The sequence below is a fragment of the Pseudomonas sp. NFX183 genome, from assembly GCF_047943075.1.
GTDB lineage: Bacteria > Pseudomonadota > Gammaproteobacteria > Pseudomonadales > Pseudomonadaceae > Aquipseudomonas.
In genome coordinates this window covers 5550259-5607929 of record NZ_CP181333.1, presented here as the reverse complement: position 1 = coordinate 5607929, position 57671 = coordinate 5550259, and the positions used below count along the sequence as shown (strand labels likewise).

General features: G+C 61.5%; 44 protein-coding genes and 2 pseudogenes (2 of these 46 only partly in view). 31 read left to right on the top strand and 15 right to left on the bottom strand.

All coding sequences use genetic code 11. From position 1 onward, the window contains the following. From ACM530_RS26245 to pgm, 4 genes are all read left to right on the top strand, one after another. Positions 1–560 carry the 3' portion of a zinc-dependent alcohol dehydrogenase family protein gene (locus ACM530_RS26245; RefSeq protein WP_416363542.1) on the top strand. Its footprint begins 463 nt before the window's first position, so only the last 560 of its 1023 coding nucleotides appear in the window; its start codon lies off the left edge, out of view; its stop codon occupies positions 558–560. 723 nt (positions 561–1283) lie between these two features. Then, complete coding sequence (locus ACM530_RS26240) at positions 1284–2717, top strand: hypothetical protein (protein WP_416363541.1); 1434 nt, start codon at positions 1284–1286, stop codon at positions 2715–2717. Continuing rightward, the gene (locus ACM530_RS26235) at positions 2714–4120 is read left to right on the top strand and encodes a PLP-dependent aminotransferase family protein (RefSeq protein ID WP_416363540.1); all 1407 of its coding nucleotides are present in this window, start codon (positions 2714–2716) and stop codon (positions 4118–4120) included. The genes ACM530_RS26240 and ACM530_RS26235 overlap by 4 nt, the downstream gene beginning before the upstream one ends. 105 nt (positions 4121–4225) lie before the next feature. After that, the gene (gene pgm, locus ACM530_RS26230; RefSeq protein WP_106578094.1) at positions 4226–5869 is read left to right on the top strand and encodes a phosphoglucomutase (alpha-D-glucose-1,6-bisphosphate-dependent); all 1644 of its coding nucleotides are present in this window, start codon (positions 4226–4228) and stop codon (positions 5867–5869) included. A gap of 64 nt (positions 5870–5933) precedes the next feature. Here pgm and ACM530_RS26225 read toward each other — a convergent pair whose 3' ends face one another. Beyond that, positions 5934–6629 (bottom strand): pirin family protein, encoded by a 696-nt coding sequence (locus tag ACM530_RS26225; protein WP_369302226.1) that lies wholly within the window; start codon positions 6627–6629, stop codon positions 5934–5936. A 219-nt stretch (positions 6630–6848) separates the two neighbouring features. Here ACM530_RS26225 and ACM530_RS26220 point away from each other — a divergent pair, with 219 nt between their 5' ends. Then, the gene (locus ACM530_RS26220) at positions 6849–9299 is read left to right on the top strand and encodes a UvrD-helicase domain-containing protein (RefSeq protein ID WP_416363539.1); all 2451 of its coding nucleotides are present in this window, start codon (positions 6849–6851) and stop codon (positions 9297–9299) included. A gap of 67 nt (positions 9300–9366) precedes the next feature. Here the strand turns inward: ACM530_RS26220 and ACM530_RS26215 are convergent, their stop codons facing one another. Continuing rightward, positions 9367–9639, bottom strand: coding sequence for a DUF1652 domain-containing protein (locus ACM530_RS26215; RefSeq protein ID WP_145160542.1), 273 nt, complete (start codon positions 9637–9639; stop codon positions 9367–9369). A 256-nt stretch (positions 9640–9895) separates the two neighbouring features. Between ACM530_RS26215 and ACM530_RS26210 the strand changes: the two genes are divergently transcribed. The 4 genes from ACM530_RS26210 to ACM530_RS26195 are packed head-to-tail and all read left to right on the top strand — an operon-like array spanning position 9896 to position 13669. Further along, positions 9896–10705: a helix-turn-helix transcriptional regulator gene (locus ACM530_RS26210; RefSeq protein ID WP_369302224.1), complete on the top strand. Its 810-nt coding sequence runs from the start codon at positions 9896–9898 to the stop codon at positions 10703–10705. A 49-nt stretch (positions 10706–10754) separates the two neighbouring features. Next, positions 10755–12161, top strand: a complete 1407-nt coding sequence (locus ACM530_RS26205) for an NAD(P)/FAD-dependent oxidoreductase (protein ID WP_416363538.1) — start codon at positions 10755–10757, stop codon at positions 12159–12161. Between the two features lie 26 nt (positions 12162–12187). Continuing rightward, on the top strand, positions 12188–12529 hold the full coding sequence (locus ACM530_RS26200) for a cupin domain-containing protein (protein ID WP_416363537.1): 342 nt from the start codon (positions 12188–12190) through the stop codon (positions 12527–12529). A 60-nt stretch (positions 12530–12589) separates the two neighbouring features. Further along, entirely contained in the window at positions 12590–13669 is a 1080-nt protein-coding gene (locus ACM530_RS26195) for a polyamine ABC transporter substrate-binding protein (RefSeq protein WP_242196897.1), read from the top strand. Between the two features lie 264 nt (positions 13670–13933). Here the strand turns inward: ACM530_RS26195 and ACM530_RS26190 are convergent, their stop codons facing one another. Beyond that, a complete protein-coding gene (locus ACM530_RS26190; protein WP_262206714.1) occupies positions 13934–14719 on the bottom strand; it encodes a helix-turn-helix transcriptional regulator in 786 nt (261 codons plus the stop codon). A 199-nt stretch (positions 14720–14918) separates the two neighbouring features. Between ACM530_RS26190 and ACM530_RS26185 the strand changes: the two genes are divergently transcribed. The 10 genes from ACM530_RS26185 (at position 14919) to ACM530_RS26140 (ending at position 31877) form a co-directional block, all read left to right on the top strand. Continuing rightward, entirely contained in the window at positions 14919–16283 is a 1365-nt protein-coding gene (locus ACM530_RS26185) for an APC family permease (RefSeq protein ID WP_262206715.1), read from the top strand. A gap of 9 nt (positions 16284–16292) precedes the next feature. Further along, positions 16293–17396, top strand: coding sequence for a P1 family peptidase (locus tag ACM530_RS26180; protein WP_416363536.1), 1104 nt, complete (start codon positions 16293–16295; stop codon positions 17394–17396). A 367-nt stretch (positions 17397–17763) separates the two neighbouring features. Continuing rightward, positions 17764–19197, top strand: coding sequence for a serralysin family metalloprotease (locus ACM530_RS26175; RefSeq protein WP_106578104.1), 1434 nt, complete (start codon positions 17764–17766; stop codon positions 19195–19197). A 48-nt stretch (positions 19198–19245) separates the two neighbouring features. Then, on the top strand, positions 19246–19614 hold the full coding sequence (locus ACM530_RS26170) for a protease inhibitor Inh/omp19 family protein (protein WP_106578105.1): 369 nt from the start codon (positions 19246–19248) through the stop codon (positions 19612–19614). A 102-nt stretch (positions 19615–19716) separates the two neighbouring features. Beyond that, complete coding sequence (locus ACM530_RS26165; protein WP_404488184.1) at positions 19717–21471, top strand: type I secretion system permease/ATPase; 1755 nt, start codon at positions 19717–19719, stop codon at positions 21469–21471. Then, positions 21468–22769 (top strand): HlyD family type I secretion periplasmic adaptor subunit, encoded by a 1302-nt coding sequence (locus tag ACM530_RS26160; protein WP_416363535.1) that lies wholly within the window; start codon positions 21468–21470, stop codon positions 22767–22769. Before ACM530_RS26165 ends, ACM530_RS26160 begins: the two co-directional genes overlap by 4 nt. Positions 22770–22771: 2 nt before the next feature. Continuing rightward, complete coding sequence (locus ACM530_RS26155; RefSeq protein ID WP_416363534.1) at positions 22772–24106, top strand: TolC family outer membrane protein; 1335 nt, start codon at positions 22772–22774, stop codon at positions 24104–24106. A gap of 30 nt (positions 24107–24136) precedes the next feature. Next, positions 24137–27094 carry an autotransporter domain-containing protein gene (locus tag ACM530_RS26150; RefSeq protein ID WP_416363533.1) on the top strand — a complete coding sequence of 986 codons (2958 nt, stop codon included), beginning with the start codon at positions 24137–24139 and terminating at the stop codon, positions 27092–27094. A gap of 116 nt (positions 27095–27210) precedes the next feature. Next, a complete protein-coding gene (locus ACM530_RS26145) occupies positions 27211–30318 on the top strand; it encodes an autotransporter outer membrane beta-barrel domain-containing protein (protein ID WP_416363532.1) in 3108 nt (1035 codons plus the stop codon). 128 nt (positions 30319–30446) lie between these two features. Further along, positions 30447–31877 carry a lipase gene (locus ACM530_RS26140; protein ID WP_416363531.1) on the top strand — a complete coding sequence of 477 codons (1431 nt, stop codon included), beginning with the start codon at positions 30447–30449 and terminating at the stop codon, positions 31875–31877. Positions 31878–31893: 16 nt separating this feature from the next. On the opposite strand, the gene ACM530_RS26135 is transcribed toward ACM530_RS26140, so the two are convergent. After that, complete coding sequence (locus ACM530_RS26135) at positions 31894–32163, bottom strand: hypothetical protein (RefSeq protein WP_416363530.1); 270 nt, start codon at positions 32161–32163, stop codon at positions 31894–31896. Between the two features lie 190 nt (positions 32164–32353). Here ACM530_RS26135 and ACM530_RS26130 point away from each other — a divergent pair, with 190 nt between their 5' ends. Then, the gene (locus tag ACM530_RS26130) at positions 32354–32518 is read left to right on the top strand and encodes a hypothetical protein (protein WP_164487936.1); all 165 of its coding nucleotides are present in this window, start codon (positions 32354–32356) and stop codon (positions 32516–32518) included. Positions 32519–32558: 40 nt separating this feature from the next. Here the strand turns inward: ACM530_RS26130 and ACM530_RS26125 are convergent, their stop codons facing one another. Then, the gene (locus ACM530_RS26125; RefSeq protein ID WP_145160571.1) at positions 32559–32783 is read right to left on the bottom strand and encodes a YgdI/YgdR family lipoprotein; all 225 of its coding nucleotides are present in this window, start codon (positions 32781–32783) and stop codon (positions 32559–32561) included. A gap of 188 nt (positions 32784–32971) precedes the next feature. Here ACM530_RS26125 and ACM530_RS26120 point away from each other — a divergent pair, with 188 nt between their 5' ends. Both ACM530_RS26120 and ACM530_RS26115 read left to right on the top strand, forming a co-directional pair. Next, positions 32972–34618: a VRR-NUC domain-containing protein gene (locus tag ACM530_RS26120; RefSeq protein WP_416363529.1), complete on the top strand. Its 1647-nt coding sequence runs from the start codon at positions 32972–32974 to the stop codon at positions 34616–34618. Beyond that, positions 34615–36879, top strand: a complete 2265-nt coding sequence (locus ACM530_RS26115; RefSeq protein ID WP_416363528.1) for an ATP-dependent DNA helicase — start codon at positions 34615–34617, stop codon at positions 36877–36879. Before ACM530_RS26120 ends, ACM530_RS26115 begins: the two co-directional genes overlap by 4 nt. 18 nt (positions 36880–36897) lie before the next feature. On the opposite strand, the gene ACM530_RS26110 is transcribed toward ACM530_RS26115, so the two are convergent. Then, positions 36898–37425, bottom strand: a complete 528-nt coding sequence (locus ACM530_RS26110) for an SDR family NAD(P)-dependent oxidoreductase (RefSeq protein WP_416363527.1) — start codon at positions 37423–37425, stop codon at positions 36898–36900. A gap of 102 nt (positions 37426–37527) precedes the next feature. Between ACM530_RS26110 and ACM530_RS26105 the strand changes: the two genes are divergently transcribed. Beyond that, a complete protein-coding gene (locus ACM530_RS26105) occupies positions 37528–38487 on the top strand; it encodes an AraC family transcriptional regulator (protein WP_416363526.1) in 960 nt (319 codons plus the stop codon). Beyond that, a complete protein-coding gene (locus tag ACM530_RS26100; RefSeq protein ID WP_416363525.1) occupies positions 38468–39409 on the top strand; it encodes an alpha/beta fold hydrolase in 942 nt (313 codons plus the stop codon). Before ACM530_RS26105 ends, ACM530_RS26100 begins: the two co-directional genes overlap by 20 nt. Here ACM530_RS26100 and ACM530_RS26095 read toward each other — a convergent pair. Both ACM530_RS26095 and ACM530_RS26090 read right to left on the bottom strand, forming a co-directional pair. Then, positions 39372–40838: a sensor histidine kinase gene (locus tag ACM530_RS26095; protein WP_262209450.1), complete on the bottom strand. Its 1467-nt coding sequence runs from the start codon at positions 40836–40838 to the stop codon at positions 39372–39374. The genes ACM530_RS26100 and ACM530_RS26095 overlap by 38 nt on opposite strands. Continuing rightward, positions 40835–41545 carry a response regulator transcription factor gene (locus ACM530_RS26090; RefSeq protein WP_145160585.1) on the bottom strand — a complete coding sequence of 237 codons (711 nt, stop codon included), beginning with the start codon at positions 41543–41545 and terminating at the stop codon, positions 40835–40837. The genes ACM530_RS26095 and ACM530_RS26090 overlap by 4 nt, the downstream gene beginning before the upstream one ends. Positions 41546–41862: 317 nt before the next feature. Between ACM530_RS26090 and msrB the strand changes: the two genes are divergently transcribed. From msrB to msrA, 3 genes are all read left to right on the top strand, one after another. Continuing rightward, positions 41863–42363, top strand: a complete 501-nt coding sequence (msrB, locus tag ACM530_RS26085; protein WP_416363524.1) for a peptide-methionine (R)-S-oxide reductase MsrB — start codon at positions 41863–41865, stop codon at positions 42361–42363. 35 nt (positions 42364–42398) lie between these two features. Beyond that, positions 42399–44159 carry a cytochrome c biogenesis protein DipZ gene (locus tag ACM530_RS26080; RefSeq protein ID WP_416363523.1) on the top strand — a complete coding sequence of 587 codons (1761 nt, stop codon included), beginning with the start codon at positions 42399–42401 and terminating at the stop codon, positions 44157–44159. Positions 44160–44244: 85 nt separating this feature from the next. Further along, the gene (gene msrA, locus ACM530_RS26075) at positions 44245–44940 is read left to right on the top strand and encodes a peptide-methionine (S)-S-oxide reductase MsrA (RefSeq protein ID WP_416363522.1); all 696 of its coding nucleotides are present in this window, start codon (positions 44245–44247) and stop codon (positions 44938–44940) included. A 107-nt stretch (positions 44941–45047) separates the two neighbouring features. On the opposite strand, the gene ACM530_RS26070 is transcribed toward msrA, so the two are convergent. From ACM530_RS26070 to ACM530_RS26060, 3 genes are all read right to left on the bottom strand, one after another. Continuing rightward, complete coding sequence (locus ACM530_RS26070) at positions 45048–45476, bottom strand: nuclear transport factor 2 family protein (RefSeq protein WP_416363521.1); 429 nt, start codon at positions 45474–45476, stop codon at positions 45048–45050. A gap of 104 nt (positions 45477–45580) precedes the next feature. After that, complete coding sequence (locus ACM530_RS26065) at positions 45581–46531, bottom strand: alpha-E domain-containing protein (RefSeq protein ID WP_145160593.1); 951 nt, start codon at positions 46529–46531, stop codon at positions 45581–45583. 2 nt (positions 46532–46533) lie between these two features. Beyond that, the gene (locus ACM530_RS26060) at positions 46534–47943 is read right to left on the bottom strand and encodes a circularly permuted type 2 ATP-grasp protein (protein ID WP_242196845.1); all 1410 of its coding nucleotides are present in this window, start codon (positions 47941–47943) and stop codon (positions 46534–46536) included. Between the two features lie 451 nt (positions 47944–48394). Here ACM530_RS26060 and ACM530_RS26055 point away from each other — a divergent pair, with 451 nt between their 5' ends. From ACM530_RS26055 to ACM530_RS26045, 3 genes are all read left to right on the top strand, one after another. After that, positions 48395–48940 carry a hypothetical protein gene (locus ACM530_RS26055; RefSeq protein ID WP_145160597.1) on the top strand — a complete coding sequence of 182 codons (546 nt, stop codon included), beginning with the start codon at positions 48395–48397 and terminating at the stop codon, positions 48938–48940. 93 nt (positions 48941–49033) lie between these two features. Then, positions 49034–49246 carry a hypothetical protein gene (locus tag ACM530_RS26050; protein ID WP_145160599.1) on the top strand — a complete coding sequence of 71 codons (213 nt, stop codon included), beginning with the start codon at positions 49034–49036 and terminating at the stop codon, positions 49244–49246. A gap of 11 nt (positions 49247–49257) precedes the next feature. Continuing rightward, entirely contained in the window at positions 49258–49392 is a 135-nt protein-coding gene (locus ACM530_RS26045; RefSeq protein ID WP_256676416.1) for a hypothetical protein, read from the top strand. On the opposite strand, the gene ACM530_RS26040 is transcribed toward ACM530_RS26045, so the two are convergent. Beyond that, entirely contained in the window at positions 49383–50750 is a 1368-nt protein-coding gene (locus tag ACM530_RS26040; protein WP_145160601.1) for a cation:proton antiporter, read from the bottom strand. The two genes, ACM530_RS26045 and ACM530_RS26040, sit on opposite strands and share 10 nt — an antisense overlap. Before the next feature lie 72 nt (positions 50751–50822). Then, entirely contained in the window at positions 50823–55847 is a 5025-nt protein-coding gene (locus ACM530_RS26035; protein WP_416363520.1) for a glycosyltransferase, read from the bottom strand. A 179-nt stretch (positions 55848–56026) separates the two neighbouring features. On the opposite strand from ACM530_RS26035, the pseudogene ACM530_RS26030 reads away from it, so the two are divergent. Then, positions 56027–56257: pseudogene (locus tag ACM530_RS26030) on the top strand (succinylglutamate desuccinylase); the annotation flags it as partial. A gap of 199 nt (positions 56258–56456) precedes the next feature. Here the strand turns inward: ACM530_RS26030 and ACM530_RS26025 are convergent. Both ACM530_RS26025 and ACM530_RS26020 read right to left on the bottom strand, forming a co-directional pair. Then, positions 56457–56651, bottom strand: a pseudogene (locus tag ACM530_RS26025) (haloacid dehalogenase type II); the annotation flags it as partial. Between the two features lie 202 nt (positions 56652–56853). Then, positions 56854–57671, bottom strand: partial view of an EAL domain-containing protein gene (locus ACM530_RS26020; protein WP_416363519.1) — the 3' portion only. The gene runs 436 nt beyond the window's last position; 818 of the gene's 1254 nt are visible here — the last part of the coding sequence; the start codon falls outside the window, past its right edge; it ends in the stop codon at positions 56854–56856.

Genomic DNA, 57671 nt, shown 5'->3' with positions numbered 1-57671 from the left:
GCCACTGCGCCGGCCCCTCGTTCGTACAACTGGGCAAAGCCCTGGGTGTGCGGGTGATTGCCGCGACCAAAGACAGCGCGGAGCGTGAGTACCTGCTGTCCCTCGGGGCAGAAAAGGTGATTGTCACCGAAGAACAGGACTTGCTCATGCAGGTCAACAAGTTCACCGATAACCGCGGCGTTGACGTGGTGTTCGATGGTTTGGGCGGCCCGCAGATGTCGTTGCTCGGTGACGTGCTGGCACCGCGTGGCAGCCTGGTGCTGTATGGCCTGCAAGGCGGCAACCAGACACCGTTTCCGGCGTGCGCAGCGTTTCAGAAGAACATTCAGTTCTTTGTGCATTGCATCGGCAACTTCACCGGCAAGCCGGAGCTGGGCATCATTCAGGACCAGGTGGCCTTGCAGCGTGCGCTGCGTGATATCAACCAACTGACGGCCGACCGCGTACTGGTGCCGTTGAAAACGACGGTGTTTCCATTCAATCAGTTCGTGGAAGCGCACCGCTATATGGACGAATGCCCGTGTCGCGAACGCGTTGCGTTGCAGGTTGAAGCTGTTTGAGGTGTAGGAATATTCGCAAATGAGTCATCCGAGCCCTGGGCGTATGAGACAAATGCGCCATTTAGCAGGGCTTAACCCGCGCGTTGCATGAAACGCGCGAGCGTCTGTCGGTCCTGTAAACGATACCTTTGCCCCTGCCGCCGCCCTGATTTTCAGCGCGGCGTCTTTGTGTGCGCGCTATTTACGCGGCAACGGATAATTATCTGAACTGGTTTTCGACCGGCTTCTGTATCTGTTAATCATTATTCCAGTCCTGATAATTGAGTCTTCACGTTCAACTCAAGGACCGAGTAATGATTGATACTCTGATACCCCAGCAGGCAGTCCCTGCAACTACCCACGATAATGCAGCAACTGCCTGGACCCGAGGATGCGGGTACTTTCCAGGCGAACCTCAATCGATAAACCAGCGGAGGTCAAAGTTAGAAGATTTTTATGTGTCAGATTCATCTTCTAGTTCAAGGATAAATGAGTGTAGGGGGCCGTCGGAGCATTCCTAGGATTTCCGTATTGACGGCCTGGACGCCTCACGCACGGCCTGTTGGCGCAATGGATGCTCCAACGGTGCGCCGGTGCATATTCCATGTCGGTTAATTGCAGAGTGCTAGTGTTTATTTATCGCGAACACGGTAGCGCGGGCACCCCTTCTTACAGATGCAATAGACCGGGCAGTGCGTCTCGGTAGTTGCTTGAAACTGATATTTCAACTCAGGTAGTAGAGCTATGAGCGCTATTCACGAACAAGCTATGAATTATGTTTACCAGCAAGTACTGCAACGGCTCATCGGGCACTTCAATCGTGCAGAACGCACTGCACTTCAATTGTTGATACAGCGGATTGTCGTTGCCGCTGGCGGTATGGAGCAGGTGGGCGATTACAAGGTGCTGGTGGCCCATGGCGGCGGTGAAGTGAGCAGCTACACCCTGGCGCTGTTGCGTGCCGCGCAATTGAGCATCGCCGGCCGTGCCCCCAGGACGTTCCAACTGCGGGTGGCCACCTTGCGTCACAGCGGCATGACCCAAGGCACGCTCGACACGCTTCACCGCGGCTACAGCCAGTTGTTTTTTCACGACGACCCACGGGTTGAACTGCTGATGGTGGAAAATCACCAGGTGCTGCCTTTCAACCACCAGCGCCCGGCCTCCGCCACTGGGCGCGAGGCCAGCCAGCGCAACATGCTGATGATGGGGCATCTGTCCTCCGGTGACGTTCGCGCAACACTGTGCAACGAGACCTATCTGGCCCTGGGCGACTTCTACCAGCGCGTCACCGCCTGGGACGGTGGCGTGCATGCATTGGTCAGCGGCGATTGCGCGCGCAAGCAGGGCCAGTTGCTCGCCTGGCTGAAAAAGACCGCCCAGGCCGCGGGCGTTCAGGTTCCTGCGGGCAGGCCCGCGACGCTCAATGGGCTGTTCGCGCGCATGGATCAGTGGAGTGACGACATTTATCGCGACTTGTACGGTGAGCACTATGTGGCGAAGAGCGACACCAGCCCGGGTGGCCACCGCCACCTCGCGTACATCGGTATCGCCGACCTGCTGGACGGCATTGACCGCGGTTGCGCGCCGTTGCTCACCGAGTTCATGGCCTATAACCCGGATCCATTGGGCTTTCATCTGAGTCATCCGACCTTTGCCAACCCAATGTTGATGGCGCACCTGCGCGGCCTGCAAGCCGAGAGCCTGAGGGCGCTGGATTACGAAGCGGGCGTCGAAGGGTTCATGCTGCAGGCCGCGAATTACTTGCGTCGTCGGCAGGTGTGCGAAGCATTGATCACCCAAACGGTCAGCCGTGAAGGACGTGCCGTGTCGGCCCAGCACGCCCAGCGGTTTTTCGGCCTGGATGAAGGCCAGTTGATCTGTCTGCTGTTTTCGCCCTTTATCCACCACGGTGAGCGATTGGAAGGTTATTTGCGCCAGTGCCACTCGGGCATGCTAGTGGCGCTGCCGGAACTGCACAAAGTGCTGCAGGGCAAGCCCGCTGCCGAGATGCTGCAGCAATGGGTCACCGACGCCAGCGGGCTGCCGCTGCCGTTGCTCCAGCATCTGTACCGCAAGCGGCCAATGCCGGGCGGCCCTGGTAGTACCGCTCGCGGTTGTCGTCAGGAACGGTCGACGCCCACTGCCGACATGGCCTTGCAGCTGTCCGGGCGATGACCCTGCGTGGCGTGCGGCAGGCGGATTTCGCCTATCAGGCGGTGTATCGCTACATGATCAACCTGATTGACGAGGTCAGCAGCGATAGCCGGGTGAAGCTGCCGTCTCTGCGCCAGTTATCCCAACGCCTGAACGTGTCCATCTCCACCATCCAGTACGCTTACTCGCTGCTGGAGAAAGAGGGAAGGGTGTACTCAGTGGCCAAGTCAGGCTATTACGCCTGGCCGCTTGCCGGCAGCACATCGACGTGGCCAAGCGGGGATTTGCTCGAGCGCCTCTATGTGGCGGCGCGACGCCCGGGCATGGTCGTGCTCAGTGGCGATGAGCCTGCCTTGTTGGCCTCGCTGGACAGCACGCTGTTGCGCCTGGAGCGGGAGCTGGTGCGCCAGTACCCGCACCACTTGCAGCCCTGGTCCCAGCCATGTGGGGTGTGGGAGCTGCGCGCGGCGCTGGCGGCGCGTTACACGTCGTCGCCGACGCGCTGCTGGCACGCCGACGATGTGTATATCGGTGCCGACCTGCGCGGGGTGCTTGATATCCTCATCGAGGTGCTTGGCCTGCCCGGTTCTACGGTGATTATCGAGTCGCCCTGCGACTGGCTGATCCTGCGCCTGCTGCAGGATGCCGGCATCCGCCTGCTCGAATTGCCCTGGGCGCACGACGGCAGCCTCGACCTGGTGTCGCTTGAAGGCCTGCTGCGCGACGAGCGCGTGAGCCTGGTGCTGCTGTCATCGACGGTCAGCCAGCCCTCCGGCGTGGCGATGGCGTTGCGCGATCGCCTCAAGGTGGCGCAATTGCTCGACCAGCATGGGTGCTGGCTGTTGGAGAACGATACGTGCGGGGAATTGAGTTTCAAACCACCCCACACGGCCTTACGCGATCTGGTGAACCCGGAGCGGCTGATGGTGTTTTCCGCCTTCGAGAAAATTCTCGGCCCAGAAGCGCCGTATGGCTACGTGCTGTCCCGGCACATGAGCAGCCAATTGCAGCGCCAGTTTCTGCTGCGTTCGTTCCGGTTGTCGTCAATTCGTCAACGCGCGATTGCCCGCCTGTATCAGAGCGGGCAGATTGATCTGCACCTGCGCACCCTGCGTCAGTTGCTGCGCGAGCAAGCCGGGGCAATGAGCCAGCTGCTCGAGCAGCATTTGGGCGATCAAGTGACTTATCGGATGCCTGCCGGCGGCGCGACCTTCTGGTTGGGTTCGACCCAGGCGGTGGATATGCGCCAGGTGTTCCAGTATTTGCTGGCCCGGCAGGTGGTGGTGGCGCCCGGCGAGTTGTTCAGTGTCGGCGGACTGCACCATCAGCACATGCGTTTGAGCCATACCTTTCATGGGCAGCCCAACCTGGAAGTTGCGCTGGCGGCACTGGCTGATGCCCTGCGGCAGGCACAAACAGGCTAGATGCGTGAAATTTCTCTGAGTTTTGTAGGATCGATACCGTCGCGTAGTAGTCCAACTCTCAGTAAACTGTCGTTTTTTCCAAATCCTTCTTTTCGAGGTTCATGCATGACTATCAGTCCTTTTGCGGGCAAGCCGGCGCCAGCTCAGTTGCTGGTGGATATCCCGCGACTGGTCACGGCCTACTACACAGGCCAGCCTGATGCAGCGATCTCCACCCAGCGCGTGGCTTTTGGCACCTCCGGCCACCGCGGCAGCTCGTTTGAGTTGAGCTTCAACGAGTGGCACGTGCTCGCCATCAGCCAGGCCATCTGCCTGTATCGCGAAGCCCAGGGTATCAATGGTCCTTTGTTCGTCGGCCTGGACACTCATGCGCTGTCGACACCGGCCGGTGCCAGTGCGCTGGAAGTCCTGGCGGCCAATGGCGTGCACGTGATGCTGGCCGAGGGCGATGAATACACGCCGACCCCGGCAATTTCCCACGCCATCATCTGCTATAACCGCGGCCGCACCACGGGCCTGGCCGACGGCATCGTGATCACGCCGTCGCACAACCCGCCGCAAAGCGGCGGCTACAAGTACAACCCGCCCAATGGCGGCCCAGCCGATACTCACGTCACCAAGTGGATCGAAGCCAAGGCCAACGAACTGCTGGCCAACAAACTCGCCGGGGTCAAGCGTATCACCCACGCCCAGGCGCTCAAGGCCGATACCACGCACCGCCACGATTACCTCAACAGCTACGTGGCCGACCTGGTCAACGTGATCGACATGGACGCCATCCGCAGCGCCGATTTGCGCCTGGGCGTCGATCCGCTGGGCGGCGCAGGGGTGCGCTACTGGTCGGCGATTGCCGAGCACTACCGCTTGAACCTGGACGTGGTGAACACTGAAGTCGATTCCACCTTCCGCTTCATGAGCGTCGACTGGGACGGCCAGATCCGTATGGACCCGTCCTCCAGCTATGCGATGCAAGGCTTGATCGGCCTCAAGGAGCGGTTCGACGTGGCCTTCGCGTGCGACCCGGACCACGATCGCCACGGCATCGTCACGCCGTCCGGCGGCCTGCTGGCGCCGAACAATTATCTGGCCGTCTCTATCGATTACCTGTTCCAGAACCGCCCGGACTGGCGCGCCGATGCCGCCGTGGGCAAGACCGTGGTCAGCAGTGGCTTGATCGACCGCGTGGCCGCGCGTATTGGCCGTCGTCTGTACGAAGTGCCCGTTGGCTTCAAATGGTTTGCCGATGGCCTGTTTGAAGGCTCCCTGGGTTTCGGCGGCGAAGAGAGCGCCGGTGCCTCGTTCCTGCGCAAGGACGGCACGGTGTGGAGCACCGACAAGGATGGCTTGATTCCGGCCCTGCTGGCGGCGGAAATGACCTCGCGCAAAGGCCAGGACCCAAGCCAGATCTACCGTGGCCTGACCGACGCACTGGGCGAGCCCTTCGCGATCCGCGTTGACGCCAAGGCCACCCCGGCGCAGAAAGCCTTGCTGGGCAAGCTGTCGCCGGAACAGGTCACGTCCACGCAATTGGCCGGGGAAAGCATCCAGCAGATCCTCAGCCATGCACCGGGCAATAACCAGGCGATTGGCGGTTTGAAGGTGATGACCGAAAACGGCTGGTTTGCCGCGCGCCCATCGGGCACCGAGGACATCTACAAGATCTACGCCGAGAGCTTTGTGGGCGAGGATCACCTCAAGCAACTGGTGGAAGAAGCGCAGGTGCTGGTCGACGGCGCAATCAGCCAGTAATCACGCCATACCCGATGTGGGAGGGGTTGTTCCCTCCCACATTTTCAGGTTAACGAACGTCACTTCAAGCCAGATCGACCAGCACGATCTCGCTGTCCTCAATCGCCGTCACCCGTAACAGTTGCTCATCCTCAACCGCCACGCCGTCTCGAGCTTGCGCACGCAAGCCATTGACTTCAATCACGCCCGTCGCCGGCACCAGGTACGCGCGGCGCCCGCTGTCGAGTCGATACTCGGCACTTTCTCCCGCTTTCAGGTTGGCCGCCACCAGACGCGCATCAGCGCGGATGCGCAGGCTTTCGCTGTCACCGGCCTTGCCGCTGGCCAGGGTCACAAAGCCCTCGCGATCTCCCTGGGGAAAGGGTTTGGCGCCCCACGAAGGCGGCAGGCCGGCCTCGTTTGGGATAATCCAGATCTGGAAAATCTTGGTCGGCGTGGCCTCCAGGTTGTATTCGCTGTGGGCGATCCCGGTGCCGGCACTCATCACTTGTACATCGCCGGCCTCGGTACGGCCCTTGTTGCCCAGGTTGTCGGCGTGACTGATGGCGCCTTCGCGCACGTAGGTGATGATTTCCATGTCGCGGTGCGGGTGCTGCGGGAAACCCGTGCCCGGCGCGATAATGTCGTCGTTCCATACCCGCAGGTTGCCCCAGTGCATGCGCTTGGGGTCGTGGTATTGGGCGAATGAAAAGTGGTGATGGGCGTCAAGCCAGCCATGATGGGCGCCGCCCAGCGTGTTGAAAGGTCGAAGTTCGAGCATGATAGTCTCCTGATGATGGAGGCCATGATCCGCCAGTGCATGATCGATAAAAAGCGTAAAAATTGCCGTATTCTCATCCAATTATTCGATTGGTTACAGGCGTTTCAACTTTCACTTCATCGCCTAACTGCATGACGTCAAAGCAATTGGCTGGAACTGAGCGCCGATTCCGGCGACCATGGCACCTTCGCCAAAACCAACCTCATCGCTGGAGTCCGCGTGCCGCAACAAACGTCTGATTTGCCCCCTGAGCTTCGACCTCTGGCAGAAATGCCGCTGCTGAAACGGCTGGCCGCCCGCTTGTTTGGCCACGGCCTGACGCGTTTACGTGCGCAGCATCGGTTTTCCTGGCTGCACGGCCAGGCTGACGGATTTCGCAGCGGGCACGAAGCCGGTGTGGAATATGGCTATCGCGAAGGCAAGGCTGACGGAATAGAAGAGGGCCGTCAGGTATTGCTGATCCGTGACTTCCGTCCCGATGAGCACAAGGCGCCAGGTGTGGATGACAGCCTGTTCGACGACTGGCGGCTGCCGCTCAGCGCCGACGTGAAGAAGCGCATGAAGGCGGATGTGGCGCGTTTACTGCCGGCCCATGCACAGCCGAGCAGCGCGCAATGGAAAATGATCTTCAGCGACACGCCTTCGACGTCGGTGATCGCTGGTGCCGGTGCTGGTAAGTCCACCTCCCTGGTGCTGCGGATCCTGTTGCTCACCCATTACCTGGGCTTTGAACTGAGCTCGATGACCGTGGTGACGTTTACCCGCGAGTCGCGCAAGGACTTCATCAACAAGCTCATGGAAATTCTCAGCCTGTGGGGCCAACCCCTTGGCAGTAAAGAAGCCCAGGCCGTGGTGCGAACCTTCCACTCGCGCATCTTGCCGATGGTGCGCAGCTTGCCCGGCTTTGAACGGCTGCAGGCGTTCGAAAACCTCAGCAGCGGTGTCGAGGACGCGGACAGCAACCCATTCGACCTGCGCATCGGCGATGCCCAACGCCAACAGATGAATGCCTGTTACCACCGGCTGCACGGCCGGCACGAGCGTTTCCGTGAGCTGATTGCACCCTTGGCCCGTCATGGCCTGCAGCTCAAAGAACTGGAGCGCGACCATCCGGATGTGCAAAAGCGTATCGCCGTGACCGAGCTGGCCGCCAAGCGTGATGAAGAACTTTGCGATGTCATCGAAGACCTGTGGTTTCGTGCGGGCGCCTGGCCGATCAAGGGCATTGAGCCGAGCCGTCAGACCTTTGAGATCAATGGCGCGCAGTTTCACTGTCACGGCTATATTCCGCAGCTGGACGCCTGGGTAATGCTGGGCTTCGATTCACGCGAAAACGCCCAGATCAGTCGGCCAAATTCGAAGCTTTCGGTGCGCGCCGAGTGGGTAGTAAAGCGCACCCTTTTTCAAGCTTTCTGTCGTAACCCTATGATTTGGCTAGATAGTTATGAATCTTCCAAGCGTCTATTAAGCAGCTTGGCCGGCGATGCTACCGCAGGGCCGGGCTTCGATTACAAGGTCAAAGGTGAACTCGCCTCGGCGCCACTGCTGGACAGCTTTGTCATGGCTGCCGGGTTCATCGAGAACCTCGGCCTGGACGTGCCGACTGCCGTGGGCCAGATGAGCTTTGCCAAGGACGATCCCGACCGGTTGTTTTTTGAAGCCCTGAGCATCTTCTGGAAAGCCCTGGAAGATCACCTGCTCGATCAATCGCCGCCGATCATGACCTACAACCGGATGTTTTCGCTGTTCGGCGAAAATACCCCGGAAAATCTCAAGCTGCTCAGCGATCCGTTGCTACGGCCGATGTCGCACTTGATGATCGACGAGTTTCAGGACGTGTCACCGCAGATCGTGTCGTGGATTCGCGCCAGCCTGCGCGAAATCCGCGCTCGCGGCCCGGCGATGCACGTAGGCCGCGGCGCACAGCGTTCATCCTTGCTGTGTGTGGGCGATGACTGGCAGTCGATTTATGGCTGGCGCGGCAGTTCACCCCAATACTTCATGGCGTTCAACACCGAATTCCCGTCGCCGAGCACCACCCGCGTGATGCTGAGTGAGAACTACCGCAGCCACCAGCACATCATCGACGCCGCCGAGCATATTGTGCGCGCCGCCCCGGCAATCCCCGGCAAAAAAGCCAAGGCCAGTGGCGAGCCAAAGGCATTGGTGCCCGTGACGGTGCTTGAGCGCGACGATGCTGCGTTGGCTCGGCAGTTGCTGACGCACTATCAAAGAGGCGAGTCGGTGTTAATGCTTTATCGAAAAAGTAGCGATAAGTTATTGATTAAAGAGCATATTCAGTCTGTAGTTAATGCTGATTCTAGCTTGCCGTTACCGGACCGCAGGCTGAGACAGCTGACTTATCACAGCGCCAAAGGGCTACAGGCCGATGCGGTATTTCTGCTGGGTGATTGTCAGCATGTGACCAGCTCGCCCTACAAGAATCAGGTCTACCGCATGGCTGGCCTGGGCAAGGACGGTGACAGCGAGCCGTATGACGCTGCCCAAAAAGACGAAGTGCTGCGCCTGGCCTATGTCGGTATCACCCGAGCGGTAAGCCATTGCTATTGGTACGTGGAAAAGCCGGAGGGCCAGGGCGTGAATGTGCCCAGGGCTTCGGAACGGGTAGATGGCAACAAAGCGTTTTTTGACGATCACCGTGGCCAGTGAGTGCAGCGTGATGTGGGAAGGCGCCAGCCGTTCCCACATGAGCTATACGTCGCCTGATAACCTGAGGTCAGGCCCGCAAGGACAGCGGCGGCACAAAACACTCCAGCTCAGCTTCGACGGCTTCGATGATGCGCTCTACATCGGCGGCATTCATCACGGTGGCACAGGGAATGCCGGCAATCGCGATCAACGTTTCGCCGCTGCTGCGATCAAACAGGCGGGCGACCATGCTGCCGGGGGCGTCCATGCTGCCCTCAAACCCCATCGGATGAAAATGCCAGCGCATCAGCTGGCAAGCGTTGGGAAATGTCACTTTATTCATGTTGCCCACCTTCTTCATTGAGCGCTTCCTTTAGCTCGCGGCAGGGGCCATGACCGTCACTGGTCAGGGCATCGAAGAAGTTCAAAATAGCACCCGTTCGCAAGCGCAAGGTGACTTTTTTAGGCCCGTTGGGCAGTTCTTTTTCAATACCTTGATGTGGGTCATCTCCTACTACAAACTAGGCAAAAGGCCATTATTCAGAAGCGCCAATTGACCATTGAAGGCTGCCCCGAAATTCGGCACTCTCCAGGGTTTACCCGCAACCGAGCCGCCCATGCCGCAGACCGCTCCGGACGATGATTGCCAACACACCCAAGCCACGGGCGATCTGGTGCTGCGTCACCACCTGTGCTGGCGCCATCGCGATCTGGATGGCGTGATGTCCTATTACCATCCGGACATCCAGTACCACGACTTCTTCCAGAACCGCGTCATCGGCTACGCCGAACTGCGTGACTACCTGCAAGCCAGCATGCCGCGTGGCGCCGATGAAGCCATTGAGCACACCGACCGCATTCGTGCCGACGGCGACACCGCGTTCATCCAGTACCGCATCACCTTGCGGGGCGGCCAGGGCCTGGTGTCGTTTCGCACCAGCGAGGCCATCACTGTGCGTGACGGGCTGATCTGGCGGGTCAACGAATACGCGTCACTGGTGCACGAACAGCCAACCCGGGCCATGCGCCCCACGGTCAGTCGCCTGGGTTTGTCGCCCCAGCAATTGGGGCACATGGCCAATGACCTGCAACACTATTTCGAACTCAAGCAGCCCTACCTGGACCCGGAACTGGACCTGCAACGGGTTGCCAAGGAATGCGGCTACAGTCGCAATCAGATTTCCTACCTGTTGAACCAGGTGCTGGGGCAGAGCTTCTACCGCTACGTCAACCAGGCCCGGCTTCAACACTTGCTGGCCGCGCTGGATAACGCCGTACCGCCGATAAAAGTCGATGACCTGGCGTTCGCCGCCGGTTTCAATTCACTGTCGGCGTTCTACAGTGCCTTTCGTCAGCACACCGGCCAGTCGCCCAAGGCCTACGTCAAACAAATTTCTCTGCGTGCACGCGCGCAAGACAGCCCATAACACCGCGCTCTAGGATCCAGCCTATCGAAACGAGGTAGGGGAGCTTGGCATGCCGGCATGGCGCAATATCAGTTTATGGATGGACCAGTTGGACGACCCGCTGCTGGCGCGGCCGGCCTTGGAGCATGACCTGGACGTCAACGTGGCCATCATCGGTGCCGGCTACACAGGCCTGTGGACGGCCTATTACCTGAAACGCCAGGCACCCGAGCTGAAAATTGCAATTATCGAAGCGCAAACCGCAGGTTTTGGCGCCTCTGGCCGCAACGGCGGCTGGCTGATGGGCAATTTGCTCGGCGAAGATCGCCTGCTCGCCGGGCTTGACCCGCAACAACGCCGCGCCTCCTTTGACCTGCTGCACGGCATTCCCGATGAAGTGGCACGGGTGCTGGCCCGTGAGGGCATCGACTGTGACTACCGCAAGGGCGGCGCGCTGTACTGCGCCGCGCGCTACCCCGAGCAGGAAGGCAGCCTGCGCCGCTACCTCGAAAAACTCTACGCCCAAGGCCTGACAGCAGACGATTACCGCTGGCTGAGCCCGCAACAGCTGGCCGAACAGATCCGTATCGCCAAACCCTATGGCGGCATCTACGCGCCGCATGTGGCGACGATCAACCCGGCCAAACTGGTGCGTGGCCTGGCGCGCGTCGTGGAGAGCATGGGCGTCACCCTCTACGAAAACAGCCCGGTCACCCATTGGCAGTCCGGCAGCCTGCGCACCGCCAAGGCGGGAGTGCGGGCCGCTTGGGTGGTGCCGGCGGTGGAGGGCTATGCCACCACGCTGCCGCCGCTGGGTCGCTATCAGTTGCCGGTACAGAGCCTGATTGTCGCCACCGAGCCGCTGCCCGCCAGCACCTGGGATGAAATTGGCTTGAGCCACGGCCAGGCCTTCGGCGAAAGCAGCCGCCAGGTCACGTACGGCCAGCGTTCTGCCGACAACCGCCTGGTGTTCGGCGCGCGGGGCGGCTACCAGTTCGCCGGTAAATTGCGCCACAACTTCGACCTGACCGACAGCGAAGTGGAACTGCGTCGCTACCTGTTTGGCGAACTTTTCCCACAGCTGAAGAAGGTTCGGATTACCCACTCGTGGGGCGGCAACCTCGGCATGTCACGTAACTTCCGACCGCACATGGTGTGTGACCACAAGACCGGCATCGCGCTGTCCGGGGGTTACGGCGGGGAGGGCGTAGGCGCCAGCAACCTGGGTGGCCGCACCTTGGCTGACTTGATCCTGGGCCTCGATACGCCGCTGACCACCCAGCCTTGTGTGATTCGCGAACGTGGCCTGGACGCGCTCAAGGCCTGGGAGCCCGAGCCGTGCCGCTGGCTGGGCTACAACGCGATCATTCGCAGTTTCGTCCATGAAGACCAGGTATTGGCCAACCCCAATACCGCGCCTTGGCGCCGCAAGTTGGCGACCGGCGTGGCCGGGTTCATGGAAGGCTTCATGCACTAAGACGTTTCACTCACACGGGAAAACCCATGAGCATCACTCACTTCAAAGACACGCTGAATGCCCACTTGCCGGACTCCTCACCGGTGGCCGTGCCCTTGGGCGAGCCCATCGCCGTGGCCTCCACCTTGAGTGTGGAACGCGACGACGGCGTCGAAACCGGCATCTGGGCGTGCACGCCAGGGCGCTGGCGTCGGCAGATCAAATCCCAGGAGTTTTGCCACTTTATCCAGGGCCGCTGCACCTTCACGCCCGATAACGGTGAAGTCGTCCACATACAAGCCGGTGATGCACTGATGTTGCCGGCCAACAGCACCGGAGTCTGGGATATCCAGGAAACCGTGCGCAAGACCTATGTATTGATTCTGTAACGCTTTGATCCTTGATCGCCTGCCATAAAAACAGCCCTAAAACCGCCAGGAAATCGAACCATGAAAGCCATTGCCCTGTTGCCCTTGATGTTGGTGGCCACTATCAGCCAGGCCGCCGAGACGGTGAAGATCTACAACTGGTCGGACTACATCGCGCCGGATACCACCAAGCACTTCCAGCAAGAGACCGGCATCGGTTTCACTTACGACGTGTACGACAGCAACGAAACCCTCGACGGCAAGTTGATGACCGGCAAATCCGGGTATGACGTGGTGTTTCCGTCCAACCACTTCATGGCCCGGCAAATCCAGGGCGGCGCCCTCAAAAAGCTCGACAAGAGCCAGTTGCCGAACTGGAAAAACCTCAACCCGGTGCTGCTCAAGGCCCTGGAAAACAACGACCCGGGCAACCAGCACGGCTTCCCGTACCTGTGGGGCAGCACGGGCATCGGCTACAACATCGACAAGGTCAAGGCCGTGCTGGGCGACAACGCCCCGGTGGATTCCTGGGACCTGATTTTCAAGCCGGAGAATATGGCCAAGCTGCAAAAATGCGGCGTGGCGATCCTCGACAACGGCCCGGAACTGCTGCCGGCGGCGCTTAACTACCTGGGCCTGCCACACCACAGCAAAAAGCCCGAGGACTACAAGAAAGCTGAAGACCTGCTGATGAAAGTGCGGCCGTACGTGGCGTATTTCCACTCTTCGAAGTACACCGCTGACCTGGCCAATGGCGACATCTGCGTGGCCGTCGGCTTCTCCGGCGACATCCTGCAAGCCGAAAGCCGCGCCAAGGAAGCCAAGAACGGCGTGAACATCGGCTACAACATTCCCAAAGAAGGCGCCGCCATCTGGTTCGACATGGTCGCCATGCCGGCCGACGCGCCTGACGAAAAGGCCGGCTATGCGTTCATGAACTACCTGCTGCGCCCGGAAGTGATGGCCAGTATCACCAACTACGTGCACTACGCCAACGGCAACGCCGCCGCCGACAGCCTGGTGGACCCGGCGATCAAAGCCGACACCAAGGTGTACCCGAGCCCGGAAATGATGGGCAAGCTGTTTGCACTCGAAGCAATGCCGCTGAACATCGACCGGGTTCGTACGCGAGTGTGGAACACCATTCGTACCGGGCGATAGGCTTAGCTGCTGTGGCGAGGGGTTGTTGTGAGAAGCGGGCTCCCTGTGTCGAGCGGGCTTGTTGTGGCGAGCGGGCTTGTCCCGCGTTGGGCTGCGAAGCGGCCCCAAAACCTGCCGCTGAGGACCGCCTGATACACCACATTCATCCCTACTGGGGCCGCTTCGCGCCCCAACGCGGGGCAAGCCCGCTCGCCACAACAAGCCTGCCCACCACAGTAACCCTGCCAGCCACAACAACCCGGCTCACCACAACCGCGCATGCAGTCAGGGGTTTTCCAAATCGTGCCCCAGCGACTGGATAAACAGCGAAAACAGCTCCGGCTGTGACGAGATATCCAGCTTCGCGTACAGGTGTCGCCGGTGCACCTTCACGGTGTCCGGCGAGATCTTCAGGCGTTCGGCCATGGCCTTGGACGAGAACCCGCGCAGCACCAGGCGCGCCACTTCCAGCTCCCGCTCCGAGAGCACGCCACTGCCGAAATGGCTCAGCGCATCCCGGATCTGGCTGTCCATCGCCGGCGCGCGTTGGGTACTTTGCTGCCAATGCTGGTGCATCAACGGCAACACCCAGGCTGCCAGCATCGTCATCAACCCGGTTTCCTCAACGCTGAACCGCCGCTGCATGCCCAGCGATAACGACAAGGTCCCCGTACCCGGGACTTGCAGGATGAACTGCACCTCGTCTTCCAGCACGTTGTCGTGGAAGTAGTTGAGGAAGTATTCACTCTGGCGGAAATGATCCGGCGCGACTTCCTCCAGGCGATACACACCACTGGCATAACCCTCGCGGCAGGCCTGGTAAAACGGGTCGAGCAAGTACAGGCCATTGAGGTACACCAGCATCGACGCCGGTTTACTGCTGGGCTGGGCGTCGTATTCTTCCAGGGCCTGGGGCGGGCCGTCGGCAGGATAGAAAATCGCCAGCGCGTTATCGAACGGCAGGCATTGGTGCAGCAACAGCACCAGCTGCTTCCAGAACCGCTCGGTGCCGATATGCGCGACGGTGCGGCCCAGGCCTGCGTGCATGCCGACCTCTCTGAACAGGCTCATCTCACAGGCTCCCACCCTCAAAATATCGGCCAAGGGTTCGGCTTTTAGCGCGTACCGTCAAGGGGAGTACGCCAATAGGGGAATTGGCCTGCCTACACGCAGCGTTTACTTTCTCGACCATCCAGTGGGAAACATATCCCGCAAACGCCAGACCTTTCGTTTCTGCCTCACATCAAAAACAACGACAGAGGATAACGATATGAGTGCTTCCCCCGCGCCAGACGGCGTGCTCAAACCCACGCTGAGCGTGTTCGATGTGGTCGCCATCACCGTTTCTGCGGTGACGCCGGCCAGTTCCGTGTTTGTGATTGCCCCGTTTGCCATCCAGCAAGCGGGCAGTGGTGTGTTCCTGGCGTTTGTGATGGCCGGCTTGCTCGCCTTGATGTTCGCCTTCTGCTACGCGGAGCTGGGCCGCGCGCACAACAGTGCCGGTGGCGAATACGTCTACGCCAAGCGGGTGTTTGGCGGCATGGCCGGCTACGCGACCTTCCTGACCGTGCTGGTGATGCTGCTGTTTATCCCACCGGTGTTGGCCACTGGCGCGGCGACCTACCTGAACAATGCTCTGGGCACGCAGTTCGATTCGCAAACCGTCGCCCTGGTCATCGTGGTGTGCAGCTACGCGCTGGGCATCCTCAATATCAAGCTCAACGCCTGGATCACCGGCACCTGCCTGCTGCTGGAAATCGCCGCGTTGCTGGTGATTGTGTGCATCGGCTTCGGCAACCCGGTGCAGCCGGCCAGCGTGTTGTTCCAGCCGCAAATCGTCGAAAACGGCGTGCTGCACCTGGCGCCGTGGGGCTTGGTGATCGGCGCGGTCGGTATCGGCTTGTTTTCGTACAACGGTTACGGCCCCGCCGTGTTGTTGGCTGAAGACATGAAGTGTGGCGGCAAAGGCGTGCACAAGGCGGTGCTGTGGTCACTGGGGCTGGTGGTGGTGATCGAACTGGTGCCCATCACCGCGCTGTTGATCGGCGCGCCGTCGTTGAGTGCGATGATCAGCAGCCCGGACCCGATCGGCTACCTGCTGACCAGCCACGGCAATGAAACGCTGTCGCGGCTGGTCAGTGCGGGGATCTTCCTCTCAGTGTTCAACGCGATTGTCGCCATCGTCATCCAGATTGGCCGCGTGGTGTTCAGCAGCGGCCGCGATGCGCTGTGGACGCCGCGCATCAACACACTGTTTACGCGCATTCACCCGCGCTGGGATTCGCCGTGGCTGGCAACCTTGTTCCTGGCCATCCCGTCGGCGCTGTTGAGTTTCAGCTCCAACCTGGCGGACCTCACATCCTTCAGCGTGTTACTGATCATATTGGTGTACCTGGCGGTGGCCTTGTGCGCGCTGATGAGCCGGGTGCTGCTGCGTGATCGCGAGCATCCTTATCGCATGCCGTTATGGCCGCTGCCGGCGGTGCTGGCCGTGCTGGGCGCAGGTTACCTGCTGGTGACCTTGATCTACGCGGCGTCGGTGCGCGACATCATGATCATCATCGGCTTGCTCGCACTGTCGGTCATTTTTTATTGCATCAGTGGCCGGTTGAGTCCGGCGTATCAAAAATTGTAAGGAGTGGGTATGCGTGCACGTCAATTGGGCATCACGTTGGGGCTGGGCACGCCCGGCGAATTGAATGCGATCACCGATGTGCCGGGCGTTCGGGTCGGCCACAGTACGCTCAAGGCGTGTATCGACGGCAAACAAGTGCGTACCGGTGTCACCGTGATTCAGCCGCGCGAAGGTGAGGCGCGTCAGCAACCGTGTTTTGCCGGGTACCACGTACTCAACGGCAATGGCGATGCCACCGGCCTTGAGTGGATCAGCGAAGCGGGATTGCTGACCACGCCGGTGGCCATCACCAACACTCACAGCATCGGCGTGGTGCGTGACACCTTGATCGCCCTGGAGCGTGAGCGCCTGGCGGACCCGGCGGTGTATTGGTGCATGCCGGTGGTGATGGAAACCTACGACGGGCTGCTCAATGACATCTGGGGCCAGCACGTCAAGCCCGAGCATGTACGCGAGGCGCTGGATAACGCTGAGAGTGGCCCGGTGCAGGAAGGCGCAGTGGGCGGTGGCACCGGGATGATCTGCCATGAGTTCAAGGGCGGCATCGGCACCGCCTCGCGGCGATTGCCGGCCGAGCAGGGCGGCTGGACCGTCGGCGCGCTGGTGCAGGCCAACCACGGCAAGCGTCAGGAACTGCGGGTCGACGGTTACCCGGTGGGCCGCCACTTGATGGGCATTGCTTCGCCGTTTGCCGCGCGTGGCACGCCGGGCATGGGCTCGATTGTGGTGATCATCGCCACCGACGCGCCCTTGCTGCCGCACCAATGCCAGCGCCTGGCGCAACGCGCCTCGATTGGTATTGCGCGCACCGGCGGTGGCACCGAGGATTCCAGTGGCGACCTTTTCCTGGCATTCGCCACCGGCAACCACGAGCTGCCACCGGCCGATTACGGGCGCAAGAACCTGCCGCTGAGCAGCGCGTTGCAGATGCTCAACAACGACCATATTTCGCCGTTGTTCAGCGCAGCGGCGGAGGCGGTGGAGGAGGCGATCATCAACGCCATGCTGGCCGGCGAGGACATGACCACCGAGGACGGCGTCAGGGTGCCCGGCCTGGCGGATGAGACCTTATTGACCGCACTAAACAAGTGCGGTTGGAGCGTGTCCCCGTAATAGGGGACAACTCTAATTAATTATCTAAGTAGTGGCTCTTTAATGTCGCCAATGACACCGTGACAATATATTGGATCCATTATTCAAGTGCGCCGCTCAAGTTGAGCGGCTTTACTGCTATTTAATATTTAAATACCACTCGGGCCGGCGGTTTTGCGCAAATGCAGTTGTCCCCAATAAACACTGCCTGCGACTTCCTTAAGTTGAATCCACGTCACATTTTCACTGCTGAAATATTTGTAGACGAAAGATTTCAAGTTGTGTCAGTTTCGATACGCCTTCAAAAGAGGCGAGTGATAGGACGATCTCGCCCGCGGGGTTCCTATCGACCAAAGACTGATGCACTTGCAAACAAGGAAGTACGTTTATGTCAAAAGTAAAAGACAAAGCTATTGTTTCTGCCGCGCAAGCCAGCACTGCTTACTCGCAAATCGATAGCTTCAGCCATCTGTATGACCGTGGCGGCAACCTCACGGTGAATGGCAAACCGTCCTTTTCCGTGGACCAGGCAGCGGACCACCTGCTGCGCGATGGCGCCTCGTACAAGGATGTGAATCACAACGGCAAGATCGATCTGACCTACACCTTCCTCACCTCGGCTTCCTCGGCCACCCTGAACAAACATGGGATCTCCGGGTTCAGCCAGTTCAACGCCCAGCAGAAAGCACAGGCCGTACTGGCCATGCAATCCTGGTCGGATGTCGCCAACGTGAGCTTTACCGAAAGCGCCTCGGGCGGTGACACGCACATGACCTTCGGCAACTACAGCGGTGGCCAGGATGGCGCGGCTGCCTTCGCTTACCTGCCCGGCACCGGCGCAGGCTACGACGGCACCTCGTGGTACCTGACCAACAGCAGCTACACGCCGAACAAGACCCCGGACGTGAACAACTACGGCCGGCAGACCCTGACCCACGAAATCGGCCATACCCTGGGCCTGGCTCACCCTGGCGACTACAACGCCGGGACCGGCAACCCTTCGTACAAAGACGCGGACTATGGACAGGACACGCGTGGCTACAGCGTCATGAGTTACTGGAGCGAAAGCAACACCAACCAGAACTTCACCAAAGGCGGCGTCGAAGCTTACGCTTCAGGCCCGCTGATCGACGACATCGCCGCGATCCAGAAGCTCTACGGTGCCAACTACAGCACCCGTGCCGGCGACACCACCTACGGTTTCAACTCCAACACCGGGCGTGATTTCTACAGCGCTACTTCCAATGCCGACAAGCTGGTGTTCTCGGTATGGGACGGTGGTGGCAACGACACCCTGGACTTCTCCGGTTTTACCCAGAACCAGAAGATCAACCTCAATGAGGCCTCGTTCTCCGACGTTGGCGGCCTGGTGGGCAACGTGTCCATCGCTAAGGGCGTCACGGTCGAGAACGCCTTCGGCGGTTCGGGCAACGACCTGATCATTGGTAACAACGCAGCCAACCTCATCAAGGGCGGTGCCGGCAACGACATCATCTACGGCGGTGGCGGTGCGGACCAACTGTGGGGCGGCGCCGGCAACGATACCTTCGTGTACGGTGCCAGTTCCGATTCCAAGCCGGGTGCTGCTGACAAGATCTTCGACTTCACCTCGGGTTCGGACAAGATCGACCTGTCCGGTATCACCAAAGGTGCAGGCTTGAGCTTCGTCAACGCATTTACCGGGCATGCCGGCGATGCTGTACTCAGCTATGCCTCGGGTACCAACCTGGGCACCTTGGCCGTGGACTTCTCCGGGCACGGCGTGGCGGATTTCCTCGTCACCACCGTTGGCCAGGCTGCGGTCAGCGACATCGTAGCGTGATGTAAAGCGCGCGGCGCTCCGGCGCCGCGCTCTATGATGGAGCAGCACATGCCGCGTTTTTCTCATTTGATCGCCTGTGCTTCACAGGTGTTGTTCGTGTCGGCAGGAGCCCACGCAATGGCTAGCAGTCTTGTTTTACCCACCACCGCCCAGTTGGCCGGCCACTGGCAGTTGCACCAGCAGGATCAAGTGTGCGCGTTGGACCTGTTGGACCAGCCTAACGCGCTGGCCGGTGATGTGGCGTGCGCCGCGCAATGGCTGGGCGATAAGCCGCTGACCTGGTTACCGACCCCGGATGGCATCTGGCTGATGAACGCCCAGGGCACGGGCATTATCCATTTGAACCGTGAAAAAGACGGCGAATATAAAGGACAGACGCCTTCAATCCCCGAAGTTGTCCTGCAACGAACACCTTAATTAACAGTTATAAGCATATAACCCGATTTTAATAGTTGGCCGCCCTACTGTGGGGCCTGGGCAACTAGTGCGCGTAATTCGCTTCAGGGAAGATCAGAAGATATGGCGAAGTCCCATGCGGTTGCGCCCTTATTCAGGGCGTTGGGTGAATACAAGAGTATTTTGATCAGCATCGGCTGTTTTACCGCATTGATTAACCTGTTGATGCTGGTGCCGTCGATTTACATGCTGCAAGTGTACGACCGTGTGTTGTCCTCCCAGAATGAAACCACCCTGGTGATGTTGACGTTGATGGTCGTCGGCTTCTTTGCGTTTATCGGCACGCTGGAAGTCGTTCGCAGTTTTATCGTGATCCGGATCGGCAGCCAGTTGGAGCGGCGCTTCAACTTGCGCGTCTACAAAGCCGCCTTTGAACGCAACCTGCAGCGCGGTCAGGGGCACGCCGGGCAATCCCTTGGCGACCTGACCGTGATCCGCCAATTCATCACGGGACCTGCGCTGTTCGCGTTCTTTGATGCACCGTGGTTTCCCATCTACCTGTTCGTGATTTTCCTCTTCAACGTGTGGCTTGGCGTGCTGGCAACGGCGGGCGCGGTACTGCTGATCGCGCTGGCGTGCCTGAATGAATACCTGACCAAAAAACCGCTGGGCGAGGCGGGCGCGTTTTCCCAGCAATCGACCCAGTTGGCCACCAGCCATTTGCACAACGCCGAGACGATCCAGGCCATGGGCATGCTCGGCGCGTTGCGCAAGCGCTGGTTCGCGGTGCATTCGCAATTTCTTGGCTATCAGAACAAGGCCAGCGACACCGGCTCGGTGATCACCTCGCTGAGCAAGTCCTTTCGTCTGTGTTTGCAATCACTGGTGCTGGGCTTGGGCGCCTTTCTGGTGATCAAGGGCGACATGACGGCTGGGATGATGATCGCCGGTTCCATCCTCATGGGCCGCGTGCTCAGCCCCATCGACCAACTGATTGCGGTGTGGAAGCAGTGGAGTTCGGCCAAGTTGGCTTACCAGCGGCTTGACGAATTGCTGCGCGAATTTCCGCCGGAAGTCGAACACATGGCGCTGCCGGCGCCCAACGGCCAGGTCAGTTTCGAACAAGTCAGCGCGGGCCCGCCCGGGCGGCGCGTGCCGACCCTGCATCAGGTCAGCTTCAACCTCGGTGCGGGCGAAGTGCTTGGCGTGCTCGGCGCGTCGGGTTCGGGTAAGTCGACCCTGGCCCGCGTGCTGGTGGGTGTGTGGCCAACCCTGGCCGGCACGGTGCGCCTGGACGGCGCCGATATCCATCGTTGGGACCGCGACGACCTCGGTCCCCATATCGGTTACTTGCCCCAGGACATCGAACTGTTCAGCGGCAGCATCGCCGACAACATTGCACGGTTTCGCGACGCCGACCCGGAACGGGTGGTGCAGGCCGCGCAACAAGCCGGTGTGCATGAGCTGATCCTGCGCCTGCCACAGGGTTACGACACGGTGCTGGGCGACAACGGCGGTGGCCTGTCCGGTGGCCAGAAGCAACGCGTGGCCCTGGCCCGCGCGCTCTACGGCGGGCCGCGCTTGATCGTGCTGGATGAACCCAACTCCAACCTCGACACCGTCGGCGAAGCCGCGCTGGCCAGTGCCATCGTGCAGATGAAAGCCCAGGGCAGCAGCGTGGTGCTGGTGACGCACCGGTCCTCGGCGCTGGCCCAGGCCGATAAGTTGCTGGTGCTCAACGAAGGCCGTTTGCAGGCCTTCGGCCCCAGCCAGGACGTGCTGCGCGCCTTGTCGGGCCAGCAGCAGGAAGCACCACGAGAAAAGGCCGGCGTGAGCCTCAGCCGTCAGTACCAAGCCGGAAGGAATCCAGGCGCATGAGCAGCCTTACATTTGAGCAACGAGATGCCGGTTTTTTCGTAAAAATGGGTTGGCTGCTGACCATCGTCGGCGCCGGCGGCTTCTTTCTCTGGGCCAGCCTGGCGCCTCTGGACCAAGGCATCCCGGTGCAAGGCACGGTGGTGGTGTCGGGCAAGCGCAAAGCCGTGCAAACCTTCAGCCCCGGCGTGGTCAGCCGGATTCTGGTGAAGGAGGGCGAGGTGGTCAAACAAGGCCAGCCGCTGTTTCGCCTCGACCAGACCCAGAACCAGGCCGACGTGCAATCGCTGCAAGCCCAGTACCGCATGGCCTGGGCCAGCGCGGCGCGTTGGCAGAGCGAGCGCGACAACCGTTCCAGCATCGTCTTTCCGGCGGAGCTGAGCGCCAACCCCGACCCGGCCCTGGCGCTGGTGCTGGAAGGCCAGCGCCAGCTGTTCAGCAGCCGCCGCGAAGCGTTTGCCCGTGAACAAGCGGGGATTCGCGCCAATATCGACGGCGCCACCTCACAACTGAATGGCATGCGCCGCGCGCGCAGTGACTTGTCGGCCCAGGCCCAATCCCTGCGCGATCAACTGGCTAACCTGCAGCCTTTGGCCGACAACGGCTATATCCCGCGCAACCGCCTGCTCGATTACCAGCGCCAACTGTCCCAGGTGCAGCAGGACCTGGCGCAGAACACCGGCGAAAGCGGCCGCGTGGAGCAGGGCATCCTTGAGTCACGCCTGAAGTTGCAGCAGCACAGCGAGGAATATCAAAAGGAAGTGCGCAGCCAATTGGCCGACGCCCAACTGCGCAGCCTGACCCTGGAGCAGCAACTCACCTCCGCCGGGTTCGACCTGCAGCACAGCGAGATCAATGCGCCGGCCGATGGTATTGCGGTCAACCTCAGCGTGCACACCGAAGGCGCCGTGGTGCGTGCCGGTGAAACCCTGCTGGAAATCGTGCCCCAGGGCACACGTCTGGAAGTCGAAGGGCGTTTGCCGGTGAACCTGGTGGACAAGGTCGGCACGCACTTGCCGGTGGATATCCTGTTCACGGCCTTCAACCAGAGCCGCACCCCGCGCGTGCCGGGCGAAGTCAGCCTGATTTCCGCCGACCAGATGCTTGATGAAAAAACCGGCCAGCCGTACTACGTGCTGCGCACCACGGTGAGCGAGGCCGCACTGGAAAAACTCCATGGCCTGGTGATCAAGCCGGGCATGCCCGCCGAGATGTTCGTGCGCACCGGCGAGCGCTCGCTGCTCAATTACCTGTTCAAGCCGCTGCTGGATCGCGCCGGCTCTGCGTTGACCGAGGAATGAGCATGAAGTCGGTGTGCCTTTCTCTGTGTTTGCTGTGCGGGTCTGCCCAGGCGGCCATGGGCCCGTTTGATGTCTACGAGCAAGCGTTGCGTAACGACCCGGTGTTTCTCGGCGCGATCAAGGAGCGCGACGCCGGCCTGGAAAACCGCACCATCGGCCGCGCCGGGCTGCTGCCCAAGCTGTCGTACAACTACAACAAGGGCCGCAACAACTCTGAGGCGCACCTGCCGGACGGGCGCGGCGGTAACTACCGCGACGACCGCAACTACAACAGTTATGGCTCGACCTTCAGCCTGCAACAGCCGTTGTTCGACTACGAAGCCTATGCCAACTACCGCAAGGGCGTGGCCCAGTCGTTGTTCGCCGATGAAAGCTTTCGCGACAAGAGCCAGGCGCTGCTGGTGCGGGTGCTGAGCTATTACACCCAGGCCCTGTTTGCCCAGGACCAGATCGACATCGCCCGCGCCAAAAAGAAGGCCTTCGAGCAGCAGTTCCAGCAAAACCAGCACCTGTTCCAGCAGGGCGAAGGCACGCGTACCGACATCCTCGAAGCCGAATCGCGTTATGAACTGGCGACTGCCGAAGAGATCCAGGCGCTGGATGAGCAGGACGCGTCGCTGAGGGAGTTGGGCGCGTTGATCGGTGTGCAGAGCGTCAACATCCAGGATTTGGCGCCGCTGAACCAAAGTTTTGCCGCCTTCACCCTGACGCCGGCCAACTACGACACCTGGCATGAACTGGCGATCACCAATAACCCGACCCTCGCTTCCCAGCGCCAGGCCGTGGAAGTGGCGCGCTATGAAGTGGAGCGCAATCGCGCCGGGCACCTGCCCAAGATCACCGCGTATGCCAGCTCGCGCAAACAGGAGTCCGACAGCGGCAACACCTACAACCAGCGCTACGACACCAACACCATCGGCATCGAAGTCAGCGTGCCGCTGTACGCCGGTGGCGGTATTTCGGCCTCTACCCGCCAAGCCAGTCGCGGCATGGAGCAGGCCGAGTACGAGCTGGAAGGCAAGACGCGCGAAACCCTGATCGAGCTGCGCCGCCAGTTCAGCGCGTGCCTGTCCGGGGTGAGCAAATTGCGCGCGTATCAAAAGGCCCTGACCTCGGCCGAGGCGCTGGTGGTATCGACCAAGCAGAGCATCCTCGGCGGCGAGCGGGTCAACCTCGATGCGTTGAACGCCGAGCAGCAGCTGTACAGCACCCGTCGCGACCTGGCCCAGGCGCGGTACGACTATTTGATGGCCTGGACCAAATTGCACTACTACGCGGGCAACTTGCGCGACACCGACCTGGCGAAAGTCGATGAGGCATTCGGCCCGGTGAAATGAGCAGTTATAAAAACAATAAGGATGGTTTAGATGATCACCGATTCATCACGCTTCAAACCCTTTACCGCAGGTTCCTTGCTCCTGTTGTCCGTTGCGGCACAGGCGCAATACACCGAGACCGGTTTACTGGGTAACCCCGCCAGCTGGCGTTCGGCCGAGTTCCAGAGTGACTGGGGCCTGGACCGCATGAAGGCGAATGAGGCCTACGCCGCCGGGATCAGCGGCAGCGGGGTAAAAATCGGCGCGCTGGACTCCGGGTTCGATACCGATCACCCGGAAGCCTCCAAAGACCGCTTCCACCCGGTCACGGCCACCGGCACTTACGTCAATGGCAGCGCGTTCAGTACCACCGGCGCGCTCAACCCCAACAACGACTCCCACGGCACCCACGTCACCGGCACCATGGGCGCGGCGCGTGATGGCGTGGGCATGCATGGCGTGGCGTACAACGCGCAAGTCTATGTGGGCAACACCAACGCCAACGACAGCTTCCTGTTTGGCCCCACCCCTGACCCCAAATACTTCAAGGCGGTGTACACCGCGCTGGTGGATTCCGGCGTGCGCGCCATCAATAACAGCTGGGGCAGCCAGCCGCCGGACGTCAGCTACCAGACCCTCGACGGCCTGCACGTCGCCTACGCCCAGCATTACAACCAGGGCACCTGGCTGGATGCGGCAGCGGATGTGGCCAAGGCCGGCGTGATCAATGTGTTCAGCGCCGGCAACAGTGGTTACGCGAATGCCAGCGTGCGTTCGGCGCTGCCGTACTTCCAGCCGGAACTGGAAGGCCACTGGCTGGCGGTGTCGGGCCTGGACAAGGCGAATAACCAGAAATACAACAAGTGCGGCATCGCTAAGTACTGGTGTATTTCCACCCCGGGCGCGCTGATCAACAGCACCGTTCCCGGCGGCGGTTATGGGGTCAAGTCCGGCACGTCGATGTCGGCGCCGCACGCCACCGGCGCCTTGGCGCTGGTGATGGAACGCTACCCGTACTTGAACAATGAGCAGGCATTGCAGGTGCTGTTGACCACCGCCACGCAACTCGACGGCTCAATTACCCAGTCACCCAATACCACTGTGGGCTGGGGCGTGCCGGACCTGGGCCGGGCGATGCACGGGCCGGGGCAATTGCTCGGCTCGATGAACGTCAACCTGGCGGCCGGGCAGGGCGATGTGTGGAGCAACGGCATCACCGACCAGGCGTTGCTCCAGCGCCAGGCCGAAGACCGCGCCGAGCACGCAGCCTGGCAGCAAACCCTAATCGACAAGGGCTGGCAAAACGGCGTGGGCGCAACTGCCAGCCAGCAGGACCAGACCGACTACGCGGTCGGCACCGCCCGTGATCAAGCCGCCGCGAACCGCGTGTATGAAGGCAGCCTGATCAAATCCGGCGCCGGCAGTTTGCTGCTCAGCGGCGACAGCACCTACCGCGGCGCGACCAGCGTCAATGGCGGCCTGCTGGCGGTAAACGGCTCGCTGACCTCGGCCGTGACCGTGAACGACAGCGGCACCCTCGGCGGCTCCGGGCGCATCGGCGCCTTGGCGGTGAACAGCGGGGGCACCGTGGCACCGGGCAATTCGGTCGGCACCTTGCAGGTGGCGGGCGATGTGAACCTGGGCGCGGGCTCCACCTATGCGGTGGAACTGACCCCGACCAGCAGCGACCGCATTGTCGCCGGTGGCAACGCCGTACTGGGCGGCGGCACCGTCACCCTGGCGCTGGAAAACAGCCCGACATTGCTGAGCCAGAGCCAGGTGCAAAGCCTGATCGGCCGCCAATACACCATCCTGCAGGCGGCGGGCGGCATCCAGGGGCAGTTTGGTCAAGTGCTGCCCAACTACCTGTTCCTTGGCGGCACCCTCGACTATGCGGCCAACGGCGTGCAACTGGACGTGGGGCGCAACGGAGCGACTTTTGCCAGCGTTGCCGCCAACCGTAACCAGCGCGCTGTCGCCGCCGCTGCCGAGCAACTGGGCGCGGGCAACCCGGTGTATGAAAGCCTGTTGCAGTCCGACTCCGTCGCAACCGCTCGGCAAGGCTTGCAGCAACTGTCCGGCGAGGTTTACCCGGCGATTGGCGCGATGCTGATCAACGACAGCCTGCAACTGCGTGATGCTGTGGGTGAGCGGCTGCGCCATGTACCGGTGAACGGCGAAAGTAACCTGTGGCTCAAGGCGCTCGGGGCTTGGGGCAAGGCTGACAGCCGCAGCGAAACCGCAGGTTCGACCACCTCGATCGGTGGCTTGCTGGCCGGTGTAGACGGTGCGTTGGACGAGCAGACCCGCGTGGGTGTGGTCGCAGGCTACAGCGACAGCTCCTTGAACCTGGGCAGTGGCACACACTCATCGGCGTCCATCGACAGTTACCACTTCGGTGCGTATGCCGGGCGTGAACTGGGTGACTGGCGCGTGAGCGTCGGCGGTGCCTACAGCTGGCATCGCGGTGATGTGAAGCGCGACCTGCAATACGGCGACGTCAGCGGCAAGCAAAAGACCAAGCTGGATGCGCGCACGGCGCAGTTGTTCACCGAGGCGGCGTACCGCATTCACTTGCAACCGCTGGCGCTGGAGCCGTTCGCCAACCTGGCGTACGTGCACCTGGACAGTGACTCATTCCACGAAAAAGGCGACGCCGCGGCCCTGGAACGTGGCAGTGATCGGCGGGATGCGGTGCTCAGCACCCTCGGGCTTCGCGCGTTGAAAACCTTGTCATTGAATGACCATCAGCAACTGGAGCTGTCCGGCTCGCTGGGCTGGCAGCACAGCCTCACGGCGGTGGAATCCGAAGAACATTTGGCGTTAGTTGCCGGCGGGCCGTCATTTGCCGTGCGCAGTTCGCCGTTGCTACGTGATGCGGCGCTGGTGGGCGTGCAGGCCAGCCTGGCGTTGAGCCCGACCACACGGGTCAACCTGGATTACAACGGCCAGTTGGGTGGCCGCGAGAAAACCCAGGGCGTGGGGCTGAGCCTCAACTGGCAGTTCTAGAGAACACCGCAGGTCAAAAACGGTGGGAGCTGGCACGCCAGCGCCCACATCAGATAGGCGGCGCTGAAGAAAAAGTGATTCACATACCGGCAATAAGAAAACTAAGGAAGGTCACCGTGAACAAACGCAAGTCAGGGTTAATCACCGCCACTCACACCGGCTCGGGCTACCCGCTCAAGGCCTTGAGCTGCGTGCCATACGGCGCGTTGCTGTGCTGCCTGGCAAGCCTGGGAACCGCCCAGGCCGCACCCTATGTGGAAGCGGGCAAGCTGGGCGACGCGGCCAGTTGGCGCAGCAATGAATTCAAGGCCGACTGGGGCCTGGGCGCGGTGCATGCAGATGCTGCCTACGCCGCGGGCTACACCGGCAAGGGCGTCAAGCTGGGGATCTTCGACCAGCCGGTGTACGCGCAGCACCCGGAATTCGACAGCCCCGGCAAGGTGGTGACCATTGTCACCGAGGGCATTCGCCAATACACCGACCCCTACATTCCGGTGAAGGCGGGCGATGCGTTCCGTTATGACGGCACGCCGTCCAAGGACTCTAACGGCAAGCTGGGCAACCACGGCACCCACGTCGGCGGCATTGCCGCGGGTAACCGCGATGGTGGGCCGATGCATGGCGTGGCGTTCAATGCGCAGATCCTCAGCGCCGAAAACGGCGACCCGGGCCCGGAAGACGGGATCATCCTCGGCAACGACGGCGCGGTGTACAAGGCCGGTTGGGATGGGCTGGTCGCCAATGGCGCGCGCATCATCAACAACAGCTGGGGCATCGGCATCGGTGACCAGTACGCCAAGGGCGGCCGCGATCCGGCATTCCCCAACTTCACGGTCAATGAAGCGCAGGCGCAGTTCAACGTTATCCGGCCGATCCTCGGCACGCTGGCCGGCGGTGCTTATCAAGGCGCAATCGACGCGGCCCGCAGCGGCGTGCTGACCATCTTTGCCGCCGGTAACGACTACAACCGCAACAACCCGGATGCGATGTCGGGCCTGGCCTACTTCGTGCCGGACATTGCGCCAAACTGGCTGTCGGTGGCGGCCTTGCAGCAGAACCCGGACACCGCCAGCGCTGATCCTTATGTGATCAGTACGTTCTCGTCGCGCTGCGGGTATGCGGCAAGCTTTTGCGTATCGGCGCCGGGCACCAAGATCTTCAGCTCGATCATCAACGGCACCGACCTTTCAAACCTCACCACCGACTGGGCCAATAAAAATGGCACTTCCATGGCCGCGCCCCACGTGGCCGGCGCTGCGGCGGTGTTGATGGAGCGCTTCCCGTACATGAGCGGCGATCAGGTCTCCACCGTGCTGAAAACCACCGCCACCGACCTCGGCGCGCCGGGCATCGACGCGCTGTACGGCTGGGGCATGATCAACCTGGGCAAGGCGGTCAACGGCCCGGGGATGTTCATCACCGGCGAAGATATCCCGGCCGAGTTTCGCATTGACGGCGCGTACGGCAGCGGGCAGTTCGTGGCGGATTTGCCAGGGATCGGCGCCGTGGTGGATGCCGGCAAGCCGACTCAGCGCCTGTGCACCGACGTGCACTGCGGGCTGGACGTGTGGAGCAACAACATTTCCGGCCACGGCGGCCTGACCAAGCAGGGCATCGGCGCGCTGGTGCTGACCGGCAACAATACCTACAGCGGCCCGACCCTGGTCAATCAGGGCTTGCTGGCGATCAATGGCTCGGTCACCTCCGACGTCACCGTCAGCCAGAGCGGCGTGGTCGGTGGCTCGGGGCATATCGGCTCGCTGTCCGCCAAAAGCGGCGGCACCGTGGCGCCGGGTAATTCCATCGGGACGCTGAATGTGGCTGGCAATGTCACCTTCGACGCGGGCTCGACCTACGCGGTCGAGTTGTCGTCGACCAGCAGCGATCGCATCGTCGCCGGTGGCACGGCCACGCTCAATGGCGGCACCGTGACCCTGGCCCTGGAAAACAGCCCGACACTGCTGACAAACGCACAGGCCCAGAGCCTGATCGGTCGCCAGTACACCATCCTGCAAGCCGCGGGTGGGGTTACCGGTAGCTTCGGTGCAGTACTGCCCAACTACCTGTTTATCGGTGGCACGTTGAACTATGCCGCCAACGGCGTGCAGTTGGATGTGGCGCGTACCAACAGCTTTGCCAGTGTGGCCGTTACGCCCAACCAGCGTGCTGTCGCCGCGGCGGCAGACCAGTTGGGCGCCGGCAACGCGGTGTATGAAAGCCTGTTGCTGGCGCCGACTGCGGCCTCGGCGCAAGGCGCGTTCCAGCAACTGTCTGGCGAAATCTACCCGGCGTTGCAGAGCGCGCTGGTCAACGACAGCCGTTACGTGCGTGAAGCGGTGGGCGAGCGCCTGCGCAATGGCGAGATGGGCGCTACCAGCGAAACCCTCGACAGCCGTGGCAACGTGTGGGTCAAGGCCCTGGGCGCCTGGGGCAAGACCGACAGCCGCAGCGACACGGCGGGCTACACCACTTCGCTGGGCGGCATGCTCGTCGGCGTTGACGGTGCGTTGGACGAGGCGACCCGTATCGGTTTGGTCGCCGGTTACAGCGACACCTCGTTGAACATGGGCAACGACACCCACTCACGTGCCTCGGTCGACAGCTACCACTTTGGCGCCTATGCCGGGCATGAGATCGGTGCTTTGCGCCTGAGCGGGGGAGCGACCTACAGCTGGCATCGCGCCGATGTGAAGCGCGACCTGCAGTACGGCGATGTGGCCGGCAAGCAGAAAGTCAAAGTGGACGCGAGCAGCACGCAGGTGTTTGGCGAGGCGGCTTACCGCGTCAATCTGCAACCGTTGGCCCTGGAGCCGTTCGCCAACCTGGCTTACGTGCACCTGGACACCGATGGCTTTACCGAAAAAGGCGATGCCGCCGCGCTCAAAGGCCACGACGACCGCCGCGATGTGGTGTTGAGCACCTTGGGCATGCGTGCATTGAAGACCTTCAATGTGAACGATCACCAGCAACTGGAGGTGTCCGGCACCCTGGGCTGGCAGCACAACCTGAGCAGCACTGATTCCGAGCAGCACCTGGCGTTCGCGTCGGGCAGCCCGTCGTTCGCGGTGGAAAGCGCGCCGATGGTGCGCGATGCCGCGCTGGTGGGCGCGCGGGTGAGCCTGGCCTTGAGCAAAGAGGCGCGGGTGAACTTTGACTACAACGGCCTGCTGGCCAGCAAGGACAAAGTGCACGGGGTGGGCTTGAGCCTCGACTGGGCGTTCTAAAGGTTTCATCACCTTTGCATGCGGGCCAGGTGTCAGGTGGGAGCACGCCAGCTCCCACCTGACACCTGGCCCACCGCTGAAAAGTGTTTTCGCTTTCTCTACAAATCCAACAACAGAGAGGCACTACCATGGGTATCTTTGACTATAAAAACCTTGGCACCGAGGGTTCCAAAACGTTGTTCGCCGATGCCATGGCGATCACGTTGTATTCCTATCACAACCTGGATAACGGCTTTGCCGTGGGTTACCAGCACAACGGGTTAGGCTTGGGGCTACCGGCCACGCTGGTCGGCGCGCTGCTCGGCAGCACGGATTCCCAGGGCGTGATCCCAGGCATCCCGTGGAACCCGGATTCGGAAAAAGCCGCCCTTGAGGCGGTGCAGAAAGCCGGTTGGACACCGATCAGCGCCAGTGCCCTGGGCTACGCCGGCAAGGTCGATGCGCGTGGCACCTTCTTTGGGGAAAAAGCCGGCTACACCACGGCCCAGGTCGAGGTACTCGGCAAATACGATGACGCCGGCAAGCTGCTCGAAATCGGTATCGGTTTTCGTGGCACCTCGGGGCCACGGGAAACCCTGATCAGCGACTCGATCGGCGACTTGATCAGCGATCTGCTCGCGGCCCTGGGGCCCAAGGATTACGCGAAAAACTACGCCGGCGAAGCGTTCGGCGGCTTGCTCAAGAATGTTGCCGACTACGCCGGTGCCCATGGCCTGACCGGCAAGGACGTGGTGGTCAGCGGCCACAGCCTGGGCGGGCTGGCGGTCAACAGCATGGCGGACTTGAGCAACAACAAATGGGCGGGGTTCTACAAGGACGCCAACTATGTCGCCTATGCCTCGCCGACCCAGAGTGCCGGCGACAAGGTGCTCAATATCGGTTACGAAAACGACCCGGTGTTCCGCGCGCTGGACGGCTCGTCCTTCAACCTGTCGTCGCTGGGCGTGCACGACAAACCCCACGAGTCCACCACCGATAACATCGTCAGCTTCAACGACCACTACGCCTCGACGCTGTGGAATGTGATGCCGTTTTCCATCGTCAACCTGCCCACCTGGGTCTCGCATCTGCCGACGGCGTACGGCGATGGCATGACGCGCATCCTCGAGTCCGGCCTCTACGAGCAGATGACCCGTGACTCCACGGTGATTGTTGCCAACCTGTCCGACCCGGCGCGGGCCAACACTTGGGTGCAGGACCTCAACCGCAATGCCGAGCCGCACAAGGGCAACACGTTCATCATCGGCAGCGATGGCAACGACCTGATCCAGGGCGGCAAGGGGGCGGACTTTATCGAGGGTGGCAAAGGCAATGACACGATCCGTGACGACAGCGGGCACAACACCTTTCTGTTCAGCGGCCACTTTGGCAATGACCGGGTGATTGGCTACCAGCCCACCGACAAACTGGTGTTCAAGGACGTGGAGGGGAGCACCGACCTGCGTGACCACGCGAAGGTGGTCGGCGCCGATACGGTGCTCACGTTTGGTGCCGACTCGGTGACGCTGGTCGGCGTGGGGCATGGCGGGTTGTGGACGGATGGCGTAGTGATCGGCTGATTACTCACGCAACCGATCAGTGCCAGTGCTGCCCCCGCCAGCCACCGCCCCAATAGGGCCGGTGGGGGTAGCCATAGCCATAGCCGTAATAGTGATGTGGGTAGTAGTAAGGACGTGGCGCATAGCCCCAATGCCCGTAATAGAACGGTGGAGGTGGTTGCACCACGATCACCCGCGGTGGCTGGCGAATGATGATGGTGTCGGCAAACGCTGGCGCGCAGGCTAATGCCGCCAGGGTCAGGGGAATCAGCAAAAGAGCGCGTACCGTGCGGGACATGAGTGCCATGGCCGTCGTTCCTCCGTTGTGCCGTGTTTGAAAATAAAAGCGGCTTATCGGTTAAACGCCCAGGCGGGGAAAATCCTTCGGTAAATAAATCTTCATTGATCAGCGGCGCAGCCTTGCGACGGATTACGTGCGCCTCACGCGTTTAATCAGCACCTGCGAGATGTTTCGCGCGTCATATGAGGAGCTGAGCATGTCCCGACTTCGATTGCTGCTATGCGCCTTGGTATTGCTGGGATTGGGCGGGTGTGCGGTGTACCCGGCCTATCCGGGCCCATGCTGCTACCGGCCGTACTACCACTCGTACTATTACCATCCCTACTATCACCCGTATTACCACCCGTACTATCGGTACTGAACCTGCAACAAAAAGCCCCGCATCTGCGGGGCTTTTTTTATCAGTTTTCCTTGCGTACCGTCGCTACGTCATCGGCCTTGACGCGCACATGCTTGCCAGCGATGTCGGTGAACTCGTAGAAGCCGTCGGCGGTCTTGGTTTTAGGACTGTCCTTGGTCAAATACTGCGTACCATTTTGCAATGTCACCACGGTTTGCGTTGAGCAACCGGCCAATAGCAGAAAAGTGAGTGCAACCAGCGGCAGACCCAAATTCTTCATGTTCATAACCCTTACCTTTAACCCTGAAAAGTCCCGCAGCCTATGGGGGCGGGCCGTAAATGTTACGCCATCAACTGAGCTATCTGATCCTTTTTATTAGAAAAGTTGCGTGCGCCATTTATCTATTACCGATTGCAACAACGGGTTCGCGACGGCACTCTGTATGCATAACCAGTATTTGATCAGCGCTCGACATGGCCAACCCCCTCGAAAATCCCTTGTATTACCTGCATAACTTCCGCCAAGTCCTGCAGTGGCTGGTGCAGCGCTATGCGGATTTGCTTGATGCGGACGAACAGCATTTCATTCAGCAATTTGACAGGTTGCCGCAAGCGTCACAGGCGCTGTTGGTGCGCATGGTCATGCGCAAGGGCGTGCATTTTCGCGCAAGCAAGCTCAATTACCTTGAGATTGGTTGCACACGCTCGGCCGCCCTGGCGTTGATTGAGCAGGGTTGGGTCGATGATCAAGGCGCGCTGTGCGTTGAAGAGCTGTTCGCCGTGCTGCAAAAAGGCGAAGTCCTCGCTGCCTTCAAACCCTGGATTGATCAACCCAAAGCCAAGAAAACCGACTGGCTGGCATCACTGACGCAGCATTTTACGCAGCAGCGCAGCTTTGCCCAGTGGTGCCCGGACCTGAGCGATGCACTGTACAGCCTCACCGTGATGGACCTGTGCGACCGCTTGCGCCTGATGTTCTTTGGCAATCTGCACCAGGACTGGTCAGAGTTCGTGCTGGCCGACCTTGGCATCTACACCTACGAAAAAGTCGAGTTCTGCGCCGAGTCCCGCGGCCTGCGCACCCGTGACGACGTCGTCGGTTTTCTATTTCTGCATCAATGCCAGCAGGCCTTCGAAGCGGGGGAGGCACTGGACGGCGTACTCGCGCAAATCGCTACGCTGTGCACCGACAACCCGTGGCTGGAAAAGCGTCGCGCCAAGCTGTTGTTCCAGATCGGCCAGTACTGCGAACGCAGCGCCGAACTCGACCTGGCGCAACGCATTTACCGCCAATGCGCCTATCCCGGCGCCCGGTCACGCCTGATTCGCGTGCTGGAGCGCCAGGAGGATTACCCGCAAGCCATGGCCCTGGCGTGCGCCGCGCAACAGGCTCCGGAAAGCGCCGCCGAACAGCAACACCTGCTGCGCGTGCTGCCACGCCTGCGCCGCAAGCTGGGGGAGCCGGCGCTGCCCAAGGCCAAGCCGCGGCCCGTCACGCGTCTGGATCTGGCGTTGGAGGTGCCGCAGCCGCTGATGTCGGTGGAGTACTGCGTGCAGGCGCACCTCAGCGAGCCCGACGCGCCGGTGCATTACGTCGAGAATGGCCTGATCAACTCCCTGTTCGGTCTGTTGTGCTGGGAGGCGATTTTTGCACCATTACCCGGCTCGTTTTTCCACCCGTTCCAGCGCGGGCCGGTGGACTTGCACAGTGAAGATTTCCATCAGCGCCGCGCGCCGTTGTTTGCGGCGTGTTTCGAGCAGCTTGGCGATGAGCGTTACAAGGCCACCATCCGCCAGCGTTACGTCGACAAATGGGGCATCCAGTCGCCATTCGTGTTCTGGAACCTGCTCAGCGAAGACCTGCTGCAGCAAGCACTGGACTGCTTGCCCGCCGAACACCTGCGCTACTGGTTTGAACGCTTGCTGCTGGACATCCGCGCCAACCGCGCCGGCATGCCGGACCTGATCCAGTTCTGGCCCGCCCAGAAGACTTACCGCATGATCGAGGTCAAGGGCCCCGGCGACCGGCTGCAGGATAACCAGCTGCGCTGGCTGGAGTTCTGTGGCGAGTATCAGATGCCGGTGACTGTCTGCTATGTGCGCTGGGCGCAGTCGGCTTGAGCTACAGCGTCGCGGTGCGCGCGCTGTGTGAATTCACGGCCAAGGTCGGCGACCTCGACCTGCGCTTCACGCCGTCGCCCAGCGCCCAGGAAGGTATCGTCGGCCACCGCACCGTGGCGTCGCGGCGCAGCGCGCACTACCAGAACGAAGTCGCGCTGGAAGGCGAATACCAACAGCTCAAAGTACGGGGCAGGGCGGACGGCTACGACCCGGACAGCAATCGCCTGGAAGAAGTGAAAACCTATCGCGGCGACCTCGACGCCCAGCCCGCCAACCACCGTCAATTGCATTGGGCGCAGGTCAAGGTATACGGCTGGTTGATGTGCCAGAAGCTTGGCCTTGGTGAAATCGACCTGGCACTGGTGTACTTCGACATCGTCGGCGAGGGCGAAACCCTGCTCAACCAGCGCTTTGCAGCGGCCGACCTTGAACTGTTCTTCAACCAGCAGTGCGCGTTGTTCCTGGGCTGGGCCCAACAGGAAATGCAGCACCGCGACGCGCGCAACAGCGCCGCCCAGCGCCTGGCGTTCCCCCACGCTGACTTTCGCCCCGGCCAGCGCGCCCTGGCAGAATCGGTCTACAAAGCCGTCAGTACCGGCCGTTGCCTGATGGCGCAGGCGCCCACTGGCATCGGTAAAACCGTCGGCACGATCTTTCCGCTGCTCAAGGCCCTGGCGCCGCAGCAGCTGGACAAGGTGTTCTTCCTCACCGCCAAGACGCCGGGCCGCAAGCTGGCCCTGGACGCCGCCCAAGTCCTCTACGACAGCAGCCCCGATTTGCCGCTACGCGTGCTCGAACTGGTGGCGCGGGACAAGGCCTGCGAACACCTGGACAAAGCCTGCCATGGCGATTCCTGCCCCTTGGCCAAAGGCTTTTACGATCGCCTGCCGGCCGCGCGCACGGCCGCGTCCAGGGTGCGCCTGCTGGACCAGCGCAACCTGCGCGACGTGGCGCTGGCTCATGATGTTTGCCCGTATTACCTGAGCCAGGAAATGGCGCGCTGGACCGACCTGGTGGTGGCTGACTACAACTACTATTTCGACTTTGGCGCCATGCTGTTCGGCCTGGCCCAGTTGAACCAATGGCGCGCCGCCGTGCTGGTGGACGAAGCTCACAACCTGGTGGAGCGTGCGCGTTCGATGTACAGCGCCAGCCTTGACCAATACAGCCTCAAGACCCTGCGCGACAGCGCACCCGAGCCGCTGAAGAAACCCTTGCAACGCCTGAACCGCGAATGGAACGCCCTGCACAAGGACCAGCTCGCGCCATACCAGGCCTACTCCAGCAAACCCGAAAAACTGCTGCAGGCCCTGAGCCTCTGCACCAGCGCCATGGGCGACTACTTCAACGATCACCCCGAGGCCCTCAGCGGCGAGCTGCAGGCGTTTTATTTCGAAGCGCTGCAATTTGCCAAAGTCGCCGAACTGTTCAACGAACACTTCATCTTTGATATCAGCAAACGTCAGTTCGGTGGCAAGCGCAGTGCTTCAACCCTGTGCCTGCGCAATGTGGTGCCGGCCGAATTCATTCGGCCCAGGCTGACCGCCGCGCGCAGCAGCGTGCTGTTTTCCGCGACCCTGAGCCCACGCCACTATTACGCCGACCTGCTCGGCCTGCCGGCGGATACTGCGTGGATCGACGTGGAATCGCCGTTCAAGGCCGAGCAATTGCAGGTGCGTATCGTCGATGCGATTTCCACGCGGTTTGTGCACCGCCAAGCCTCGCTGGCACCGATCGTGGAGCTCATCGCCGGGCAATTCGCGCAACGGCCCGGCAACTACCTGGCGTTTTTCTCAAGCTTCGATTACCTGCAACAGGTGGCGCAGTTAATGGCCGAGCGTCACCCGCAGGTGGCGCTGTGGTTGCAGTCACGCGGCATGGCCGAGGCCGAACGGCAGGGTTTTCTCAACCAGTTTACCCAGCACAGCCAGGGCATCGGCTTTGCCGTGCTGGGCGGTGCGTTTGGCGAAGGCATTGATTTGCCCGGCGCACGCTTGATTGGCGCCTTCATCGCCACCTTGGGTTTGCCGCAACTGAACCCGATCAACGAACAGATGAAAGCGCGCATGGCGTCGATTTTCGGCTCCGGTTACGACTACACCTACCTGTACCCCGGCATTCAGAAAGTGGTGCAGGCGGCGGGACGCGTGATTCGCAGCCAGCAGGATGAGGGCGTGGTGATGTTGATTGACGACCGCTTTGGCGAAGCGCGCGTTCGCCAATTATTGCCGCGCTGGTGGGCGCCCGTCACTCAAGCGTGATGCCGCTCAGTTGTTCACTCAGCGCCCAGCGTTTTTCGGCTTGCTGCGGATCGATGCCCAGGCGTGAATGCCGCTGCGCGGGGTGTGATCTTCGGTGGGTGTGGCGACTTCACAGTCCTCGCAATACAGGCCGCCCATTCCTTCAAGTTGCGGGCTGACGCCACACCACACCAGCGTGGCGGCGCCTTGTGCGGGGCTTTTGTAATGGCTGGCCGCGCGCACAGTGCCGTGTTCATCCAGCGCGCCGACGAACGCCAAGTCCTTTTTGTCCAGATGCCGAACCAGGTCAGTAAGGATTTCGCCGGGGTGCACCGATTCAACGCCTTGTATGCCGTGCAGATTGCGCTGCGCCTTTTGCGCGTCACGCGCAGTGACGATCACCCGTGCTCCGGCAATTGCAAGTGCGCGAGTGGCCTCCAGACCAATTCCGGAGTAACAGCCGGTGACGATGGCGGTCATTCCGCGCAGGTCTTTAGCGGCCAACGCTTGCAGCGCGGTGGTACTGGCACCAAAACCACTGTTGAGGGGGGCTTGTTTGTGCGTCATAGCCGTTCTCCATTTGGGGTAGGGCTATGTTCTTCTTCGGCGGTCGGACGCGGAGTGCCCTAAAGTCTGTGTTTCTATCGCGATCGTCCGGAGATTTTTCTTGTGGATACTCTCTCCGAGGTATTGGCCCTCTTGAAAAGCCACCGCACGTTGTTCGCGGGCTTAAGGGCCGGCGGCACGTGGGCGGTGAATTTTCCGGCGCCGCAGGGCATCAAGTTCAATGCCGTGGTGGAGGGCAACTGTTGGCTGGAAGTGGAGGGCGAGCCGGTGCCCATCGCCTTGAGCGAGGGCGATTGTTTTTTACTGACACACAACCGTCCGTGGAGATTGTCCAGCAACCTTGCACGGGAGGGCGTTGACGCGCGCGACGTTTACCGCGAGGCGGTGGACGGCATCGCCCGCGTGGGCGACGCGCAGGATTTGTTTCTGATTGGTGGGCTGTTCACCTACGGCGATGATGCGCGTTTGTTGCTCGATGGGTTGCCGCCGGTGGTGCGTATCAGCGCCAGGTCCGAACAGGCCGGCGTGTTGCGCTGGTGCCTGGAGCGGCTGGCCCTGGAATATGCCGGGCCAAGACTCGGCGCGGCATTGATGACCGAGCATTTGGCGCAAATGATGCTGGTGCAAATCCTGCGCCTCTATCAATCTTCCCTGGGTGCCAGCACTCAAGGCTGGTTGGCGGCATTGACCGACCCTCGGCTGGCACCGGTACTTGCGCAAGTGCACGCCGAACCGGCGCGGCGTTGGACCTTGAGCGACATGGCCGGCATTGCCAATCAGTCCCGTTCGACGTTTGCCTTGCGCTTCAAACAGCAGGTCGGAATGGCCCCTCAGGAGTACCTGACCCGCTGGCGCATGCACTTGGCGATAAAGGCCTTGAACACCTCCGGCAGCAGTGTGTCCAGCATCGGCCAGGCGTTGGGGTACCAGTCGGACAGCGCCTTCAGCAGCGTATTCAAACGTCAGATGAAGTGCACCCCACGCGAATACCGCGAGCGCTCCCTTCATAACCTTCACACCATCGATCACAAGGAAGCCAGTGATGAGCGATATCCAGCATGACAAGGTTCAGGTCAACGGTATTGAGTTGAGCGTCCACATCGCCGGTCCCGAGCACGGCCAGCCGATCTGGCTGCTGCACGGGTTTCCGGAGTGCTGGCACTCCTGGCGCGAGCAGATTCGCGCGCTGGCCGGCGCCGGGTATCGGGTGTTCGCGCCCGACATGCGCGGCTACGGCGAATCGAGTTCGCCTGCCGAGGTCGCCGATTACGAGTTACTGACCTTGTGCGCCGATATTCAGCAGGCCATGGACCATTTCGGCCATCAACAGGTGGTGATGGTCGGCCACGACTGGGGCGCCGTGGTGGCCTGGCATCTGGCGTTACTGGAGCCTGCGCGGGTCGCCCGCTTGATCACGATGTCCGTGCCGTTTGCAGGACGTGCGCGGCGCCCGGTGATCGAGATCATGCGCGAGCTGTACGCCGAGCGCTTCAACTACATCCTGTATTTCCAGGCACCGGGCGTAGCCGAGCGGGAACTGGATGCCGACATCGAACGCACGTTGCGGCTGTTCATGCAGGATCAGGACGTGTTCCTGCAGAAAAAGCCAGCCAACGCCACCCTGTTCGACGGCGTCTCGGCCCCCGGCGCATTGCCGACGTGGTGTACCCAAGCGGACTTGGACGTTTACGTGCAAACCTTCAGCAAGTGCGGTTTTCGCGGCCCGCTGAACTGGTATCGCAACTTTGAGCGCAACTGGCAGCGCACCGAGTTCCTTGCCGGCCAGCCCGTGCTGCAACCCACATTATTCCTGATTGGCGACCGTGATCCGGTCGGCGTGTTTGAAGCCCACACCCTCAAGCGCATGCCCGACGCAGTGCCCAACCTGCACCAGCAGGTGTTGGCCAACTGCGGTCACTGGATCCAGAACGAACAGGCCGAGCGGGTCAACGCGCTGATGCTCGCGTTTCTAGCGAGAACCTGAAGGTCGCCCCATGGCCTGGGCGCTCCACCAGTTGGATGCTGCGCCCGTGCAATTGCAGGATACGGTGCACGATGCGCAGGCCCAGGCCGCCATCGCGCCTTGCGCCGCCGATGGTGAACGCGCGCAGGAACAGGCCTTCGCGCAGCTGCGCGTCAATGCCCGGGCCGCTGTCGCTGACGGTCACCGCCACACAAGTAGCCTCGGGTGCCAGGATCACTTCGACTTCGCCGTTTACCGGTGTATGCCGCAAGGCGTTGTCGAGCAAGTTGGTCAGCACACGTTCGATCAGGCCCAGGTCGGCCAGCACCGTTGGCACCTGTGGCGGCAGCGTGGCGGTGAGGGTAATGGAGCGGGCTTCGGCGGTGAGTGCGAATTTCTGGAAGATGTCTTGCACCAGGTCCGGCAGGGAAAAGCCTTCGATCACCGGCTGCACAAAACCATGTTCCAGGCGCACCAGCTCCAGCAGTGACTGGGCCAACCCGCCCACCTTGCGGCTTTGGTCGAGGGCGATGCCCAGGTAGCGGCGGCGCTCGTCGGGGCTGAGGCTGGCGTCCTTGAGGGACAGGGTTTCCAGATAGCCGTGCAGCGACGCCAACGGCGTGCGCAGGTCATGGGAGATGTTCGCGACCATTTCCCGGCGTTCCTGGTCCTGATGGGTGATGGCGCGCCATTGTTCGCCCAGGCGGTTTTCCATTTGCACGAAGGCATGGTCGAGCACGGCGATTTCATCGCCGCTGTCGAGTTCGGGGGTGTTGATTTGCGCAGGTTTAGGGGCGCCGTTGATGTCGAACCGGCCTACCTTGTCGGTGAGTTGGCGCAGCGGTCGGGTGATCCAGGCGAAGGCGATCAAGCCGGCCAACAGGCAGAGCAGGGCGACCAGGCCGATGGACCACAAGGCAATCTTCAACGCCATGCCGGTCGCGTCTTTGGCGTCGTACACATCATGGGCCTCGCCCAGCAGCACCACGTACAGAAAGCCGGTTTGCTGGCCGTTGGCCTTGAGCGGCGCCGCGCTGAATACCTTGCGCCCATCGACGCTGCGCGGGTCATCGCCGAGGATCGGCAGCATCGCGCCGCTGAGGAATCGGCGCACCGGTGCGAGGTCGACCTTGTCGCGCAGCAAATGCCCGCTGGGCGCGGCATTCCCGACCACACGCCCGTCATTATCGAGCAAGTACACCTCGACACTCGGGTTGACCAGCATCAACTGGCTGAACAGGTTGCGCACCGCCTCGGGCTTGAGGCCGTCGGCGTCCATCAGTTGAGTGTCGCGGGCAATATGCGCCGCCAGGTCGCGCGACAGGCCTTGCACCACTTCCAGTTCATGCATGCGGTTGGAGCGCACCTGCAGCCATGCCGAGGTGCCGCTGCAAATCACCAGCAGCACGGCGAACACCACCGACAGGCGCTGGGTCAGGGTCAGTTTCATGACGCGCTCTCGGCAAACTTGTAGCCCCGGCCCCACACCGTGAGGATGAGCACCGGGTTGGCCGGGTCGGCTTCGACTTTGGCACGCAGGCGGTTGATGTGCGTGTTCACGGTGTGTTCATAGCCTTCGTGGCTGTAGCCCCACACCGCGTTGAGCAAGTCCATGCGCGAAAACACCTTGCCCGGCTGTCGGGCGAAGAAATACAGCAGGTCGAACTCGCGCGGCGTGAGGTCCAGGCGCTGGCCTTGCAGGGTCGCATCGCGGGTCAGCGGGTTGATGAACAGCTGGCCGAGGTCGAGGCTGCCGGCGTCCATCTTCAAGTTGCGCGCCATTGCATCCACGCGGCGCAGTAGCGCCTTGACCCGTGCGACCAGCTCGGGCATCGAAAACGGCTTGGCCAGGTAGTCGTCGGCGCCCAGCTCCAGCCCAAGGATGCGGTGCAACTCGCTGGAGCGCGCGCTGGTGATGATGATCGGGGTGTAGCGCGTCATGGCGCGGGCGCGCCGGCAGATTTCCAGGCCGTCGACGCCGGGCAGCATCAAGTCGAGGATCAACGCATCCCAGCCGCCCTGTTCGAGCAGGCGCAAACCTTCGTTGCCATCGGCGCTGTGCACCACCTCAAACTGCTCGTCGCGCAGGTGCAGGCAAATCAAGTCGGCGATATGGGCGTCGTCCTCGACCACCAGGACACGTTTGGGCTGATCCATGCTGAAAACCTTCGCTTGTAGTTCGCGCATTGTGCGGGTTTTGCAACAGTGTAGTTATCACGAATTGTTTAACTCTGCGTGAGGATTTCGCGACCGCCCATGGCCCAGGATCACCTCAATGCAAAGGCGCCGGTTACGACAAGACAGGCTGTTGTGGCGAGCCAGATCCCCGTGGCGAGCGGGCTTGCCCCGCGTCGGCCTGCGCAGCGGCCCCAAAAAAACCGGGAGCGCTACGCACTCCAACGCGGGGCAAGCCCGCTCGCCACACCAACCCTGCAGCCACACGATCAGCGCCAGCCATCAATGAGGAAAATCCCATGTATTCACGCCGACAAATACTCCTCGCCACCGGCGGCCTGGGTGTCGCCGTCCTGGCCGGCGGCCTGCTCAAACAGCTCAACCTGGTCACCGACGCCGAAGCCGCCGAAACCTTCGAGGTCAACCACACCGAGGCTAAGTGGCGCAGCCTGCTCAGCGCCGAGCAATTCGACATTCTGCGCGAGGAGGGCACCGAACGGCCTTACACCAGCCCGCTCAACGACGAACACCGCACGGGCACTTTCGCCTGCGCCGGCTGCGCGCTGCCGCTGTTCTCCTCGGCCACCAAATTCGATAGCCACACCGGTTGGCCAAGCTTCTGGCAGCCACTGGACAACGCGGTCGCCAGCCACGTCGACACCTCCTTCGGCGTGGTGCGCAAGGAAATTCACTGCCGCCGCTGTGGTGGCCACCAAGGGCACGTCTTCGACGATGGCCCTGCACCCACCGGCCTACGCTATTGCATGAATGGCGCGGCCATGACGTTCACGGCGGCTTAAGCCGATGCTTATCAATACTTATAAGGGACGAACCCATGTGGCTTCTGGTTCTCGCGTATCTGGGCGGCGTGCTGACCATTGTCAGCCCGTGCATCCTGCCTGTTCTGCCTTTTGTCTTCGCTCGCACCGGGCAGCCGTTTATGCGCAGTGGCTTGCCGCTGTTAGCGGGGATGGCGGTGACGTTCGCCCTGGTGGCCTCGCTGGCGGCAGTGGGCGGCGGCTGGGTGGTGCAAGTCAATCAATACGGGCGCTGGCTCGCGTTGCTGTGCGTTGCCCTGTTCGGACTCACGCTGTTGCTGCCGCAACTGTCGGAACGCCTGACGCGGCCACTGGTAGCCGCCGGCAGTCGCCTGTCCGAAGCCGCTGGGGCCGACGCCAAACCGCGTCCGGGCGCCTCGTTCCTGATCGGCGTGGCCACCGGTTTGCTCTGGGCACCCTGCGCCGGGCCCATCCTCGGATTGGTACTGACCGGCGCGGCGCTGCAGGGCGCCAGCATCGGCACTACCTTGCTGTTGCTGGCCTACGCCGCCGGTGCTGCGACGTCACTGGCGCTGGCGCTGCTGGTCGGCGGTAAAGTCTTTGGCTTGATGAAAAAGTCGCTCGGCGCCGGCGAATGGTTGCGCCGCGGCCTGGGAGCGCTGATGTTGGCCGGCGTGGCCGCCATCGCGCTGGGCCTGGACACCGGGGTGCTGTCGCGCTTGTCGACGGCCTCCACCGGCGGCCTGGAACAACGCCTGGTGGACACGCTCAGCGCCAAGCCCGAACAGAAAAGCGGCGCGATGATGGCTGGCGGAGCCATGATGGCGGCGGCCAACCACAGCTATTCGCTGCCCATCGAAGGCGCGTTGCCGGCGCTGGACGGCGCGGTGCAATGGCTCAACAGCCCGCCACTGAGCGCCGAAGCGCTCAAAGGCAAAGTGGTGCTGGTGGATTTCTGGACTTACTCCTGCATCAACTGCCTGCGCAGCTTGCCCTACGTCAAAGCCTGGGCCGCGAAATACCACGACCAGGGCCTGGTGGTGATTGGCGTGCACGCCCCGGAATTCGCCTTTGAACGCGACGTGAGCAACGTCACCAAGGCCATGACGGATCTGGGCATCACCTACCCGGTGGCGATCGACAACAACTATAAAATCTGGCGCGCCTTCAACAACCAGTACTGGCCGGCGCACTATTTTGCCGATGCCAAGGGCCAGATTCGCTATCACCACTTTGGCGAAGGCGATTACGCCGAGTCCGAACGCGTCATTCAGCAACTGCTGCGTGAGGCTGGCGCGACCAACGTCGCCGGTGGCTTGATCGAAGCCGACGCCAAGGGCGTGGAGCAAGCGCCGGACATGAACGAGGTGCAATCGCCGGAAACCTACCTGGGCTTCCAGCGGGCGGAAAACTTCGTGACCACCGGCACCTTGGGCACCGACACAGTGGTGAATTACCCGGCAGCCGGCACCCTGGCGCTGAACAACTGGACCCTGGAAGGCCCATGGAATGTCGGCGGTCAGCAAGCCACCCTCGACCAGGCTGGCGGGCGCATCGTCTACTGCTTCCATGCCCGTGACCTGCACCTGGTGCTGGGCCCGGGTGCCGATGGCAAGCCGGTGCGTTTCAAGGTGACGATTGACGGCCAAGCGCCGGGCGAGGCCCACGGCACGGATGTGGCACCGGACGGCAGCGGCACGGTGACCGAGCAACGCCTGTATCAACTAGTACGCCAGCCCGGCGCCGTTCAGGACCGCACCTTCAGCATCGAATTTCTCGACCCGCACGTGGCGGCATATGCCTTCACCTTCGGCTGACCCATCAATCTTCAAGTGAAACCCCAATCAATGTGGGAGCAGGCAAGCCAGCTCCCACACTCGACCGCGCTCTGGAGTGAGTTTTATGAGGCTTCTCAAAATTTTACCCGCACTGGCCTTCGCCACCTTCGTCGGCCAAAGCTCGGCCTTTTCTTTCGGCGCAGCCGATGACGCGGTGATGATCGCGCCGCCCGCGCTCGACCTGCCGGCCGAGTCCGGCAACCTGCAAACCGCGGTGTTCGCCGGTGGCTGTTTCTGGGGCGTCCAAGGGGTGTTCCAGCATGTACAAGGCGTGAAAAATGCCGTGTCCGGCTATGACGGCGGCGCCGCCAACACGGCGCAATACGAGTCGGTCAGCGAGGGCGACACCGGCCACGCCGAGTCGGTGTCGGTGACCTACGATCCGAGCAAGGTCAGCTACGGCAAGCTGCTGCAGATCTACTTCTCGGTGGCCCACAACCCCACCGAACTCAACCGCCAGGGCCCGGACAGTGGCACCCAGTACCGCTCGGAGATTTTCGCGCAGAATGCCGAGCAGCAAAAAGTCGCCCAGGCCTACATCGCACAGCTCGACGCCGCCAAGGCCTTCGACAAGCCGATCGTGACCAAAGTGGAGATGGGCAAGGCGTTTTACCCGGCCGAGTCCTATCATCAGGACTTCCTCACCGAGAACCCGTCGTACCCCTACATCGTGATCAACGACCTGCCGAAAGTGGCGCAGCTGAAAAAGCTGTTCCCGGACCAATACCGCGCAGAACCCGTACTGGTAAAAAACCAATAACCAACACAAAACCCATGTGGGAGCGGGCTTGCCCGCGATGGCGTCCGCTCAGTCACCACCCATGCAACTGAACCACCGCTATCGCGGGCAAGCCCGCTCCCACAGTTTTAACCTTTGGTTTTTGCCAGATAAGGCGCCAACCGCCGCCCCATTTCCTCACCCAACGCCTGCAACCCGCTCAGCGGCCGCACCATCACTTCAAACTCAACGATTTGCCCCAACTCATTAAAACGAATCAGGTCAATCCCCTTGAGTTGCTTGTCGCCCACCCGCGCGCTGAACTCCAGCACCACACTGAGCCCGTCGGCCGTGGCCAGTTCACGGTGGTATTTAAAGTCTTCAAACACCGTGATTACGGTGTTGAGAATCATCGACACCACAGACGCGCCAGGGTAGGGCGTGTGGGCCATGGGTGAGCGGAAGACGGCATCAGGCGCCAGCAGCTCGGGTAGCGATTGCAGATCGCGCCCGGCCAGCATCGCGTGCCAGCGTTGCAACGTCTGAGCGGCGGCGGGGGTCAGTGTCAGTTCGGACATGCGCGGTACCTGTTCTTGGGATGGGAAGGCCTTTCACCTGCCCAACATAAGAGCGGCACCTGAGCAGGGTCAATCACCCGAACTGACAGTTAAGTGACTGCAACTCACACCACTTCCAGGTACGAGCTATGAATCGCCCGTGCCAGCTCGCGCACCGTGTCGATAAAGTCCGTCAGGCGGCTGTGCAAGCCGTCCTCCAGAATCTCGTCGATCCCGGTATAGCGCAGGCGCGCCTCGAATTCGGCCGCCAGGCGCTGCGCTGTGCGCCCATAACTGCCGGGCAAGTCGGCGAGGATATGGCTCAACTCCTCGATACACGCATGCAGCGAACGCGGCACATCACTGCGCAGCAGCAGCAACTCCGACACCGAGCGCGCATTCAACGCGTTCGGGTACAGCTCGGTGTAGGCCTCAAACGACGACAACGCCCGCAGCAGGGCGCTCCACTGGTAGTAGCCGCGCGCCGACAAGTCGCTGACTTCTTCCGACTCCTCGCCAAACATTTCATAGCGCGCGTCCAGCAGCCGCAAGGTGTTGTCCGCGCGCTCGACGAAGGTGCCCAGGCGAATAAATCGGTACGCGTCATTGCGCATGATGGTGCCGGACGTCGCGCCGCGGAACAGGTGCGAACGCTGCTTGACCCAGTCGCAGAAGTGGCTGATGCCGTGCCGCGCCAGGCCTCCGGCGGCGATGCTGCGCATTTCCAGCCAGGTGGCGTTGAGGTTTTCCCACATGTCGGCGGTAATGCGCCCGCGTACCGCGTGGGCGTTGCCCCGGGCGGCACGCAGGCAGTTGTAGATGCTCGCGGGGTTTTCTTCGTCGAGGGCGAAAAAGTGCAGCATGAGCGTCGCGTCCAGTTGTTTGTGACGCTCCAGGTAACTTTCCAGGGTGCCACTGCTGAGCAACGCCATCGCCAGTTCGTCCAGCCCATCGCTGCGCCCGGCCTGGGGCATCAGCGACAGCGAGTAACTGACTTCGAGCATGCGCGCCAGGTTCTCGGCACGCTCCAGGTAACGCGACATCCAGTACAGATCTGCGGCGGTTCTACTCAACATACTCAGCCCTCCACCACCCAGGTGTCCTTGGTTCCGCCGCCTTGCGACGAGTTGACGATCAACGAGCCTTCCTTCAATGCCACGCGGGTCAGGCCGCCGGGCACCAGGCGGGTTTCCTTGCCCGAGAGCACGAACGGGCGCAGGTCGATATGCCGCGGCGCAATGCCGTTTTCGACGAAGGTGGGGCAGGTGGACAGGCTCAGGGTCGGTTGGGCGATGTAGGCGTGGGGACGTGCCTTGATGCGTTGGCGGAAATCCTCGATTTCGGCGGCGGTGGAGGCCGGGCCGACCAGCATGCCGTAGCCGCCCGAGCCCTGGGTTTCCTTGACCACCAGTTCCGGCAAGTGGGCGAGCACGTGGGACAGTTCATCCGGCTTGCGGCACTGGAAGGTTGGCACGTTTTGCAGGATCGGCTCTTCATCCAGATAAAAGCGGATCATCTCCGGCACGTACGGGTAAACCGACTTGTCATCGGCCACGCCGGTGCCAATCGCATTGGCCAGCACCACATTGCCGGCGCAATAGGCGGCGACCAGCCCCGGCACGCCGAGCATCGAATCGGGGTTGAAGGCCTTGGGGTCGAGGAAGGCGTCGTCGATACGCCGGTAAATCACATCCACCGGCTTGGGCCCGTCGGTGGTGCGCATGAACACCTTGAGGTCGTGCACGAACAGGTCGGCGCCTTCGACCAGTTCTACGCCCATTTCTCGGGCGAGGAAGGCGTGTTCGAAAAAGGCGCTGTTGAAGCGCCCAGGCGTCAATACCACCACGTTGGGGTTGTCGAGGCGGCTGGAGCTTTTCAGGGTCTTGAGCAGCAGGTTGGGGTAGTGATCCACCGGCGCGATGCGCTGCTTGGCGAACACTTCCGGGAACAGGCGCATCATCATCTTGCGGTCTTCGAGCATGTAGCTCACGCCGCTGGGGGTGCGCAGGTTGTCTTCGAGCACGTAATAGGTGCCGTCGCCGTCGCGCACCAGGTCAACCCCGGAAATATGCGAATAGATGTCGCGGTGCAGGTCCAGCCCGACCATCGCCTTCTGATAACCCTCGTTGCCCAGCACCTGCTCGGCGGGAATGATCCCGGCTTTGATGATGCGTTGGTCGTGATAGATGTCGGCCAGGAACATGTTCAGCGCATTGACCCGCTGGATACAGCCGCGTTCGATCACGCTCCATTCAGTGGCGGGGATGCTGCGCGGAATGATGTCGAAGGGGATCAGGCGCTCGGTGTCCTGCTCGTCGCCGTAGAGGGTGAAGGTGATGCCGGCGCGGTGGAACAGCAAATCGGCTTCGCGGCGCCTTTGCGCCAGCAGTTCCGGCGGCGTGTTGGCCAGCCAGCGGGAGAAATCCTGATAATGCGCACGGCACACGCCCTGTGCGTCATTCATTTCATCAAAGAAAGATCGAGCCATTCCAGTACCTTGTCAGTGCCCAGGGATGCTTGGGTGGCACTGCCGCTTTAAAAAACGCATTTTTTTATGAGCCCGTGGCTGATCGTGCCAACAGGCCTGGTCCTTACTTTCTTATGGGGTCGGCTCTGGGTCGGGGGGTAACGAATGCTCCTGAATCCGGGCAGATGAATGGATAAAGCAATGCGTGTGCCGGAACTGGGCCTTGTGTCGATTTAATCCTGCGACGAGCCGGCTGATGGTGACAGCGGAGCGCATTGTGGCGAGCGGGCTTGCCCCGCGTCGGGCTGCGTAGCGGCCCCAGAAAAACGCAGCAGCGCCTCACACTCCAACACGGGGCAAGCCCGCTCACTACAAGGGTGCAGGGCGTGTTCCATAATGGTGCATGAACAAACTTGAACTTCACTGCTCCCCGATTCTTCTAACGAGACTCGCAACCTTGTGGAGCACCGTCGTGCCCAGAATCATCTCCCCGAACACTCCCGAAGCAGCGCTGGACGATCACAGTGAACACAACGCCAAGATTTTTGGTTCGCCCAAGGACCGCCTTGACTTCTATCGCCGCGAAATCCAGTACGAAACCTCCATCCTGGCCAACCGCACCGACGCCTACCTGACGGCGCAATCGTTCCTGGTTATCGCCTTTGTCTCCGGCATGGGCAACCTGAACCCGGAATGGGGCAAGTTTTTCACCTTGATCGTGCCGGTGTTCCTGGCCTCCCTGGGGGTGCTCAGTTCCCTGAATGCCTGGCCGGGGATCCGCGCCGCGTACGAAATCATCGACCACTGGCACTACAAACAAAGTGAATTGCTGCGCAGCGAGCCGGTAATGGGCTTGGCCTATGACGATTCGCCGCTGTTTTGCGAAACCGAGTCGTCGCACAAGGGCTATCGCAAGTCGCTGCTGTTCTCCATGCGCGCGCCGTGGCTGTTCATGGTGTTCTGGCTATTGCTGGGCGTCTACGCGTTCTACATCCAGATCGACAACCCTGTGTCTTGAGCACGCTGGTTAAATCGTCGGAACTTCATCGTCCTGCGCGGGACCTTACCTTTACGCAGGATGTGTTTTCCGAAACTGCGAAGAGGTGACCCCATGAACACAAGCAATGATCCGCAAGTCAGCAACCGCAACGACCCGGCCATCGATGGTGGAGAGCCGGCCCCCGGCACTGCCGCCGACGCGCCGAAAGACCCAAAACCTGCCAGCGACCCAAAAGCCAAGGAAAACGACTACAGCCCCGACTTCAAGCCTGAGCCCGAAGCCAAGCCTGAGACGGATGCCGATATCGATACCCAAGGCGGTTAGAGGAGACGGTCATGTCAGATCCAGACGACGAAGAACTCAATGACCCGGGCAACGAAGACCCGGGTTCATTGATGGATGATGCAGAAGTGCCGCTGAACGACCTGGATGACGCGGCCGATGTCGGTCATACCGAAAATCAGGACTGAGCTGCAATTTTTTGAGCTTTCACCTTGGCACGTCGTTCATACCAGACCAGCATCGGCTGGGTACTCAGGCCATGAACGACGATGCTCAAGGCGATCACCGACACCGTAAGGTTCACCGCCACCGCACTGCTGGTGCCGATCAAGCCGTGGTTGAGCGCATAAAACAGGTAGTAGATGCTGCCGATCCCGCGGATACCGAACCAGCCCATCAAACCGCGCTGCCGATAGTCGATCAGGCTGCCCCAAGGCACCGCCAGCACACTCGCCGGCCGGATCACGCAAAACAACAGCGCCGCCACCGGCAGCGCGCGCCAGTCCCAATGACTGACCAGAATGATCCCCAGCAGCGTCACCAGGAAAACCTCCATCGAGCGCTCCACCAGGCTGCCGAATGACAACATGTCGCCCATCATCACACCGGCGGCGATCTGCGTGTCTTGCAGTTCACTGACATCACCTTGGAGCGCGCGCGCAGGTTCGACTTCCAGATGGCCCACCACCGGCAATGCCAAGTGCTCGGAGGGCGTCTGCGAATTGCCCGTGGACCTGAACTCTGCCTGGCGCAAGCCGAGCCCGGCGGCGAACACCGACAAAAAGCCGTAGCCGCCCACGGCCTCGGCTGCCACGTAGGCCAGGGCAATCAACGCCAGCGTCAGGTAATCGTTGGGTGACAAGGTGCTGTCTTCGTTGGTGATGCGCATCCACAAGGTCACGCGGCCAATGCCGCGGCCCATCCAGTAGCCGATCAGCAACCCGGCCGGTACGGCCCACAGCAGGTTTTTCAGCGCCCAACCGCCCAGCCAGTCACCGTCAAAGCCGCCGTGCTGCATGAATAACAGTGCAAAGATCACAAACGGAAACGCGGTGCCATCGTTCAGGCCGGCCTCGCCCGACAGACCAAAACGCAGCGCGTCATAGTCCTGCGCATTGTTGACCTGAACCAGGCCGGCCAGTACCGGGTCGGTCGGCGCAAGAATAGCGCCGACCAACAGCGAAACGCCCCAGGAAAGGTCGAACAGGTAATGCAGCGCGAGGCCGCTGCCCAAGATAGTCAGCAACATCACCGGGCCGGCCATGCCAAACGCAATGCGCCAGGTGCGATGCCGCAAGGGCAGGCGCAGCTTCAAGCCGCTGACGAACAGCGAAAACAGCACCGCCACTTCGGTTAAGTGCTCCATCCAGCGTGCGGAGGCCTTGATGTCCATCTGCAGCAGGTCCATGCCCAGCGGGCCGATGGCGATGCCCAGCAACAGGCAGACTGCCGAGGTTGTCACCGGCATCCAGCGCAGGTAGGAGGAGGTGAGGGCGAGGGTCAGCAATACCGCGCCGAGTACGGCCAACCAAAGAATAAAAGTCATCGAACGTGCACCGTGGCCGTGGTTTGTAGCCGTTGGAGGACCACGACCCGGTACTGGTTCAAAGTTGTTGGGTCAGGTGTTGATCCACGAGTGATCGGCGCCGATGCTGATGTGGAACCGGTAGCGCAGCGGGTAGTGGTGGTGTTTGATTTTTTGTATCTGCTCACGCAGGTGATCCGGTGGCGCAAGCCCTTTGCTGGCGTAGACGCGAAGCACGTCGTTTTCAATGTCGACGATAGGCCCGGACGAGACGAGGCTGCCGTCGACCAGCTTGGACTCTTTGGCTAATCCATCCAAACCCAGGTCGTACAGGTCGGGCCGGTTCGACTTGAGGATGTCATTGAATAGATTCGGGCCAGCGGTCTCGAATATCTTGCGTTCATACGCGGTGAATTCGGGCGTGTAGTGCACCCGGCCATCGGCGGTTTTCGTGGCAGTGGGGCGGTTGGCCGCGAAGTACGCCTTGTTGGCCTTAAAGCGTTGGTTCATCTGCGTGATCATCGCTTCGATGACCGGGTTGCCAGGGCGTGTCGCGAAGTTACTGGTGTTATAGAACGGCGTGTAGTCGGTCAGGCTATGCACGACCGGCGCGCCGAGCAGAACATCGTCAGGGCCGGCGAGCAATGCGTCGGTGCCGATGTTTTTTTGAATGACGTCATCGGTGTCCAGATACACGCCGCCGTGCTTGTTCATGATGGGATAACGCGCAACGTCCGAGGCGGCCGCCAGGTTTTTGCCTTGCCCCTGCCGAAAGTAGTCGTACATTTCGCCGCGCCTGAGCCGCTTGAAGACTTCGTCCTCATGCAGGTTCACCACCTTCACGCCGGGAGCCTTGCTCTGCAGCGTGGTTTTTATGCGTTGAAACACCGCCGGGCTGTCGGCATCGACGTGAAGGGTGGAGGTGTAGCCGGGCGATTGAGTGGCGTTCCTGGCGATGTTGTCGGCCAGGTGCGACGGTATTTCCTGGCCGGCCCAAAAATAGTGCAGCGCCTTGGGCAGCGGTTTCACCTCGTTTGGTACCTTCAGCACCGACGGCGGTGAGACATCAATAAAGGTGTACTGATGCGCGTCGGCTTTTTTAGCTTTGCTGAACTCATCAAGCGTTCCCCGTTGCCACTTGCCCTTGGCACTTCGCCAGAAATACCTCGCGGGCGTGTCATCGATACCCGTGGCGAGCGTGGTCTCTTTCCACGCACCGGCCGAGCTGTCGAAGATAACGCTGTGTTCGGCGCCTTTGTGATTGAGCCTGAACGGCGTGGCTGCATGTTCGACGACTTGGATGTCATCCATTGGGACCACGTAAGTGCTGTCGCCAAACTTCCAGGGCGTGGGTGTGTCATGGGTGCCACCCAGCAGCCGGGCGGACCTGGAGGTAGGTTCCCAGCCGGACGCGCCGAGGTCCCTGATAGCGATCTCTGGCCGCGTGCCATTGGGGTGCCGGATGACTCGCTGGCCGTCCTTCAACCGTGACTCATAAAGTGTTCCGTCGACCTTTACATATTCTTTTTTACTGCGGCCTACGTACACATTGCCCTGCAAGCCCTTGGTCGATAGCGCGTCGGGGGCTATGTGTCTGGCTTCATAACCGCGCAGGTTGGCGTCCAGTGTGCGGGTCTCGCCACGGGCCGCCAGGCGCTTGGGCGTGAAGTCTTTCAGCGGGGGGCCAAAGGGGTATTTTTTCACCGCGTCGTATTGATGCCAGTGACCCTGGAACAGCACGGCATGACCTTCGACGGTCTGTTGCCCGACCTTGAACGTGCCGTTTGCCGCCAGGCCCTGTTGCCGTTCGGCGATCTTCACCAGGTCATCGGCGCCGAGGGCGTGCAGGCTGCTGGCGTCGTTTGATGTGGGGCTGTCGACGACAAAGTTGTCCAGCGCTTTGCCGTACGCCTGCTTCGTGCGCGGATCAAAGGCGTACCAGTTTTGGGTTGCCTCATCGAATGTGGCCAGCGCTGGGGTGCTCTGCGCACGGTGAGAGGCCCTGAAGGTGCCTTGTGCGAGATCGGGCTTTTTCGCCAACTCGAGCAGGTTGACACTGCGGTAAGACCCGCGCATGTGCTTGAGGCCTTTATAGGCGGTGCCGGTCCAGCTGCGTACGCCATTGGCGACGCCGCGAGCCAGGTCATCCACCCCGCTCAGGGGGTTGAGCGAGCCGACCGCCGCACGCCCGACGATCTTGAACGTCTGGCCGAGTTTGGAAATGGCCGAAGCGCCGGCCAGTGCGCCTTTCGCGCCCTTGGCCGCAGCCCCCAGGCCCACCGCGAAACCAAAGATATCGAAGGCCAGATCGACGGCACCGTCCTTCACGTTGCCGTCGATGAAATGCTTGATGGCTGACCTGAACGGGATCAGATTCAGCGCTACTTCCTCAACCACCTTATAGGTCGGCACTTCAGTGTCGAAGGTCGTCACGCCTTTGGCGCTGCGGTGCACCGCAGGCAGGTTGATGTCTTCGATCAGCGCATCGGCGATGTACCGGGTTCGGTCACTGGCGAAGCTATCAGGCACGGTCTGCGCACCTTGGCGCTCATCCAGCAGCGCCGATGAGTATTCACCCGCAGGCTTTACGGCATCGTAGCGTTTGCCGGGGGACGGATACCAACCGCCGGCCGGTGGGTACTCTTTGTAGGTCTGGCCCGGCCGCCGGGTCACCGTGCCCTTGAGGCGGTCGACTTCATAGGTCATGGTCGTGCCATTGCGCTGGGTCTCGACCAGTAGCACTCCTTCTGCAACGCGGCGATCGTCTCGGCTGTATTCAATTTCCTTGCGCACGCTTATTTTGCCGAATTCCAGGTTTTGCCGGTCTTGCAGCGGCAGCCTGGCTATCAAGTGCTTGAGCTGCGCAGCGGTGGTCTTTCTTACGCGGTTGGCGTAGGACGCAAACGCTTGATCAAACGCATCCTGCGGACGCGGCAGGTCTTTAAGCGTTGCCAAAGCAGCGTTGATGTTGATCGCATTCGATGACGCTACCCAAGCCCCCGGCGCGCCATCGGTGGGCAAAGAGACGCTGCCCAACGTCACCGCGCTGAGCACAGCGCGACCGGCCCGGCCCCAATCGTCGGACGAGTCGGGAGCGCCGAGCAGGGCTCTGCCGTCGATAAACAGATCCAGCAGCGAGTAAGGCCCCGGAAAGTGCCGGCTGGCGGGCTGCGAGGTGATGCATTTTTCTTCAAACAGGTTCGGGGCCATTGCCGGCAAGGCGAGTTTCAGTTGCGCCAGCGCCAGGGCTTTTGTGGTCGGCATCTCGCCGATTTGCGTCTCGGCGGCCTCTCTCAACTCACTGACCTGGGCACTGAATCGCTGACGCACTTCGGCCATGGCTGCATCGGTGGTCGGGTAATGCATGCCATTGCCAACGGCCCAGTCCTTGATCGCTTCATGCTGGGCGGCATATTCAATGCGGCGCTCGTCATCGGTCACAGGTGCAATGCTGGCCTCCAGCATGACGCGCGCATAGCTCATCGCCGCTGTTGCCCCTGGCGCTTTTGCCTCGATGCGCGCGACCGCCGTGGCAAAGCTGACCCAGCTGTGGGTGCCCACGGCCACCTGATCGGGGATGTCCTTGACCAAAAGCGCCGGCGCCCGGCTGGCAAGCAAAAGGTGAGTCAGCACTGCGGCGGTGGCCGGGGAGGACGCTCGGCCGGTGGTCACCAGGTGTTCTTCCAACTCCCTGATGATGGTAGACGCGGACTTGCCGGCGTTTTCGGCGCAGAACAGCGTGTAACCTTCAATGCTCAGTGGCGTGTCTGGCCGCGCAGTGCCAAACGGATCGGTCACGCTGACACGCTCCACGTTCAATGCCGCCAGCAGCCAATCGGTGGCACTGCCCTTGATCGACCGTGCCTCGAAGCTGGCCTGGATGGCTTCGCCCAGTGCCTTGCCTCTGGGCGTGTTGAGCAACTCGTCGAGTAAGCGTCGCGGCTGGCTCAGCGTTGAGGGCGTGAGAGGCCTGTTGTCGAGCAGGTACTCCAGGACATTGTTAAACGGACGCACATCAATGTCGCCCAAGCCGCCTGCGTACAGGCCGGTACTCAACAGTCGCTGGTTGCGCTGATCCAGGGGGTGCGGCCAGCTCAGCGCACCGCCAAGGTTCCCGTGCGTCGGAGCAAGGGGCGGTGGCGTGGTGATTGCGTGGGCAAGGTTGTCGATGTCTTCGCGGCAGGTCGGCAGATCCCAGCCGTTATCTTCCAGGAACTGCTTGAGGCTGACCTCGGCCCACGCCTGCGTGTGATCGCTGCGGTAGGTGCTGTTGGTTCCCAGTTGAAGGGTATTTGCCTGTAACTCATCGGCGATGTCGGCATTTGATCGCGTGCCGTCTTTCAACTGCGCTGACAAGTACCGCAACGACGCTGCGGCCTGGTGCTGTGCATGCGTATCGTCGACTACGGATTTCAGGTTTTGCAGGGCACTTTCGCTGCGCGATTCGATCAAGCCGGGAAAGGCCACAGAGTCGAGCCCGGCGAAGCGGCGCTCGCGGCTGAGTGCGTCGGCACGCTGCTTTAGGGCCGTGCCCGAAAGGTGGGGCGGTTCTTGATAAAAATTGCCTACCAGTGCCAAGGGCGCGATGTGCTCGTTTGTAGCGCCCGGCAGGGTGAAGGTCGCATCCGCCTGGCCGGCTGCAATGATACGTGCCGCCTGCAGAATCGGGCCGCTGATGGCGCCCCAGTCTCTGTCGTCGAGCCCCAGCGTGTGCAGCGTCTGCGCGGGATCCAGGCGGCGCTTGAGCGTGAAGCAAATCTGCCCGGACGTCGGGTTCAGGCTGATCGAGTGGCTGTCTATGCCCTGGTCATGGACCCACTCGGCCACATCCGGTGATCGCAAGGCGTTGGCCAGCTGCGCCCACCACTGGCCGAAGGTCGAATGCGGGGGAATGGGCCAGATTTTCTGGTCAGCATCGCGGGCGGCTACGCCGGTTATGCCGCGCAGTGCGGCGCCGTACTGAGCCGCCAGCTCACGATCACCGTGGGCCCGGGTGCCTTCAATGGCTGGCTGAATGGGCGCGCCGGGCTCAGCGGTGAGCCTGGACGGCGCAACGTTGCTGTCAGGAACCTGCGTTGGCTGCATGTGCGCAGCGTGGGGGGTGGAAATACGCGTCATAAAGTCTGTCACCTGGGCAGGGGAATACGCCACGGCACAGTGGCGTGGCATCCCCTTGTGGCAGTATTGCGTGCAGCGATTCCGGCGCCTGGCGGCGATAATCTTTACCCCTCATTTCAACCTTCGTGCTCAGTTGTCAGGGGTGTTCGTTCGGCTACTTCAAAGGCTGATATCCCCTACAGGCTCAAGGGCGGCTGCGCGGCACTGTTACTGTTGTGCCCCAGGCGAATCCGTTCGGCATCGGCCAATTTCGTCAGGGCCGACTGCTGGCGCGCTTTCAAGACGCGACCGGGCTGAACTTCAACTGCGCTTTCGACCACTCACTGGCCATAGAGCGCCAGGCGAGCAACCTGGCGCAGTGGCAAAAGAGCCCGGTGCAGCTAGCCGCCGACGCCGACCTGGTGCCGGACCCCTGAAATGCTGCCTGTACACGCCCCTCCATGTGGGAGCGGGCTTGCCCGCGAAGAGGGCGTATCAGCCGACCTCTTCAGTGAATGACACTGCGCATTCGCGGTCAAGCCCGCTCCCACAGTTGTATCGCAGCGCGTCAGGTGATTTCGATAGGCCTCACCAACCCACGGACTTGAACAGCTCAGGCACGTGGTCCAGGTGCGGGCTGGCGCAGATATGCGTGTGTTCGTGATGATCGTAGGCGCTGAGCAAGGTATCCCGGTCGACCTGATGATCACCTTTTTCGTCGAGGATTTTATCGATCGCGGCGCGCAGGCCTTCGTCTCACTGGATCAGCGTGCCGTAGCAATCAAAGGTCAACCAGAGTGGGCGAGGGGTGTTCTCAAGGGGCATGCGGCATCTGTACGGAAAGTGAGTGACCCTCGCAGCATAGGAAACGTGGCCGTCAGTTGGAAATCAAATCAGCCTCTGCCACACAGTTGAATAGTCGATATGAAGGTCGCCGCCCTGTTTGATCTCGAACTCGCTGGTCAGCGGCGCGGGGCGATTGAGTTCGACACACCGCGGGCTGATCGAGTGTTTGCGCGACGAGATTTCAGATCCGCGGCATTCGCTCCAGTAGCAGGCGTTCCAGCGTGGCTGCGGGCAATGGCCGGCTGAACAAGTACCCTTGAATCTGATCACAGCCGGCGGCCTTCAAAAACGCCAGCTGATCCTGGGTTTCGACACCTTCGGCAACCACTTGCAGGCTCAGGCTATGGGCCAGTTCAATGATCGTGCGGGTGATGGCCGCGTCTTGCGGGTTGGTGGTGACTTCGCGAATAAACGCGATGTCGATCTTCAACGTGTCGATGGGAAACCGGCGCAGATACGCCAGGCTTGAATAGCCGGTGCCGAAGTCATCGATGGAAATTTTCACGCCCATCGTGCGCAGCCGTTGCAGGCTGGCAATGGTGTGCTGGGTGTTTTCCATCAATGAGCCTTCGGTCAGTTCGACCTCCAGCCAGTGCGGCGCAACCCCATGTTGCCTCAAGGTGCGTTCGATATCGGCGATCAGGTCGCCCTCGATCAACTGATGACCGGAAACGTTGACTGAAACCTCTATGGCGCCAATCAGACCGCGTTGCCACACGGCGATTTGCTGGCAAACCGTGTCAATCACCCAGCGCCCGACCGGCACGATCAGGCCCAGGCTCTCGAGTATCGGCACAAATACCGCCGGTGAAACCGCGCCATAGCCTGGCCGCTCCCAGCGCAGCAAGGCTTCGAGTGCGCATATCTGGCCGCCGGCCAGCTCGACCTTGGGTTGGTAATGCACGCTGAATGCATTGGTTTCGACCGCCAGGCGCAGGGCGTTTTCCAGATCCTGGCGTGCCAGGTCGTGCACGCTCATGCCCGCCGGCTCTCCCGTTT

Excerpts from the sequence above, each read along its gene's own strand:
- ACM530_RS26175 (WP_106578104.1), top strand. The coding sequence starts at position 17,764 with ATGTCAAAAGTAAAAGACAAAGCTATTGTTTCTGCCGCGCAAGCCAGC.
- ACM530_RS26065 (WP_145160593.1), bottom strand. The coding sequence starts at position 46,531 with ATGTTGAGTAGAACCGCCGCAGATCTGTACTGGATGTCGCGTTACCTG.
- ACM530_RS26125 (WP_145160571.1), bottom strand. The coding sequence starts at position 32,783 with ATGAACATGAAGAATTTGGGTCTGCCGCTGGTTGCACTCACTTTTCTG.
- ACM530_RS26150 (WP_416363533.1), top strand. The coding sequence starts at position 24,137 with ATGATCACCGATTCATCACGCTTCAAACCCTTTACCGCAGGTTCCTTG.
- ACM530_RS26185 (WP_262206715.1), top strand. The coding sequence starts at position 14,919 with ATGAGTGCTTCCCCCGCGCCAGACGGCGTGCTCAAACCCACGCTGAGC.
- ACM530_RS26165 (WP_404488184.1), top strand. The coding sequence starts at position 19,717 with ATGGCGAAGTCCCATGCGGTTGCGCCCTTATTCAGGGCGTTGGGTGAA.
- ACM530_RS26060 (WP_242196845.1), bottom strand. The coding sequence starts at position 47,943 with ATGGCTCGATCTTTCTTTGATGAAATGAATGACGCACAGGGCGTGTGC.
- ACM530_RS26240 (WP_416363541.1), top strand. The coding sequence starts at position 1,284 with ATGAGCGCTATTCACGAACAAGCTATGAATTATGTTTACCAGCAAGTA.
- ACM530_RS26215 (WP_145160542.1), bottom strand. The coding sequence starts at position 9,639 with ATGAAGAAGGTGGGCAACATGAATAAAGTGACATTTCCCAACGCTTGC.
- ACM530_RS26090 (WP_145160585.1), bottom strand. The coding sequence starts at position 41,545 with ATGGATCAGCCCAAACGTGTCCTGGTGGTCGAGGACGACGCCCATATC.
- ACM530_RS26235 (WP_416363540.1), top strand. The coding sequence starts at position 2,714 with ATGACCCTGCGTGGCGTGCGGCAGGCGGATTTCGCCTATCAGGCGGTG.
- ACM530_RS26200 (WP_416363537.1), top strand. The coding sequence starts at position 12,188 with ATGAGCATCACTCACTTCAAAGACACGCTGAATGCCCACTTGCCGGAC.
- msrA (WP_416363522.1), top strand. The coding sequence starts at position 44,245 with ATGAGGCTTCTCAAAATTTTACCCGCACTGGCCTTCGCCACCTTCGTC.
- ACM530_RS26050 (WP_145160599.1), top strand. The coding sequence starts at position 49,034 with ATGAACACAAGCAATGATCCGCAAGTCAGCAACCGCAACGACCCGGCC.
- ACM530_RS26210 (WP_369302224.1), top strand. The coding sequence starts at position 9,896 with ATGCCGCAGACCGCTCCGGACGATGATTGCCAACACACCCAAGCCACG.
- ACM530_RS26035 (WP_416363520.1), bottom strand. The coding sequence starts at position 55,847 with ATGACGCGTATTTCCACCCCCCACGCTGCGCACATGCAGCCAACGCAG.
- ACM530_RS26180 (WP_416363536.1), top strand. The coding sequence starts at position 16,293 with ATGCGTGCACGTCAATTGGGCATCACGTTGGGGCTGGGCACGCCCGGC.
- ACM530_RS26040 (WP_145160601.1), bottom strand. The coding sequence starts at position 50,750 with ATGACTTTTATTCTTTGGTTGGCCGTACTCGGCGCGGTATTGCTGACC.
- ACM530_RS26135 (WP_416363530.1), bottom strand. The coding sequence starts at position 32,163 with ATGGCACTCATGTCCCGCACGGTACGCGCTCTTTTGCTGATTCCCCTG.
- ACM530_RS26170 (WP_106578105.1), top strand. The coding sequence starts at position 19,246 with ATGCCGCGTTTTTCTCATTTGATCGCCTGTGCTTCACAGGTGTTGTTC.
- ACM530_RS26095 (WP_262209450.1), bottom strand. The coding sequence starts at position 40,838 with ATGAAACTGACCCTGACCCAGCGCCTGTCGGTGGTGTTCGCCGTGCTG.
- ACM530_RS26130 (WP_164487936.1), top strand. The coding sequence starts at position 32,354 with ATGTCCCGACTTCGATTGCTGCTATGCGCCTTGGTATTGCTGGGATTG.
- ACM530_RS26110 (WP_416363527.1), bottom strand. The coding sequence starts at position 37,425 with ATGACGCACAAACAAGCCCCCCTCAACAGTGGTTTTGGTGCCAGTACC.
- ACM530_RS26140 (WP_416363531.1), top strand. The coding sequence starts at position 30,447 with ATGGGTATCTTTGACTATAAAAACCTTGGCACCGAGGGTTCCAAAACG.
- msrB (WP_416363524.1), top strand. The coding sequence starts at position 41,863 with ATGTATTCACGCCGACAAATACTCCTCGCCACCGGCGGCCTGGGTGTC.
- ACM530_RS26190 (WP_262206714.1), bottom strand. The coding sequence starts at position 14,719 with ATGAGCCTGTTCAGAGAGGTCGGCATGCACGCAGGCCTGGGCCGCACC.
- ACM530_RS26045 (WP_256676416.1), top strand. The coding sequence starts at position 49,258 with ATGTCAGATCCAGACGACGAAGAACTCAATGACCCGGGCAACGAAGAC.
- ACM530_RS26205 (WP_416363538.1), top strand. The coding sequence starts at position 10,755 with ATGCCGGCATGGCGCAATATCAGTTTATGGATGGACCAGTTGGACGAC.
- ACM530_RS26080 (WP_416363523.1), top strand. The coding sequence starts at position 42,399 with ATGTGGCTTCTGGTTCTCGCGTATCTGGGCGGCGTGCTGACCATTGTC.
- pgm (WP_106578094.1), top strand. The coding sequence starts at position 4,226 with ATGACTATCAGTCCTTTTGCGGGCAAGCCGGCGCCAGCTCAGTTGCTG.
- ACM530_RS26155 (WP_416363534.1), top strand. The coding sequence starts at position 22,772 with ATGAAGTCGGTGTGCCTTTCTCTGTGTTTGCTGTGCGGGTCTGCCCAG.
- ACM530_RS26195 (WP_242196897.1), top strand. The coding sequence starts at position 12,590 with ATGAAAGCCATTGCCCTGTTGCCCTTGATGTTGGTGGCCACTATCAGC.
- ACM530_RS26225 (WP_369302226.1), bottom strand. The coding sequence starts at position 6,629 with ATGCTCGAACTTCGACCTTTCAACACGCTGGGCGGCGCCCATCATGGC.
- ACM530_RS26160 (WP_416363535.1), top strand. The coding sequence starts at position 21,468 with ATGAGCAGCCTTACATTTGAGCAACGAGATGCCGGTTTTTTCGTAAAA.
- ACM530_RS26070 (WP_416363521.1), bottom strand. The coding sequence starts at position 45,476 with ATGTCCGAACTGACACTGACCCCCGCCGCCGCTCAGACGTTGCAACGC.
- ACM530_RS26120 (WP_416363529.1), top strand. The coding sequence starts at position 32,972 with ATGGCCAACCCCCTCGAAAATCCCTTGTATTACCTGCATAACTTCCGC.
- ACM530_RS26100 (WP_416363525.1), top strand. The coding sequence starts at position 38,468 with ATGAGCGATATCCAGCATGACAAGGTTCAGGTCAACGGTATTGAGTTG.